General features: G+C 45.0%; 48 protein-coding genes (1 of these 48 running past the window's edge). 30 read left to right on the top strand and 18 right to left on the bottom strand.

Translation table 11 applies throughout. The features are described from left to right. The 3 genes from GXP65_RS00240 to glgC form a co-directional block, all read left to right on the top strand. Positions 1–570, top strand: partial view of an inosine/guanosine kinase gene (locus tag GXP65_RS00240; RefSeq protein ID WP_038889254.1) — the final stretch only. Its footprint begins 735 nt before the window's first position; only the last 570 of its 1,305 coding nucleotides appear in the window; its start codon lies off the left edge, out of view; it ends in the stop codon at positions 568–570. 236 nt (positions 571–806) lie between these two features. Beyond that, positions 807–2,555 (top strand): formate--tetrahydrofolate ligase, encoded by a 1,749-nt coding sequence (locus GXP65_RS00235; protein WP_162091686.1) that lies wholly within the window; start codon positions 807–809, stop codon positions 2,553–2,555. Positions 2,556–2,934: 379 nt separating this feature from the next. Beyond that, entirely contained in the window at positions 2,935–4,149 is a 1,215-nt protein-coding gene (gene glgC / locus GXP65_RS00230; protein WP_103414179.1) for a glucose-1-phosphate adenylyltransferase, read from the top strand. Between the two features lie 109 nt (positions 4,150–4,258). Here glgC and GXP65_RS00225 read toward each other — a convergent pair whose 3' ends face one another. Further along, the gene (locus GXP65_RS00225; protein ID WP_050909060.1) at positions 4,259–7,420 is read right to left on the bottom strand and encodes a glycosyl hydrolase family 18 protein; all 3,162 of its coding nucleotides are present in this window, start codon (positions 7,418–7,420) and stop codon (positions 4,259–4,261) included. A 278-nt stretch (positions 7,421–7,698) separates the two neighbouring features. After that, positions 7,699–8,580, bottom strand: coding sequence for an AraC family transcriptional regulator (locus tag GXP65_RS00220; protein WP_005431409.1), 882 nt, complete (start codon positions 8,578–8,580; stop codon positions 7,699–7,701). A 181-nt stretch (positions 8,581–8,761) separates the two neighbouring features. Here GXP65_RS00220 and GXP65_RS00215 point away from each other — a divergent pair, with 181 nt between their 5' ends. From GXP65_RS00215 to GXP65_RS00190, 6 genes are all read left to right on the top strand, one after another. Next, a complete protein-coding gene (locus GXP65_RS00215; protein ID WP_162091685.1) occupies positions 8,762–9,910 on the top strand; it encodes an iron-containing alcohol dehydrogenase in 1,149 nt (382 codons plus the stop codon). Between the two features lie 266 nt (positions 9,911–10,176). Then, complete coding sequence (locus GXP65_RS00210) at positions 10,177–10,815, top strand: lysoplasmalogenase (protein ID WP_162091684.1); 639 nt, start codon at positions 10,177–10,179, stop codon at positions 10,813–10,815. A gap of 135 nt (positions 10,816–10,950) precedes the next feature. Next, positions 10,951–11,685: an amino acid ABC transporter ATP-binding protein gene (locus tag GXP65_RS00205; RefSeq protein ID WP_038863588.1), complete on the top strand. Its 735-nt coding sequence runs from the start codon at positions 10,951–10,953 to the stop codon at positions 11,683–11,685. A gap of 3 nt (positions 11,686–11,688) precedes the next feature. Then, positions 11,689–12,486, top strand: coding sequence for an amino acid ABC transporter permease (locus tag GXP65_RS00200; protein WP_005431322.1), 798 nt, complete (start codon positions 11,689–11,691; stop codon positions 12,484–12,486). Positions 12,487–12,495: 9 nt separating this feature from the next. Further along, entirely contained in the window at positions 12,496–13,314 is an 819-nt protein-coding gene (locus GXP65_RS00195; protein WP_045395799.1) for a transporter substrate-binding domain-containing protein, read from the top strand. 152 nt (positions 13,315–13,466) lie between these two features. Then, entirely contained in the window at positions 13,467–14,387 is a 921-nt protein-coding gene (locus tag GXP65_RS00190) for an amino acid ABC transporter permease (RefSeq protein ID WP_162091683.1), read from the top strand. A 6-nt stretch (positions 14,388–14,393) separates the two neighbouring features. Here GXP65_RS00190 and GXP65_RS00185 read toward each other — a convergent pair whose 3' ends face one another. Next, complete coding sequence (locus GXP65_RS00185; RefSeq protein WP_162091682.1) at positions 14,394–14,750, bottom strand: hypothetical protein; 357 nt, start codon at positions 14,748–14,750, stop codon at positions 14,394–14,396. 241 nt (positions 14,751–14,991) lie between these two features. Between GXP65_RS00185 and GXP65_RS00180 the strand changes: the two genes are divergently transcribed. The 6 genes from GXP65_RS00180 to GXP65_RS00155 all read left to right on the top strand — a co-directional run bounded on the left by GXP65_RS00180 (position 14,992) and on the right by GXP65_RS00155 (position 21,007). Continuing rightward, positions 14,992–16,083, top strand: a complete 1,092-nt coding sequence (locus GXP65_RS00180; protein ID WP_162091681.1) for a calcium:proton antiporter — start codon at positions 14,992–14,994, stop codon at positions 16,081–16,083. Between the two features lie 57 nt (positions 16,084–16,140). Further along, positions 16,141–16,797, top strand: a complete 657-nt coding sequence (locus GXP65_RS00175; RefSeq protein WP_162091680.1) for a DedA family protein — start codon at positions 16,141–16,143, stop codon at positions 16,795–16,797. Positions 16,798–16,839: 42 nt separating this feature from the next. Further along, complete coding sequence (locus GXP65_RS00170; RefSeq protein WP_162091679.1) at positions 16,840–18,231, top strand: magnesium transporter; 1,392 nt, start codon at positions 16,840–16,842, stop codon at positions 18,229–18,231. A 20-nt stretch (positions 18,232–18,251) separates the two neighbouring features. Continuing rightward, positions 18,252–18,902: a MarC family NAAT transporter gene (locus GXP65_RS00165; protein WP_162091678.1), complete on the top strand. Its 651-nt coding sequence runs from the start codon at positions 18,252–18,254 to the stop codon at positions 18,900–18,902. Between the two features lie 234 nt (positions 18,903–19,136). Beyond that, positions 19,137–19,814, top strand: a complete 678-nt coding sequence (locus GXP65_RS00160) for a hypothetical protein (RefSeq protein ID WP_162091677.1) — start codon at positions 19,137–19,139, stop codon at positions 19,812–19,814. 254 nt (positions 19,815–20,068) lie between these two features. Further along, positions 20,069–21,007 (top strand): LysR family transcriptional regulator, encoded by a 939-nt coding sequence (locus tag GXP65_RS00155; RefSeq protein ID WP_162091676.1) that lies wholly within the window; start codon positions 20,069–20,071, stop codon positions 21,005–21,007. A gap of 89 nt (positions 21,008–21,096) precedes the next feature. Here GXP65_RS00155 and GXP65_RS00150 read toward each other — a convergent pair whose 3' ends face one another. From GXP65_RS00150 to GXP65_RS00140, 3 genes are all read right to left on the bottom strand, one after another. Then, entirely contained in the window at positions 21,097–22,881 is a 1,785-nt protein-coding gene (locus GXP65_RS00150) for a mechanosensitive ion channel domain-containing protein (RefSeq protein ID WP_346265895.1), read from the bottom strand. After that, entirely contained in the window at positions 22,875–23,084 is a 210-nt protein-coding gene (locus GXP65_RS00145) for a hypothetical protein (protein ID WP_162091675.1), read from the bottom strand. The genes GXP65_RS00150 and GXP65_RS00145 overlap by 7 nt, the downstream gene beginning before the upstream one ends. Before the next feature lie 75 nt (positions 23,085–23,159). Further along, positions 23,160–24,203 (bottom strand): alpha/beta hydrolase, encoded by a 1,044-nt coding sequence (locus tag GXP65_RS00140; RefSeq protein ID WP_162091674.1) that lies wholly within the window; start codon positions 24,201–24,203, stop codon positions 23,160–23,162. A gap of 497 nt (positions 24,204–24,700) precedes the next feature. Between GXP65_RS00140 and GXP65_RS00135 the strand changes: the two genes are divergently transcribed. Next, positions 24,701–25,519: an EAL domain-containing protein gene (locus tag GXP65_RS00135; protein ID WP_162091673.1), complete on the top strand. Its 819-nt coding sequence runs from the start codon at positions 24,701–24,703 to the stop codon at positions 25,517–25,519. Positions 25,520–25,632: 113 nt separating this feature from the next. On the opposite strand, the gene GXP65_RS00130 is transcribed toward GXP65_RS00135, so the two are convergent. Further along, positions 25,633–26,172 (bottom strand): RNA-binding S4 domain-containing protein, encoded by a 540-nt coding sequence (locus tag GXP65_RS00130; protein ID WP_010649343.1) that lies wholly within the window; start codon positions 26,170–26,172, stop codon positions 25,633–25,635. 126 nt (positions 26,173–26,298) lie between these two features. Here GXP65_RS00130 and GXP65_RS00125 point away from each other — a divergent pair, with 126 nt between their 5' ends. Beyond that, positions 26,299–27,252, top strand: coding sequence for an endonuclease/exonuclease/phosphatase family protein (locus tag GXP65_RS00125; protein WP_162091672.1), 954 nt, complete (start codon positions 26,299–26,301; stop codon positions 27,250–27,252). Here the strand turns inward: GXP65_RS00125 and cra are convergent. Continuing rightward, positions 27,242–28,237, bottom strand: coding sequence for a catabolite repressor/activator (gene cra / locus GXP65_RS00120; protein WP_162091671.1), 996 nt, complete (start codon positions 28,235–28,237; stop codon positions 27,242–27,244). The genes GXP65_RS00125 and cra overlap by 11 nt on opposite strands. Before the next feature lie 393 nt (positions 28,238–28,630). On the opposite strand from cra, the gene fruB reads away from it, so the two are divergent. From fruB to fruA, 3 genes are read left to right on the top strand one after another with little or no spacing between them, the layout of a single operon-like run. Continuing rightward, positions 28,631–29,764, top strand: a complete 1,134-nt coding sequence (gene fruB / locus GXP65_RS00115; protein ID WP_162091670.1) for a fused PTS fructose transporter subunit IIA/HPr protein — start codon at positions 28,631–28,633, stop codon at positions 29,762–29,764. 11 nt (positions 29,765–29,775) lie between these two features. Further along, positions 29,776–30,750: a 1-phosphofructokinase gene (gene pfkB / locus GXP65_RS00110; protein ID WP_162091669.1), complete on the top strand. Its 975-nt coding sequence runs from the start codon at positions 29,776–29,778 to the stop codon at positions 30,748–30,750. A 19-nt stretch (positions 30,751–30,769) separates the two neighbouring features. Further along, a complete protein-coding gene (fruA, locus tag GXP65_RS00105; protein WP_162091668.1) occupies positions 30,770–32,515 on the top strand; it encodes a PTS fructose transporter subunit IIBC in 1,746 nt (581 codons plus the stop codon). A 230-nt stretch (positions 32,516–32,745) separates the two neighbouring features. On the opposite strand, the gene GXP65_RS00100 is transcribed toward fruA, so the two are convergent. The 4 genes from GXP65_RS00100 to GXP65_RS00085 form a co-directional block, all read right to left on the bottom strand. Beyond that, on the bottom strand, positions 32,746–33,459 hold the full coding sequence (locus tag GXP65_RS00100; protein ID WP_134977141.1) for a hypothetical protein: 714 nt from the start codon (positions 33,457–33,459) through the stop codon (positions 32,746–32,748). A 274-nt stretch (positions 33,460–33,733) separates the two neighbouring features. Next, complete coding sequence (locus GXP65_RS00095) at positions 33,734–36,793, bottom strand: efflux RND transporter permease subunit (protein ID WP_162091667.1); 3,060 nt, start codon at positions 36,791–36,793, stop codon at positions 33,734–33,736. Then, the gene (locus GXP65_RS00090; protein ID WP_162091666.1) at positions 36,793–37,854 is read right to left on the bottom strand and encodes an efflux RND transporter periplasmic adaptor subunit; all 1,062 of its coding nucleotides are present in this window, start codon (positions 37,852–37,854) and stop codon (positions 36,793–36,795) included. The genes GXP65_RS00095 and GXP65_RS00090 overlap by 1 nt, the downstream gene beginning before the upstream one ends. Beyond that, entirely contained in the window at positions 37,854–38,927 is a 1,074-nt protein-coding gene (locus tag GXP65_RS00085; protein WP_079401700.1) for an efflux RND transporter periplasmic adaptor subunit, read from the bottom strand. Before GXP65_RS00085 ends, GXP65_RS00090 begins: the two co-directional genes overlap by 1 nt. 163 nt (positions 38,928–39,090) lie before the next feature. On the opposite strand from GXP65_RS00085, the gene GXP65_RS00080 reads away from it, so the two are divergent. Further along, a complete protein-coding gene (locus tag GXP65_RS00080) occupies positions 39,091–39,816 on the top strand; it encodes a TetR/AcrR family transcriptional regulator (RefSeq protein WP_005431288.1) in 726 nt (241 codons plus the stop codon). A gap of 228 nt (positions 39,817–40,044) precedes the next feature. Here GXP65_RS00080 and gcvT read toward each other — a convergent pair whose 3' ends face one another. Continuing rightward, on the bottom strand, positions 40,045–41,163 hold the full coding sequence (gcvT, locus tag GXP65_RS00075; RefSeq protein WP_162091665.1) for a glycine cleavage system aminomethyltransferase GcvT: 1,119 nt from the start codon (positions 41,161–41,163) through the stop codon (positions 40,045–40,047). 267 nt (positions 41,164–41,430) lie between these two features. Continuing rightward, positions 41,431–42,054: an XRE family transcriptional regulator gene (locus GXP65_RS00070; protein ID WP_005431308.1), complete on the bottom strand. Its 624-nt coding sequence runs from the start codon at positions 42,052–42,054 to the stop codon at positions 41,431–41,433. A gap of 378 nt (positions 42,055–42,432) precedes the next feature. Here GXP65_RS00070 and GXP65_RS00065 point away from each other — a divergent pair, with 378 nt between their 5' ends. From GXP65_RS00065 to gcvP, 3 genes are all read left to right on the top strand, one after another. Next, the gene (locus tag GXP65_RS00065; protein WP_162091664.1) at positions 42,433–43,728 is read left to right on the top strand and encodes a serine hydroxymethyltransferase; all 1,296 of its coding nucleotides are present in this window, start codon (positions 42,433–42,435) and stop codon (positions 43,726–43,728) included. A gap of 51 nt (positions 43,729–43,779) precedes the next feature. Beyond that, positions 43,780–44,160 carry a glycine cleavage system protein GcvH gene (gene gcvH, locus GXP65_RS00060; protein ID WP_005431364.1) on the top strand — a complete coding sequence of 127 codons (381 nt, stop codon included), beginning with the start codon at positions 43,780–43,782 and terminating at the stop codon, positions 44,158–44,160. 129 nt (positions 44,161–44,289) lie between these two features. Continuing rightward, entirely contained in the window at positions 44,290–47,154 is a 2,865-nt protein-coding gene (gcvP, locus tag GXP65_RS00055; protein WP_162091663.1) for an aminomethyl-transferring glycine dehydrogenase, read from the top strand. A gap of 431 nt (positions 47,155–47,585) precedes the next feature. Here the strand turns inward: gcvP and GXP65_RS00050 are convergent, their stop codons facing one another. Then, a complete protein-coding gene (locus GXP65_RS00050; RefSeq protein ID WP_162091662.1) occupies positions 47,586–48,212 on the bottom strand; it encodes a hypothetical protein in 627 nt (208 codons plus the stop codon). A gap of 89 nt (positions 48,213–48,301) precedes the next feature. After that, complete coding sequence (locus tag GXP65_RS00045) at positions 48,302–49,057, bottom strand: PDDEXK nuclease domain-containing protein (protein WP_162091661.1); 756 nt, start codon at positions 49,055–49,057, stop codon at positions 48,302–48,304. Between the two features lie 591 nt (positions 49,058–49,648). On the opposite strand from GXP65_RS00045, the gene GXP65_RS00040 reads away from it, so the two are divergent. Both GXP65_RS00040 and GXP65_RS00035 read left to right on the top strand, forming a co-directional pair. Further along, on the top strand, positions 49,649–51,091 hold the full coding sequence (locus tag GXP65_RS00040) for a DUF3696 domain-containing protein (RefSeq protein ID WP_162091660.1): 1,443 nt from the start codon (positions 49,649–49,651) through the stop codon (positions 51,089–51,091). Beyond that, positions 51,091–51,903 carry a hypothetical protein gene (locus GXP65_RS00035; RefSeq protein ID WP_162091659.1) on the top strand — a complete coding sequence of 271 codons (813 nt, stop codon included), beginning with the start codon at positions 51,091–51,093 and terminating at the stop codon, positions 51,901–51,903. The genes GXP65_RS00040 and GXP65_RS00035 overlap by 1 nt, the downstream gene beginning before the upstream one ends. Before the next feature lie 49 nt (positions 51,904–51,952). On the opposite strand, the gene GXP65_RS00030 is transcribed toward GXP65_RS00035, so the two are convergent. Next, the gene (locus GXP65_RS00030; protein WP_162091658.1) at positions 51,953–52,447 is read right to left on the bottom strand and encodes a YcxB family protein; all 495 of its coding nucleotides are present in this window, start codon (positions 52,445–52,447) and stop codon (positions 51,953–51,955) included. A 152-nt stretch (positions 52,448–52,599) separates the two neighbouring features. After that, on the bottom strand, positions 52,600–52,938 hold the full coding sequence (locus GXP65_RS00025; protein WP_162091657.1) for a helix-turn-helix domain-containing protein: 339 nt from the start codon (positions 52,936–52,938) through the stop codon (positions 52,600–52,602). 187 nt (positions 52,939–53,125) lie between these two features. On the opposite strand from GXP65_RS00025, the gene GXP65_RS00020 reads away from it, so the two are divergent. The 4 genes from GXP65_RS00020 to GXP65_RS00005 all read left to right on the top strand — a co-directional run bounded on the left by GXP65_RS00020 (position 53,126) and on the right by GXP65_RS00005 (position 57,564). Next, positions 53,126–53,551 (top strand): nuclear transport factor 2 family protein, encoded by a 426-nt coding sequence (locus tag GXP65_RS00020; protein WP_162091656.1) that lies wholly within the window; start codon positions 53,126–53,128, stop codon positions 53,549–53,551. A 250-nt stretch (positions 53,552–53,801) separates the two neighbouring features. Continuing rightward, positions 53,802–55,091, top strand: a complete 1,290-nt coding sequence (locus tag GXP65_RS00015) for an anaerobic sulfatase maturase (RefSeq protein WP_346265894.1) — start codon at positions 53,802–53,804, stop codon at positions 55,089–55,091. 154 nt (positions 55,092–55,245) lie between these two features. Beyond that, positions 55,246–56,844, top strand: coding sequence for a sulfatase-like hydrolase/transferase (locus tag GXP65_RS00010; RefSeq protein WP_162091655.1), 1,599 nt, complete (start codon positions 55,246–55,248; stop codon positions 56,842–56,844). A gap of 42 nt (positions 56,845–56,886) precedes the next feature. Beyond that, positions 56,887–57,564 (top strand): sulfatase-like hydrolase/transferase, encoded by a 678-nt coding sequence (locus tag GXP65_RS00005; protein WP_205455415.1) that lies wholly within the window; start codon positions 56,887–56,889, stop codon positions 57,562–57,564. Positions 57,565–57,671: the final 107 nt, after the last annotated feature.

The raw sequence follows: 57,671 nt of genomic DNA, 5'->3' as shown, positions 1-57,671 counted from the left end.
GACAACGTATCTGTCGTTGCAATGAACGAAGAAGAAGGCGCAGCACTAACAGGTGAAACCGACCCTCTTGCGGCTGCAGATAAAGCACTTGAGTGGGTAGACCTTGTACTTTGTACTGCTGGCCCAGATGGTCTATACATGGCGGGTTACACGGAAGAGAAAGTAAAACGTGAAACCACACATGACATTCTTGAAGGCTCTATCGAAGAGTTCAACAAGTTTGAATTTAGCCGTGCAATGCGCAAAGACGACTGTAAAGCACCAATGAAAGTGTACTCTCATATTGGTCCTTACCTTGGTGGCCCTCTTGAAATCAAGAACACCAATGGCGCAGGTGATGCGGCACTGTCTGCACTTCTGCACGATATGGCGGCTAACTCTTTCCACCAGAAAGAAGTACCAGGTTCAGAGAAACACGAAGTACGTTGCCTAACTTACTCTTCTCTATCCCAGATTTGTAAGTACGCAAACCGCGTAAGCTACGAAGTACTAACTCAGCACTCTCCTCGCCTATCTCGCGCACTACCAGAGCGTGAAGACAGCTTAGAAGAGACATACTGGGATCGCTAAGAACTAAGCATTTAGAGCAAAAAACACGCAAAGGTCACCATTAGGTGGCCTTTTTGTTTTGATCTAGCGCAGTATTTAGTGTTTTTTGTTATGATGTAGCACGCTAAGGCGCACGATCTGCTTTACACCTCTTATTTTACCAGTATTATTCTCGCGCAAACGTTTGCGCAACACTAAACAAGCTTTTACTTGTCTAGTGTTGAACGCCACGTGTTAGCCATTTTTTGGGAGTATCCATGCAGTCTGATATTGAAATTTGCCGAAACACACCGTTGTCTTCTATCGCTACTGTCGCCGCAAACGCAGGTCTTTTGCCGCATGAACTCGATACGCACGGAAAACACAAAGCTAAAGTTCCCCCCCAATGTCTTGAGCGTCTAACTGACAATCAAGATGGTAAATTGGTGTTGGTCACTGCAATTACGCCTACCCCACTGGGTGAAGGCAAAACGGTAACCACAATCGGTCTATCTCAAGGTTTATCCAAGATTAACCAATCTGTGATGGCGTGTATTCGTCAGCCTTCTATGGGACCCGTCTTTGGTGTCAAAGGAGGCGCTGCTGGTGGCGGTTACTCTCAAGTGGCGCCAATGGATGAGCTCAACCTTCATTTAACTGGCGATATCCATGCTGTCACGGCCGCGCATAACCTAGCGTCAGCAGCACTTGATGCACGTCTCTACCATGAACAACGTGAAGGTTACGATGCATTTGAAGCTCGTACGGGTTTAAAAGCGCTGAAAATCGATGTTGAGCGAATCACATGGAAACGTGTGATGGACCACAACGACCGAGCACTGCGCATGGTAAAAATAGGCTTGAATGAAGAAGGTAAGAACATCAACGGCTTCGAACGTGAAGAAGGTTTTGATATTTCTGCCGCGTCCGAGCTCATGGCTATCCTTGCGCTAGCAAATGACCTTAAAGATCTTCGTCAGCGTATTGGTCGCATCGTCGTTGCTTATGATTTGAATGGTAAACCAGTGACGACTGAAGATTTGCAAGTTGCTGGTGCCATGGCGGTCACATTGAAAGAGACCATTGCCCCTACTCTAATGCAAACGCTTGAAGGCGTACCCACTCTGATCCACGCAGGTCCATTTGCCAACATCGCTCACGGTAACTCTTCCATCATTGCAGACCAGATTGCGTTAAAACTTTCTAGTTACGTTGTCACTGAGGCAGGATTTGGCTCAGACATGGGCTTTGAGAAAGCCTGTAACATTAAAGCATTAGCCGCTGACCGTGCACCAGATTGTGTGGTAATTGTCGCGACCCTTCGTGGTTTGAAAGCAAACTCAGGTCACTACGACTTACGACCAGGTATGGCGATTCCAGACTCTATTTTCAATCCAGACCAAGCCGCACTTGAAGCCGGATTCGAAAACCTGAAATGGCACATTAATAACGTGCATAAATACGGAATCCCTGCAGTTGTTGCCATCAACCAGTTCCCACAAGATTCAGAACAAGAATTGGCAGAGCTGAAAGCATTGATTGAGCGCTTTAACCCTGAGGTAAAAGTGGCAGTAAGCACCGCATTTGCACAAGGTGGCGAAGGCGCTATTGAACTCGCACAGCACGTTGTTGAAACTTGTGAGCAAGGCGCTCAATTCCGCCCTCTTTACACCAAGAAGCAATCCTTGAAAGAAAAGCTGATGGCAGTATGTGAAGTGGGCTATGGTGCATCAAACATCGAAATGAGCGAGCTAGCGAAACAACAACTGGCACACTTTGAGAAATTAGGCTTTGATGACTTAGCGGTGTGCATTGCGAAAACACCGCTTTCAATCACAACGGATTCAGCCATAAAAGGCGCGCCAAGTGGTTTTACCGTACCAATTCGTGAGCTGCGTTTATGTGCCGGCGCGGGCTTTGTTTACGCACTGTCTGGGAACGTAATGACTATGCCAGGCCTGCCAGACAAACCTGCATTTATGAACTTAGATCTTGATGATCAAGGCAACATTATCGGCCTTTCATAAAAATAAGAAGATTGACGAGAAACGGGAGCAATTTGGCTCCCGTTTTGCTATGAACATACTCTAACATACTGTTTTTGAATTCCTTTACATTGTAAATCGGCTTTTGTAAATTGGAGTACTTACACCACTCTCACCACTATAGTGCACGGTCTATTTTTCCACTCCCTAATATAGTGCAGCGATAACACCCTCTTCTACTGAGTGCATTGATTTTGTTGACAAAATTCTATGGCTCGAATCTTGTACTACGTTATATAGCATTACCATTTATAAGTTCAAAGGACACTCAACAACGTCACTCGAAAGCCTCCTGCAGTTGGCTAACTCCTCGGGCTTTAAGTTGCTTTCGAAGTACGTAATACAAGGGAAAGGGAACATTATGCAAGACGCACTCGCTGTAATTTTAGCTGGCGGTATGGGATCAAGATTGAGCCCTCTTACCGATGATAGAGCCAAACCAGCCGTCCCATTTGGTGGTAAATATCGTATTATCGATTTCACTCTAACTAACTGTCTTCATTCAGGTTTGAGGAAAATATTGGTTTTAACTCAATACAAATCACACTCGCTACAAAAACACTTACGAGATGGTTGGTCGATCTTTAACCCCGAACTTGGTGAATACATCACAGCCGTTCCACCCCAAATGCGCAAAGGTGGTGCATGGTATGAAGGCACAGCAGATGCCATCTATCACAACATGTGGTTACTCTCTCGCAATGATGCCAAGTATGTAGTTGTTCTTTCTGGTGACCATATCTACCGCATGGATTACGCTGCGATGCTGGAAGAGCACAAAGAAAACGGCGCAAAACTCACCGTTGCTTGTATGGATGTCCCGGTAGAGGATGCCACGGCTTTTGGCGTAATGGGCATCAAAGAAAACGGCTTAGTTGAATCCTTCATCGAGAAACCGGAGAACCCGCCTACCCTGCCAGATGACCCAACTCAGAGCCTTGCCTCTATGGGCATTTATATCTTTGATATGGACGTTCTGCAAGATGCACTAGAAGAAGATGCAAAGCTTGAAGACTCAAGCCATGACTTTGGAAAAGACATCATTCCTAAGCTGATCGACACTCAATCCGTTTACGCTTATAAGTTCTGCGGTAGTAAAGGTCGTGTAGACAAAGATTGTTACTGGCGCGATGTAGGGACGATCGATTCTTTCTACGAGGCCAACATGGATTTATTAGAACCCGTTCCACCAATGAACTTGTATCAGCCAAATTGGGCAGTGCGTACTTATGAAGCACAATTTCCACCAGCAAGAACCGTATCATCGGCGACAGGTAATGAAGGGATTTTTATTAACTCCATCATTGCCAATGGTGTCATTAACTCCGGAGGTTCCGTTCAGCACTCTGTTATCGCGTCCAACGTGCGTATTCAAGACAGCGCAACCGTCGTCGATAGTATTATTTTCGATGATGTTGAGGTGGGTGAAGGCAGCCAGCTCGTCAGTTGCATTATTGACAAACACGTTCGTATTCCACCGCACACACAAATTGGTATCAACAAAATCGAAGACGCCAAACGATTTCATGTATCAGAAAAAGGGATCGTGGTTATTCCTGAAGGCTATGAGTTCTGATCGTTTACTCAAGCGTCTATTTGCAATAATCCAAAACAAAATCATATCCCCCCACAATAAAAAAGCGCGCGATGTAAATCGCGCGCTTTTGTTATCCATTCAATCTGGATTAAACGTTACATACTGTCGACCAGCTACCGTCACTACCCGGCTCTGATGCTGTCCACCAATTTGCTTGGTATACCACACCATTGTGAATCACTTTATCACCTTGGTTAGCGTGGCTTGGGTTACCTTGCCAGTCCGTTTGTGGGAAGTCAGGGTAAGTCACAAGGCCTGTTGTGTCACAAGTACCAGGCTCAGTACCACCGCCGCCACCAGTGCCAGAGTTTAAGTCACCGATCGGTAGGTCTGGTTGCTCAAACTTGAACGCGAACTCTTTACCACCAGAAATCACCGTGTAGTTAGCAGGGCCAGAGATTGGTAGGTAGTAAACCATGTCAAGCTCGTAAGTGCCGCCCGCTGGTAGGTCTTTCCATGCTGGTAGCGAGAAAGATACACGGTGCATTACACCATCCAAACCACCAATGTTGTTCGCACGAGTATGTCCAGAAGCAATCACGCTTAGGCCACCACCAGACTGATCTTTCGCGTTATCCGGTGCCGATACAGGAATGTCGAACTGGAATTCAGTACCGCCAGGAATCGCTTGACCTGTGTTGTTTGTGAACGTGATCTTAGGGTTGATTGGGTAGTTTTGGTCACCCACTTTAAAGCCACCAACGCTCACTGCGATATCAACAGCTTCAGTTGGGATAGCACCTGTCGCAATCTTGTTACCGTAAGGTGTTGCAGACTTAAACTTGTCGTAAATCGCTTTAGTCATAGTGTTACCCATGTGGTACTCACCATTACCCGCTGCACAAGCCTGTTCAGTTGCATCAATCGTAGTACGGTTACCGTTCGCGTCTAGTACGTAACAGTTGTAGTCACCTGCTAGCTCCCAGAACATGATACCGCCGATCTCTTTATCGATAACGTAGTCCGCCTTCACTTCAACAGACGCTTTGTCTTCTGTTGATAGGAATACACTCTTCTCTGCGTTCCATAGCCATGGTGCGACTGCAACATCATCGTAGTTACGCGTGTACGTGCCCACCAATTGGTCTGATGGATCGTTCACAGGATCTAGACCGTAAGCTTGAGCGTAAGAACCCCAAATGCCTTTCTCTAGGTTCTTCGCGTGCCACATAGGGTTAGAACCTGCCCCCATTTCGTTACCTTTAGGGTCAGTATCGTGCCACATGTTATCGATACCTAGAGCACCGTGACCACAGTTGTTCTTCTCACCTTCACCAGTACCTGGTGCACACTCTGATTGGTTAGGTAGTGCAGCGCGGCCCCAAAGACCATTTTCGCCACCTGTTACACCTTGCCAACCACGGGTGTAGTAAGGCACACCAATATTGATACGACCAGCAGGCATTGAACCACGGAAGTAATGGTAAGCCCAGTCAGTGTTCAAGTAACCGATACCGCCGTAAGCAGCCGTGCCGTAAACGTTCCATTGAGCAAGCTCAGAGTCTTTACCTGTATCAAACAGTGCCGCGTTGTGACCAACGTGATCGTTCCAAGCACCGTGCAAGTCGTAAGACATGATGTTCACGTAATCGAGGTACTTAGTAACATCAAAGGTTTCCATACCACGCAGTAGGTAACCCGAAGAAGGCGCTGCGATAGTCAGCATGTAGTGGATGCCATCTTGTGCAGATGCTGCGTCCAGTTTCTCACGTAGGACCTTCATTAGCTCTTGGTATGAAGCCCACAGGTATGGACGACGTGGTTCCATGAAGTCTTTATCGTAAGGGTTACCTGCACCCGCCATAGACGTTGGGTACTCGTAGTCGATGTCTAGACCATCGAATTTGTAGGTACGCATCATTTCAACTGCAGAAGTCGCGAACTTCTCGATACCTGCGTGGTTGATTGAACCGTCTGCGTTAGTTGTCATCGTGTAGAAGCCACCATCCGCAACACGATTACCGTCTGCGCCGAAGTGACCACCTGTTTCAGCCCAACCACCGATCGAGATCAGCGTTTTAACGTCATGTTTTTGCTTGTAAGTAGCAAGTGCACCGAAGTGACCTTTAAAACCTAGTGCTGGGTCTACTTCTACACCCGGCCAAGTTTTACCAGTTGCAGGGTTAGTTGGATCAGTCACGTCACCAACGTTCACTTTACCGTCTGAACCGATGCTTACAAACGCGTAGTTAATGTGAGTTAGCTGATCCCAAGGAATGTCTTTCACAAGGTAAGCCGCTTGTGGATCATCACCACTACGCCAGCTTGTGAAGTAACCAATCACACGACGTGGGTGATCGGCACCCATCAATTCACGGCCGTCTTTGTCGTAAATCGTACAGTAAGGTACATCCACACCAGCCGTTTGGTACAGACCATCAGGACGACAGTTTGAAGTGACTGCACCACCATTTACTGATAGTGATACAAGGGAAGAATCTGTTGTTGCGCCAGCATCGTCAGTCGCTTTAGCGTAAATCGATACCGAGCCTGCTGCTGCTGGAGTGAAATCAACAGCGTAAGGCGCAGCTGTTGCTGTACCAATCAGTGCACCTGCGGCAAAGAACTCAACTTTAGCTACGGTACCATCTGCGTCTGCCGCAGTAGCAGAAACCGTTACCGTGCCGCCAAGCTCAACAGAAGTGGCTGATAGCGCTACGTCTACCGTTGGTGCTTCGTTACCAGGTTGACCAGCAGCAACTGTAAGCGTAACTGCACTCACAGTGCTCGCCGCGTTTTTGTCGTCGTAGGCTTTAGTTGAGAACTCGTGAACACCCTCTGTCGCCGTCCATGAAGCAGTAAAAGGTGCTGCGGTTGATGTGCCAACCAATGCGCCATCAACAAAGAATTCAACTTTGCTGACTGTGCCGTCAGTGTCTGCAGCGTCTGCTGCAAGGTTAACGACGTCACCAGCTGTGATAGAAGCCGACGCAGAAGGAGAAGTTAGTGAAACAGTCGGTACTTCGTTAAGTGGTGGATCAACAGGACCGCCATCACAAGCGCCAAGGTTCTCCCACTCACCCCATTCACCTGACTGAGCAGGGTTATTGTTTTGCGTCCAGTAGCGCGCTTTATATGCGCTATTTTCGTGCTGAACTTGGTCACCACCATTATAAACTTTCGATGAATCCCAAGCTTCTAGAGGTGTACAGTCAACGGCTGCGTAGCTGTTGAATGCCATTAGACAAGATGCAGTCAAAGTACTGAGTGTGAATACACTCTTTCCTGCTTTCCCGTTTCTAAGGTACATATTGCTCTTCCTTAAGTTATTGTTAATACAATACAAAATACGCTTTATCTTTGCGTACCTTTTACTTTTGTTTCGACGTAAAATAACTTAAGTACAAGTGCAGAATTTCACACTACTTATTTATAAATTTTCAGCAACACCTCTCAAGAATCCACTCATAGATTGCAAGAATTGACATCTTATTTTGCACCAACAACTAATTTCACTACTCAAATAAATATGTCGATCGCAAATTAATAAAAAAGAGAAAAAAAGTCCTAATATTGAAATAAAGATCACTAAGCCTTTGTTGCTCTGGGTGTTTCATTAAAATGTCTTTTATATTCGCGACTGAACTGTGACGGGCTACTGTAGCCTACTAGCCTCGCAGCATCATTCACTCTGCGCCCTTCTACTTGGATAAGTTCACGCGCTTTATTGAGACGCACCTTTTTTATGTACTGCAAAGGCGACTCTAGAGTGACACTTCTGAAGGCTTGATGAAACGCAGACACGCTCATGTTCGCCTCTTCCGCCAAGGATTGTACATTCAGTTGTTCATGATATTCCTGATGAACACGATTAAGAGCTTTAGCCACGCGAGCATAAGAGCCTTCTTGATGCGCCAATTCAAAGAGAACATGGCCAGATTCGCTTACCAATGCTCGGTAAACAATCTCTTCTAAAAGCATCTCACCGAGCATGGCAACCTCAAGCTCGTCACATAACGTCGTCATCAGGCGTTTACAAGCATCAAGCATTTGCTCGTTCATTTGTACCGACTTTAACCCGCAGCGAGTGGCGTCTTCACACACATTAGTAAAACGTTGTGATTCCAGCTTCTTCACGAGTTTTTGTAGCAGTGCTGGAGAAATATCGATAGAGATACCTAGCAAGGGTTCATTGTCGACGGCAATCGCTTCACACTCGAGCGGCATCGGGACGCCAACCACCAAATAATCATCGGGTCCATAACGTACCGGACTTTGGCCAATATGGATGTTCTTGTACCCTTGCCCTAACACGATAATGCCAGATTGGTACACGAAAGGTTGGCGATTATTCCCTTTACTACTACGGTAAAACCACACCCCATCAATGGCGGTTTCTTTAATCCCTTCGAGATCGTCTAAGCCGAATTTCGTCGCGTATTGCTGCATGCTCTCAGCAAGTGTCTTCATTTTGTCACTCCATTCATTTGCCACGCACTATACTTGGAGTTCGTCACTCAGTTCCAGAGCAATGAACACAATTATGTAGGAATAGGCAACAAATTTGCAGAAATCGGCCTACTCAACCACTCCAGCACGTACTAATATGCACATATTCACTCTCCTCACATTGGAAGCAAGAGGTATAATAATGAACTTTTCATACGTCAACCCAACTCAAATCTTCTTCGGCCAAGGCCAAATCGCGGCAATCAAAGACGCAATTCCTGCCGACCAAAAAGTACTTGTGATCTACGGCGGCGGCTCAATCAAGAAGAACGGTGTTTACGATCAAGTGGCACAAGCATTGGAAGGCCGAGAGTGGCTTGAGTTTTCGGGTGTTGAGCCAAACCCAACCAAAGAAACACTAGATAAAGCGGTAGCTATCGTAAAAGAACAAAACGTTGATTTTATCCTAGCTGTAGGCGGTGGTTCAGTTATCGATGGTTCTAAGTACGTCGCAGCATCAGCAAAATACGACGGTGACGGTTGGGACATCATGGTAGGCAAGCATCAAGTAACCGAAGCAACGCCACTTGCTGCCATTCTTACGTTGCCTGCGACAGGTTCTGAGTCAAACATGGGCGCGGTAATCACTAAAAAAGAAACGCAAGATAAATTGGCGTTCCTAGCACCTGCAGTTCAACCGAAGTTTGCAGTTCTTGACCCAGACGTAATGAAAACCCTACCAGAGCGTCAGCTTATCAATGGTCTTGTGGATGCATGGGTTCACGTTTGTGAGCAATATCTAACACTACCAACAGGCGCAATGGTTCAAGACGGTTACGCAGAAGCACTACTGAAAAACCTTAAAGTACTAGGCGATCAGTTCGCAGAGCGCGATAACGACCAATGGCGTGCCAACCTAATGTGGACAGCAAACCAAGCATTGAACGGCCTTATCGGTAGCGGTGTTCCTCAAGACTGGGCAACACACATGATTGGTCACGAACTAACGGCGCTTTGGCACGTAGACCACGCACGTTCACTAGCGATCATCCAACCATCACTACTTCGTAACCAAATGCAGTTCAAACGCCCTAAACTTGAGCAAATGGGTCGCAACGTATTTGGCTTATCAGAAGGTGAATATTTGGCAGAGCGCACGATTCAAGCGATCGAAGCTTTCTACCATCAGCTAGACGTCGCAACTCAACTTGAAGGTTACGGTGATGATCGTGAAGCCGCTATTGACTCAGTCATTGCACAGCTATCAAAGCATGGCATGACCGTTCTTGGCGAGAACCAAGCGATTGACCTAGAAAACAGTCGAAAAATTCTTGATCTAGCGGTCGCATAACAACTCGATCTATCAAATTACTGCCTTTTTTAACGGTATTGTGTCCCCGCAGACACAATACCGTTTTTTTATGGTAATTTAGCCGCACACTGACAAAACGATATAAATTGAACTTTTCTGCTAAAAAAATAACAAATAGGCGATAGTTCGATGTTGTTGTGTAAGCCGATGACCAAAAACAAACCAAGTGCTTACCAATCGAAGTGTCACTTTTTTGCTTGCTCATAAAAAATGAGCGTTTAGTCGTCTATTCAAGAGTTATTCGTATGTGGCTGATTGTCGTAGCTTGCGCGCTCATACATATCATCAGCATTAAGACTGGCCCTAAGTGGTTATTCTTTTTGACCAAACCGCTTCCAATCACTGCAATGATTGGGATGTTAATGCTGTCTCCAGCAAGTCACCTTCACTACACCCAGTGGATCATTGGCGGGCTCTCATTGTCGCTCATGGGTGACTTAATCTTGATGCACCCAAAAGACAAATTTGTTGAGGGCATTAAACTGTTTTGCCTTGCTCAAATTAGCTATGCCTTGGGTTTCATCAATATGGCGGCTTGGCATTTTACTCCATGGATTCCATTTGCCGTATTTGGCGCAGGGCTGTGTGCCTATTTCTTTTTTAAGCCCGATTTAGGGAAAGAAAAGTGGTCGGTGGCTAGCTACATCTTTGTTTTGATGACCATGCTTTGGATGGCATTGGAATACTACGCCAGTGGTCAGACCCAATCGTCGGCGTTCGCCGTCCTAGGCAGCTTTATCTTCACCATGTCTGGGGTTGTCCTTGCCTTCGAACGATTTGGCAGTACATCAGTATTTTCGCGCCAAGTGGTGATGACAACTTATTACTCTGCACAGTTTCTTATCACCATGTCTGTCTTCGCAATTGTGATCCGTTTTCTCTAAAACTGACTATATTATCGGTTAGTTTTGTCATGAGTTACTTGCTCACCAGTTGGACAGTTTACCTCTGATAAACAGGTGCAATACGGTTAATAACTTGTTATTGTAGAAAGAAATTTATTCTAAAAGTTGGCAGCCTTGAAAGAGAAAAATATCGTCGTAGAGTTCAGCGGCGTAAACAAGTGGTATGGCGAATACCACGCCCTTAAAGACATTAATTTTTCAGTACACACCGGTGAAATCGTGGTCGTTTGTGGCCCTTCCGGCTCAGGTAAATCCACACTAATTCGTTGCATCAACCACTTAGAATCCATCCAAGAGGGCGAGCTCAGCGTCTTTGAGCATCCTGCAAATTCCAAAGCACAGAAACCGGGTAAAGTAGGAATGGTGTTTCAGCACTTTCATCTGTTTCCGCATCTCACGGTTTTAGAAAACCTGACTCTTGCCCCAATCCGCACTCTGAAGCTATCGAAGCAGGAAGCGGAGGAACGCGCAATGCATTATCTCAAGCGCGTTAACATCGAAGAGCAAGCCAACAAATACCCAATTCAACTGTCTGGTGGTCAGCAGCAACGTGTTGCTATCGCACGCTCGCTCTGTATGGAACCAGATTTACTGCTGTTTGACGAGCCAACCTCGGCGCTCGATCCTGAAATGATCAACGAAGTGTTGGACGTGATGGTTGAGTTAGCACAAAGTGGCATGACCATGATTTGTGTGACTCACGAAATGGGTTTTGCGAAAAAAGTAGCGAATCGAGTGGTATTTATGGACGAAGGTGAAATCATCGAAATGAACTCACCCGTTGCACTGTTTGAAACCCCTCAACACCCTCGTACACAAGCGTTTTTGAATCAGATTCTGAGCTACTAGCCAATGGTATTTCGAATCCTAAAACCCGTTTTACAAGCCCTACTCCAAATCGCGATTCTACTGATTGCGATCGTTTGGGTGCTTGATTCCGGCGCACAAGCAATGGGTTATCAATGGCAGTGGGAACGTGTGCCTGACTACATCGCGTTTTACGAAGATGGCGAATGGTGGCCAGCAGAGTTAATAGAAGGCCTTATCGTCACACTAAAAATCTCTGCCATTAGCCTGTTCTTCACATTAGTGATTGGTTTGGTTACCGCACTGCTGCGTCTAAGCAACTCCAAAGTTGGTAATGCGATTGGCACTACTTACGTCGAGTTAATTCGTAATACGCCATTGTTGGTGCAAATCTACCTACTCTATTTCGTGTTTGGCCCTGTCATCGGCCTAGACAGGTTCAGTACCGCCGTTTTAGCGCTATCCCTTTTCCAAGGGGCGTACACCGCGGAGATCTTCCGTGCAGGCTTAAACAGCATTCCCAAAGGTCAATTTGAGGCAGCGAAAAGCTTAGGACTGTCCCCTCTCTTTGCGTATAAAGATGTGATTCTTCCTCAGGTACTCCAACGTACCTTGCCACCATTGACCAACGAAGTCGTGTCACTGATTAAAAACTCTTCGATTGTGAGTGTTATGGCGATCTTCGACCTCACCACCGAAGCGAGAAACATCGTCTCTGAAACGGCGATGCCTTTTGAAATCTGGTTTACTGTGGCAGCAATCTACCTTGCTCTCACATTATCACTTTCTGGCTTATCCGCTTGGCTGGAACACAAACTAGGAGCCAGTTGGCGCAAATTATAAGGAGATAACATGAAGTTATTCAAAGCGACCATTACTGCATTATTGGGGCTTGCGATTGCTTTACCTTCATTAGCCAATGAAGAAGCCGCAACGCCGAACGTAGATCAAATCAAAGATCGTGGCACGCTGCGCGTTGGTATGTCGACATTCGTGCCTTGGGCAATGCGTAACAAACAAGGTGAACTGATTGGTTTTGAAATCGACGTGGCAAAACGCTTAGCCGCAGATTCAGGCCTCAAAGTCGAGTTTGTCCCAACCGCGTGGGACGGCATCATCCCTGCTCTATTAGCGAAAAAGTTTGACGTAATCATCGGTGGCATGTCGATTACTCCAGAGCGTTCAAAGAGCGTGCTGTTCACTGAACCTTATTCGCACTCTGGCGTACAAGTTGCCGCAAATAAAGAGCTAGCAGAAGGTTTTAGCGAGTTTTCAGATTTTGACTCTCGCCGTGTGAAGATTGCCGCTCGTCGTGGTGCGTTCACTGTGCAAGTAGCGCGTGAGACTTTCCCTAAAGCGAAGATCCTTCAGTTCGATGACGACGCTCAAGCATTCCAAGAAGTACTAAACGGCAATGCCCACGCGGTGATTGCATCAAGCCCGAAACCAGAGCACGAAGCGATCAAGCACGCAGACAAATTGTTCATTCCGTTTTCAGAGCGTCTGTCAAAAGGCAACGAAGCCTTCGCCGTTCGCCTAGGTGAAGAAGACAAAAAAGCATTCTTCAACCAATGGATTGAAGCACGCACGCAAGACGGTTGGCTAGATGAGCGTTACGAGTACTGGTTCTCGACGCTAGATTGGCAAGACCAAGTTGCGCAAGGCCAATAGCCCTCGCAGTTACTCATAAAGTCATAAGCTGTCACGGTTGCTCATAGCGTCAGAATAATGAGCACTTTCACAGCCATTGCAACTTTTACAATAAATACAATGACCGACTCGTTTAACGGGTCGATATTTATCTTTACTACCGGAGTCAAACCTTGAGCGGACAAACCACCACTCGCGTTGCACCAACCAAAGCAAAGTCAGGCTTTTTCTTAAGTCGTTTTAACCTACTCGATTGGGTATTGCTCGCCATCTGTGTGTTCGTTGGGGTTTGGCTCTATCATCGTTCTACCGTTGGCGTAAACTACATCTGGCACTGGAAAGACGCCATCGATTTACTGTTTACACCAAGAGCGGACGGCGGGTTACCTTACTTTTTCCAAGGCTTAATATCAACATTACGCTTAAGTCTTTGGGGTATTACCTTTGCTTTGGTATTGGGTACGTTGCTTGGGTTAGCGCGTTTTTCTGATTCGGCCTGGTTACGCACACCAGCCAACGCATTTATCCAATTGGTGAGAAACATCCCACCGTTGGTGTTTGTGTTCATTTTCTATTTCTTTATTTCCAACCAGTTAATTCCCCTGCTTGGATTAGAAGATCTGTTACGTAACTATCGTGGCGAGCCTAACACCGTTCAACTGTTCTTATTTGGTCCTGCTAACCTTTGGGAAAACCTCGCATCCGGCGTGTTATGTGTCGGTTTACTCTCTTCCGCTTACATTGCAGAAGTTGTGCGTGCGGGCTTGCAGAGTATCGACAAAGGTCAGTGGGAAGCGGCAGACTCGTTAGGTTTATCGCGTTGGGTAAAATACCGCTTTGTCATTGCGCCACAAGTCCTAAAAGCGATCACTCCGGCACTCGCAGGTCAAACCATCTCGTTAGTTAAAGATACCTCTATCGTGTCGCTGATATCTATTCAAGAGATGACTTTTGTCGGCACAGAAATGGCGAACTCATCAGGTTACATTTTCGAGATCTGGTTGATTGTCGGCTTTGTTTACTTCTTGATTTGCTTTAGTTTATCCATGTTTTTCAGGTTAATAGAGAAAAAGTCCGCATCCTATTCTAATTAGCCATGATTACGCATTTAAACGGCTTAGTTTTCGAAAATAAAACTTATTGAACAGGCTGTTATTTAGGTCTTCATTGTAGTTTTCAGTAACTACTTTGACCTCATCAAGCCAATAAACATCGGCGAGTAATTGAATATCTTTGGCCAATAATTCACATTCTGCCGTAGTCAGTTCTTCTAGCCTCTTTCCCCAACAGTATGAAACATCCACCACCAGAACTCGCTCCAAATCTAAGTACAAATGGCTATAGCTATAAAACAATGATTCGACATCATCAGAATAGGTAACGATCAAGGTACATTCCCCTTCCCCGATATCACAAATTCGGTATTTTCTATCATTTAAGTAGATGGCACGTTCCATGCTTATTTCCTCAGTAAGTGTTGTTTTACCCCTTTATTATTGAGTTTTTGTTTTTCAATGATACGAATTTGAGAAATTCATAATTGTTGATGCAGATATGAATTTCTCTAAACCATACCAACATGCATTTATCCCGTTTATCGTTATCACATCGTTTACTGCACAGGGATTGCAGTATTTATCCGAGACCTCCTCGTTAACGGAACATAGCGAGCCTTCGGCAACTCAATAAAGGCTCAACATGCTCGACCTACTCAAACAAGAATACAAATTGCCTTTAGGTATTCTCGCCGTATTGTTTTTTAAGCTCATCGGCGACAACCTACTCACCGGTGGTTTAGCACCAATATCATACGTACTGACAACAGGCGTCCTATTCTATGTCGTCATGGTGGCGATCTTCTCTGTCGTACGCCACTCCGACGCACTTGCCATCAAACTTGGTGATCCATACGGCACACTCATCCTTACCCTTTCCGTTGTTTTACTCGAAGTCATTATGGTGTCGTCGGTCATGCTGACTGGTGATTCAAATCCTTACCTTGCTAGAGACACGATGTTTGCAGTCGTCATGGCAGTACTGAATGGCTTTGTAGGTATCACATTATTAATTGGTGGGTTGAAGTATCACACTCAAACCTACAATTTAGATGGCATCAAGGCCTACTTGGTGGCAATTATTCCACTGGCTCTACTTTGTTTGGTGTTGCCTAACTTCACTAGTACAGATGCTTTCGGAAACATGTCGACCAGCCTAACGTGGACATTAGTACTCGCTTCGATTGCGCTCTATGCCGTGTTCCTCTTTGTTCAGACAAGAAGCCATACCAGTTACTTTATCGATGCGGATAACGAGGACACTCACGATCACCACGGCCCACTTCACAGCAATGCATTCCATACCATCATGCTAGTGAGTTACCTTGTCGTCGTTATCCTGCTTGCAAAGAGCCTTGCGATTCCAATCAATGATGGCATCACTGTCATGGGCGCTCCAGCGGCATTAGGTGGACTTGTCGTAGCGTTAATCATTCTTGCTCCAGAGGCCGTGGGCGCAGTTAAAGCAGCCGTAACCAATCAACTTCAGCGAGCAATGAACCTCTTTTTTGGTTCGGTACTTGCGACGATCGCACTGACTGTTCCAGCGGTTCTCTTAATATCTGGTGTAATGAACGAGCCAATTCGTTTAGGCCTTGCTCCTGCCGAAATGGTTTTGCTTGGCGCGACACTTCTCATGACCAGTGTGAGTTTCAGTAACGGCAGAACCAACTCACTGAATGGCGCAACGCACCTAATTCTATTCTTCGCTTACATCATTTTAATGTTTGATTAAGCATCAAAAAGGGCTTTGGCGCTCGCACGCCAAGGCCCAGATAAATTGGAGAACGTTATGCAAGATATTCTTAGCGCAATTTGGTCACAGGATTTCGATGCACTTCTGGAAATCAATTCCCTGTACATTTTACTGCTGCTACTCGGCGTAGTTCTATTCTTGGAGTCAAGCTTTGTCTTTTTGCCGTTGCCGGGAGACGGCTTGGTGCTGTTTGTTGGTGGTCTTGTAGGGTTAGGTGCACTCGAGTTTTCAAGTGCATTGGCAGTCCTCTCCCTTTGCGCATTTGTAGGTAGCGTGATTGCGTATCTCCAAGGGCGTTGGCTACACAATTCAAAATTCATGCACAAAGCCGAACAGACACTGCCAAAAGATGCACTTCCGAAAACACGTTTACTACTGAATAAATACGGTTTCTTGTCGCTGTTTATCTCGAGATTCATTCCGTTTGTGCGCGTACTTACTCCAATGTTAATGGGCGTAGCTCAACTTAGTTTTTGGCGAACGATTGTTATCAGCTTTACGAGCTCGCTAACGTGGGTAATCACGCTTCTGTTTGTTGGCAAGTGGGTAATGAAGCATCCATTTATCGAGCAATATCAAGCATTACTCACCAAATGGTTTTTGATAGGTAGCGCCCTATTAATGGTGACAGCAACCATCACGCTCTTTGTTCGTTTAGCCATAAACAAGAACGACGTAAATATTCAAGAATAGCGTTCAGCTACCAAGTTGAAACTCACTTCTAAGGCCAAAATTATGACCTTTATAAGCTTACCTTTTTTAGATGAAAATACACAAAACCTGTACTTCAAACTAGGAGAATGTCTTTCAAACAACAATTCGAAAAAACTGCACAAACTCATTAGTAACGCAGAGTCCCAACAACTTGCCTCCATTTTCCACAACCTCACAAATGAAGAACGTATTACACTGTGGGAAATGCTGACGGATGTAGACTCAAGTTTGGCGGCGAACTTACTCGACCATTTTTCCAACTCAGAGCTGGTCAGCTTGATGAGCCAACTCGCGACGAATACAACCGTCTGCTTGTTTCAATACATACATTCGGCAGACCGTCGATTGCTTATCAAAGAGTTACCTCACGATTTACAAGTGCAATTAAGAGCCTCATTGCCAGAAACATGGAAGTATGAGGAACGTGCTGCGTTAAGCTATTCGCTTTACTCGGCAGGTGGTATTTGTAAAAGCGAAGTACTCAAAATCGACTCAAATGCGACAGTCGATACCTTAAGTAACATGCTAAGTACACAAGAACACAATCTGGATAGATTAGAATGGCGTTATGTCTATATTCAGGATGAAAAAGGTCATTTGATTGGTGGATTAACCATTCGTGATGTATTGATGCTGCCAACTGGGGCTCAATTAATTAACCACATGGATAAGAGCATTCCAACCATCTTGGCCGATTCCGATCTAAACACGGTGAAAAGTGCACTAGATACAACGCTACATCCCGTCATTCCGGTAGTCGACGAGTTCGGTTTTCAGATTGGCGTCGTTGGGTTTAAGCATCTGAATGAAGCATTATATCAACGCTCCAAACAACAACTTTTAGAACAGGCTGGTGTATTCGGTGGGGATGAATTTCGCTCCATGCCCACGCTTAAACGTAACTTGCGTAGGCTCGCATTCCTTCTGCCATCCGTCGCATTAAGTTACGCCGCTGTATCGATTATTGCCGCCTATGAGCCGATCATCGAGCAGATTGCGGTCCTAGCCGCCATATTACCCTTGGTCGCAAACCTATCCGGAGCAGCAGGCAATCAGGCGGTCGCGGTTTCTATTCGAGAGCTATCTACTGGGCAGATATCAGCGAAGAATCTCGTTTATGTCGTGCTGAAAGAGTTACCGATCGGAGCCATCAACGGTCTATTAATCGGTGCAGTGCTTGCGCTTCTCACTTTTCTAACGCATGGCAATGAATATGCGCAACTGCCGATATACATCGGGTTAGCTTACGCGTTGTCATCGACACTTGCCGTGATGATTGGTGGCGCTTTACCGTTGCTTTTAAAGCGATACAAGCTTGATCCTGCCATGCTCTCTAGTCCCGTACTGACCACATTAACCGATGCTATTTCGTTCTTTAGCGTTCTTTATCTTGCTCAAACATTTCTCTTATAACCTTAACAACAGGTGACACTATGCATATAGAAACTTTCGTGACTTACATGACGCTGACTGTGTTAGGTTTGTTACCCATTATGAACCCACCTTCTGCTGCAACGATCTTATTAGGGCTAAGTAAAGGACGAGACAGAAGTTATATGATTTCTCAAGCCAAATCGGCAGGAGTCTATCTATTTATCGCTCTTTGTATCACCTTTTTCATTGGCGCATCTGTCTTAGAGTTATTCAGTATCTCGATACCGAGCTTACGATTGGGCGGCGGCATTATTATTTTGGTGATTGGATTTAACATGCTATTCCCGAAAACTCAAAGTGAGTCAAACAGCCCGGCGCAAGATTCGATCGCCTTAGTCCCTCTTACGATTCCCTCGCTTTGTGGTCCAGGTTCCATGGCAATGATCATCAGTTTGGCCGCTCAAATCGCAACCTACGAAAGTCATGATAGTATCATGAGCGTTTATTGTGGCGTCGTCGCTGGGCTTGCTGTGGTTACACTAATAGCGACCTTTACATTAACCATGGCTTACCCTTTGCTCAAAGCACTCGGCCAAAACGGAATTGACGCATTTACACGTATCATGGGCTTTCTTCTGATTTGTATGGGCGTCCAGTTTTTCACTTTGGGCATTGAAGAAATTGTCCTAGAAATAAATCAGCTACTATAAACCTGCAAATTAGATATTTAAATAAACCCTGATAACAAGGTTAATCCAATCCTACTTTTCATGTAGTTAGTATTTTAATGCCTCACCGAACCGTCGGTGAGGTGTTTTTAATACAATAAAACTTACCATATAACCTCATGACAAATGCAAATTTGAATCGCTGTAATTCATGGTTTATCAAGTTACATAAAAATAAAATAACCCCATCATAAAACGAAAGATGAGGTTTTATTTATGACATTAAACAAATCGACGTTACTACTAATTTCGCTTATTTCTGCACCTATTGCATTTGCAAAAAATAATATTGATTTTACTGATTCCACACAACATTACTCGGGCTTTAACCTAGGGTATGGTAGCAATGATTTCGACGTTGGTGTCCAATTCGCTAAGCCGATTAATACAGATTGGAGTGTTATGGGAAGCTATAATGGCAGTAACGACTTCGACACTCATTTACTCGGCATTGACCTGAAACACAAGAGCCAACTTGGATTCAGCTTTGAATATCTTTACGACACTGCGTATGGTTCTGACGAATTACGCGCCAACGACTATGCTTTCAGCCTGTACAAAGTAAATAAGATGAATAAACACGTCACGTTTACACCGCAACTGTCTGTTGGTAATGTTGACCATCAGCAAATGACCAGCAATGTTTATTATACTACTGCTGAGCTCGATATGACTTATAAGGTTAACAGCAATATCTGGCTTGGTGTTACCCCTGAATACACTTATAGCTTTGGTCACATAAATGAAAAAAACGGCGACCGTTCTAAATGGAGAAACTGGGATTATAGTGCCGAAATTGGATATCAATTTGATAATTCGAGCGCTTTCATTTATAGCTTCCACTATGACGATGGCGACAATCTTTCATTATTCTCCTTTAAACATACTTTCTAACCATTTCGAGCTGTCTAATTAGGCAGCTCGATTTATTTTACCCTTTCCCTTTCCCCTTCCTACTTTTGTCATTGGTCACTTCAAATAAATAGCCGTTTTCTAATTTGATTGAAGTCACAGACTTCGTTTCAACGACGAGTCTGTCGAATTACCATTACCATTGATTATTCATTGCTTACAAAATGAGTCATTGAGTTTATTGGCAATTCGCATATGCTAATAAGCACAATTCCTATTCATTGCAGTGAGGGTTTATGATTGATTTGAAAGACTTGGATCTCAATCTTCTCAAAATACTGAAAGCTGTCGTCGAAACTCAAAACACTCATGCAGCGGCAGATGCGCTTGGCATTTCCCAAACCAGTGTCAGTCGAGGGCTTGCAAAATTAAGAGAAACATTCGGTGACCAACTTTTTATCCGTAAAGCACATGGTGTCGAACCATCCGAACTGGCAGAGAAACTTGCCGAAGCATCTGATGAAATGCTCAATCCTCTTATGAAAGTCGTAGAGTCTTACCATCACTTCGATCCATTAGAATTTACTGGTGAAGTGAATATAGCAATGAATGTTTTTATTCTTGAACAATTCGGAGATGGGATATTTAGCGCGCTAAGAGAGGCACTCCCTAATGCGAACTTTAAAATGCTATATTGGCAAGAGCACAGCCTATTAGACGTTCTCAGTGGTAACATTGATTACCTTCTACATTTTTCCGGTATGCCTTTCCCACAAGATATCTATTTGCATAAACTCCAAGACATCAAGGTCAGTGTGGTTGCACGCAAGGAGCACCCTATTTTGAGTCACCGTCACGATTGGGAAGATATTCATGATATTCCCGTCGCACGCATTTTGATTGATGGGGTCAACACTAAACGCTCACCGATAGAAGAGTTGTACCTATCAAAAGGATATACGCCACGAGTTACGCTCGCGACACACAGCGTCTCTGTATTAACGAACAAAATCAAGAACTCAGATGCGTTGTGTTTTGGTAGCAGCTTTATGACCGTAAAAGAACCCGAACTACAATGCTACCCCCTTCCCAAAGTGCCAAAAGAAATGCACCAAATTCAGTTAAACGGCGGTTATTTACAGTCTAAGCGCGGCTTTCCGCTTAACCAGCATCTACACCAAACGCTGCAGAGCTATTTCGATTCAATTGAGCAGCCTGATTGCCTCTATTCTTAACATCTTCGTTGTAGGCACACTTTATCGAGGTATTAAAAAGGGTAGCGAACACATTCGCTACCCTTTGGACAAACCACACAAATATTAGATTATCGAACCGCTGATGTTTTTGAGGGGTATAAAATAGTGTCCTTGATTTCATGTTTGTATTCGTAACTAAAATCAGGGAAAGGAAATTCGCTTTCTTCATGCCATTTTGCTACCACTTGAGCGGCTTTTGTCTTTTGCTCCTCATCATCAGAATCTTGCTTCTTCACCAGTTGGTATTGGGTGGAGTGTGCGATTTTCGCCCCAACGCTTTCTACCTGCGCTAATGCGGCAAACAGAATGTCTTCCTGAACGGCCATAAACTCTTCGTTATCTCGACATCGAATGTACGCCATCATATTGATGTTAATCGAATAATCCCCGACGCCAATTAACCGCACACGAACAGGCTCTGCTTCTGTCATTGGATGCTGAAGTAGCAATCGGCGGATGTTCACGATCAGTACTCTTAACTGTTCCAAGCTGATTTCAGAACGTAATCTAAGTACGTGGTCCATACGGCGTTTGTCCCGACGCTCTAAGTTATCAATTTCCATGTTGGCAAATTCAGAGTTCGGTATCGTAATTAAAGACCGCTCTAGTGTGCGGATGCGAGTCGACCTAAGTCCGATACTTTCAATTGTTCCAAGTTTCTCACCATAACGACAAAGTTCGCCAATTTTGATTCCACCATCGGCATAGAGCGTCAACCCGTTGATTACGTTTTCTAACACCGGACGAATTGCAAGCGCGACCGCTAAACCACCCACACCTAAACCAGCAAGTATGGGCGAAATTGAGAATCCCATATATTCGATGACATAAATGCCCAAAACCGCAATCGTCAATCCACCGACTATTCTCGCCAAGACAGTGATGAGAGAAGAGTCTACGTGTTTCCCATTGTGTTTTTTAAAGACATAGATCTCAGCAAAATAGTTAAATATTGCCATGATCAACCAAGACACGGAAACGAACTGCGCAACTAAGAAAGAAGTAGCGAAAAACTGATAAATCCCCCCGGTTAACCAAACCCCATCATCAATGAACTTTCTGGTCATCATCAGTAGCAATACTACTAATACTAGCGAAATTAACCTGCCTATTCGCCACTTGAGCCCTTTACTTTCCCACTTGTCATTCCAACGATCGCCAAACATAAAGCTGATTTTAATCATCACTTTACATAGTGACAGCACACAGGCTAATGCAAACCACTGCCACAATGGTAATGGTCCATACAACTGGTTAAATGAAGACGGCAGCGCCTGTATATACTGCTTTGAAATTAAAGGGCCTGGGCTGGCTAAAAACGTTTGATAAAGGTCGTTCCTCGGTTCCACAGTGTAGTCATTCGAGGCTAATGTCCGATACCAACGGGGTAGACTCTGAACCGTCACGGCAGAAAACAAAAATTGGTCAACATTATCTCCACTCATTTGTTTGGAGATAACAATATCGGAGTTTCCAAGACGCCAATACGACAAATCATTCTCTCTGACTTGATTAAGGCCTGGCGAGCTTTCACGAACCTCCAAATCAAATCGATCAATAACCTCTCGCAGCAAAATGATTCTTTCCATCGTGACGACGGTCCGACTGCGGTTAGGTACCAATGAGAGATCCATGGTCCTTAAAGCCTGAGCGTAAGCCTGTTGGGCTTCAGGAAGCTGTAGGGTTTCTTCTTGCCAGTGGTGAATGACTAAATCCGATGAATAGATAAAGCTGGCTAAGGTGTCACTGGGACTAGATGTGTCAGCCAGTTTTACTGGTTCATTTGCTCGCAAGGTTAAACTAAAAAATAAGAGCAGAGAGCCGAATAAGGTTGCGATATAACGATTTAACACGATTTCTGTTCATCCTCGCTGACTGGCTGTTTAAGGTCTTCGTTAGAAGCACCATGAGTATTATTTTCTGGTTGTACCCAGGCTTGATCCATTGGGGTCATGGAATAACCATGATCAATCAAAGATTGGTGGGTGGAATAATGGCATATCGCTTTTAATAACGTCGATATGCAAAAAGAGAAAAATGTACGTACTTGTTTCATGGCTGTCTCCATCAAACGAGTCACGTCCTTGTGATATGAAAAATCAGTTAGTCGAACTCAAATCTTCAACTCTCACTAGTTAATGTGCTTATCGAAGAACAAACCAAGCTCTTTCAGTGCATCGTCGGATTCTGGCATATCCACAATTAGGCCGTTCATATAATCGCCGTGGGCTTGACCATCGTACACATGCAAGTGTGTGTCGACGTCTGCGCTACGTAATAATCGATGCATACGCACGGTGTCACTAAGCAGAAGATCACGAGTTCCTGAGATAAAAATCGTTGGTGGAAAAGATTCGATCTCTGCATTGATTGGTGACAACAGAGGGTTGTCTAACGGCTCTCCATTCGCGTACAAATCAAATGTACCTTGAATCACACCTTCGCGTTGGCCCAGTGGGTCAAGCCCTTTCAACGTGTGCCATGTGTCTGACGTCTCTTTTAGATCGACTGCTGGCGTCCCTGCGAACAAAGCACCTGGAGTTGGCAGCCCAAGCTCTTGTAGCTTAAGCGTTGATGCCAGGGTCAAATTACCACCAGCTGATGTTCCAAAAATCGCCGTTGATTCTGGAGCCTGAGTTTTAATTAGCTCTTTCCACACCGTCACCACATCATCAATAGCTGCTGGGAACGCGTGATGTGGTGGTTGGCGGTAATCAATCGAAATCACTTGAGCACCTAAACCGTTTGCAACCCATATCGCTTCACGCATTGCAGACTCTCCACCACCAAGAACAAAAGCACCTCCATGGATATGGACAAGCCACTTATCTTTGTATTCTGGTGCAATGTTTTGCGGGGTCACAAGGAAGGTATCCACACCGCCAATCTGTTTCGTTTCAAACGTCGTGCCTGTCTGTTCTAGCGCGTAATGCGCAAGCTCAATGCCAGCTTGATCATACATCGTTTGAAATTTAACCCATTCTTCTTTTGTGGTTGGTACAGGTACATTAAGTGGTGATTGAGTTCCTCTTTGCTCCAACAGAGTCGAAAACTCATTAGAAACACCTGCTGGTGTTGGAATAGTACGCTTCTCTAACACAGCATTTGCAAATACCGCAGAGCTTGAAAGACCGATTAATAGTGTAGGAATAAGAGTTGCTAGTTTAGATTTCATGTTCGCTCCAGTTGTCGTTTTGTTTAACTGAAGCCATTATTTATTGAGCAAACCATAATGCCTATGAATTAGAGAAATTCAAATTTGCCCTGTCTAATCCTGCAATAATGAATTTGTCTAATTCATTAAATAGATAAGCCTCCTGTGCGATAACTCCCTTATCGCTTATAAGGAGGCTCTATGAAGTATGTACCTGTCATTGCCATATTTTCTGCGTATTTAGTGTTTTTCTTTACGCTCGTCATCAAACTAAATAGTTAACCTATATACCTAAGAGCACAACGGTTCTAATCAGACACTCAGAAATCTAGCTCATGAATGGCGTGATCTACTTTCTGAATTGTATCTGTATAGCAATATTTTTTAGCTTGATGGAGAAAAATTCGGAATCTATTTCAAATTAACTCAATAGCGCTCCTATTTAGGACTTTCTATGTCTTCAAATCGGAACCCCATCCTGTTAGAGTCGATTTCATGCTAGTTTTTTGGCGTTATTCATGGAGTTAAAGAAGCAATCTGATTACGAGCAGTACATAAGACAGAACCGTCTTGGTGAATACTACGTTGTGCTCAATCAATACACTTTTCACAGTGTTTATCAGCCTATCTTTGATAAACACCAGAAAATGATCGGTATGGAAGCCCTACTGCGCATTCGTGGTGCTGATGGTGCCTACATACGTCCCGATCTTTTCTTTACTGATAGCAGCATTGATACCCACTTTAGACTTTGCATCGAGTTCCTATCTCGAGCAATTCATATCCGCAACTTCGCTCGTCACTTTGCGGGCTCGCCGATCAAACTGTTTCTCAACGTAATGCCCCAAACGTTATTAACGCTTACCAATGACATGGGCTTTAAAGATAACGGATTACTCTACAAGCGATTATCTGAATTGGGTATGGCACCTTCTGATGTCGTCTTTGAAGTGGTAGAAGAGGCCTGTGGCGATACAGAGCTTTTGAGCCAAGCCGTAAAACTCATGCGCGCCAATGGCTTCTTGTTTGCGATTGATGACTTTGGCTCTCACCATTCTGATATGCCGCGAGTGAAGCAGCTTTGCCCTGATATCATCAAGATCGACCGCTCTTACCTACTCGACTATTGCTCTGGTGACACACTCGCGATAGCCAATGCAGTCGAACTCGCCGTTCAGATGAACGCTAAAGTCGTGATTGAAGGCGTAGAAGAGAACAGCCAGTTATCCGCAATGCAGGCGCTCGACTTGGATTACTACCAAGGTTTTTATCTAGCGAAACCAAACTCGATTCACCACTGGACCAAGCAAAAAGACACAGCTAAGGTACTGCATTAAAAGCGATAACACTGAGACGAATTAAATCGTTTTAGATACAAAAGCGCCGCCTAGGTTACTCATCAAAGCGGCGCTTTTCTGTTTATGTCGATTCTGATATCCAAATGAGACGTTTAGAAGAAGTCGATTGAGTTGCGGCCACTCTTAGGATCGCGAACTGCTTGAGGCTTGTCGTCTTTCTTGCCTTTCTTAGCAGATTGAGACAACGCTTCTTTCTGTGCTTTACGCTCTTTGTGTGCAGCTTTACGACCAGTCGACTTAGGGCCCTTAACGTTCGCTTTTTCGTTCTTTTTCGAGCGAGACTTTTCTTTACGAGCCGTTTGCGCTTCTTTCTTCGCCTTCTTCTCTGCTTTTTGCTCTGCAGTTTCTGGCTCAGTCACTGGTGCATCACACACTACGACATAATATTCTTGATTGAACTCAAAGAAGTCACCGTCATACATCTTGCGACGCTTACGTGTTTCAAGCTCGCCGTTTACTGCAACGTAACCTTCTTCGATGATGTGTTTTGCTTCACCACCGCCACTCACCAAGTTTGCGATTTTGAAAAGCTTGTACAGCTCAATTGGGTGTGCGTCAACGTCGATACCGATCGCTTCGATCTCAATCTCTTCGCCTTCTAAATACTCTTCGTGTTCGTAATCTTGGGTCATGTTCATTACTCATTTTTCTTGATGAACGGAGTTTAAACGGAATGCGTACAAATAGAAACGTGATCTTCACTCAACTTGTCCAATTGGGTATATACTCACCCAATAACTCCTTGAACGAGCGATATTTTGTCTAACAAGAACCACATTACCTTTGCCACCGCCAACCTGTTGAACTTTGTCGCACCTCCTGGCGCGTATTATGATTTCGAGAACATTTACTCCCTCGACGATTGGCAGGACAAACTCACTTGGACCAAATCGCAGTTCGACCAACTCAATCCCGACATCATCGGCTTGCAAGAAGTATTCAGCATTAAAGAAACCCAAGCCTTCTTTGCTGAGATCGGTTACCAATACTTTGCCTGTGTCGATACACCGCATATCGAGGGCGACTACATATACTCTCGTCCTGTTGTTGCCGTAGCCTCTCGCTTTCCCATTGAAAGCTTTGAAGCCGTCACATTCGATCAAGATACGCTCAATGCCTTTGATGATATCGACGCGCCGCCGTTCAGCCGAAAACCCGTTCGGGCAACCATTATTCACCCAATCATTGGGCATATCTGCGTGTACGTCACGCACTTGAAGTCACAACGCCCTGCAGACTCAGAGACACCAGAACAGGCCAGCAGACCCATTGCCCGCTGGCTATCGACACAACAACGGGGTTGGGAAGCTGCAATGCTGCGCGATGCAATGCAAAAGCACTATGCGAATAGCCCGATGCCGACATTGTTGATGGGTGACATGAACCAAGCCATCACTCAAACAAGCGTTAATAACGTTTTGGTTGAACAATACGGTGACAGCGTCACTGACTTACGACTTTATGATGGCTGGGAATTGCAAGTGGCGCCATCTTTAGAATCAAGACCAGCAACACACTACCACTTTGCGAAAGGAAACGTGTTGGATTACATACTACTGTCGCAGGAGTTTGATGCGCACGCCGATGTATCCATAGCAGAAGTGACGAATTATCAAGTGCTGGATGCACACCTGATTAACCCATCTTTTGAGAGAGATAAAAACGCCAGCGACCACGCCTTTGTGGCGCTGACGGTAGAAATCAAGCTTTAGCGTCGGTGTGACGTTTCACGATCTTACGCGGAATCAACTCCACCCCTGCTTTATAGCGTTTTGCTGAAGCATTGAGCGCCAACTCCATTGCGCTGTCGGCAATTAGCTCAAATTGCTGTGGTAGCGAGTTGATTTTGATTGGCAGAAAGTCGAGTAAGCGGTTATCACCAAAGGTAGCCAAACGCACCTTACCCATCAGTTCAGGCTTTTCTAACATCACGTCCAACACGCCTTCTAATAAGGTGTATGACATGGTCACTACCGCATCAGGTAGCTGGCCTTTTGCAATCCAACCTTCCAGAACCTTCTTCCCTTCTTCACGGGAGAAGTGCTGGCCATAACCTACCAAAGCCTCGTTACCTTCTTGCTGACAAGCAGAGCGGAAACCCAGTTCACGCTCTTTAGAAACTTGAAGTTCTTCTAATGCGCCAATCAGACCGATGGACTCAATCTCCGAAGACAGTACCGATTCTGTCAGCTCAAATGCCGCATCGAAATCTTCACTGATCACACAACAAAAGTGTTCATCATCCATAGGACGGTCGAGTGCGATAACGGGTGTGCCCGAGTTTTGCAGCTTTAAGTAGTACTCACTGGCGGCAGGCATACTACTGGCAACAAACAACGCATCAATGCGGCGGCTAACTAGCGCCTCAGCCACCTTTTCTTCGGTTTGCGGATTGTCGTCTGAGCAACCAATCAAAATTTGGTAGCCTGCTTTACGAGAGTTCTGTTCAATCAGTTTTGCTAAACGTGCGTAACTGGTGTTTTCTAAGTCTGGAATGATCAAACCAAACGAGCGAGAGTTACCCGCTCTCAAAGAAGAAGCGGCGTGATCCGGTTTGTAATTGTAATGCTCAACCACCGCCATGACTTTCTTTTGAGTCTTTTCGCTGATGCGGTATTTCTGCGCTTTACCGTTAATCACATAGCTTGCCGTGGTCTTGGAAACCCCAGCTAATTTTGCTATTTCATCCAGTGTCATATTCTAAGCCCTGTTCTGTGCGCGGGATCATATTAATACATCAACGATCCTTCGATAAGTTGAATTATATGCTGAACCGATTCAGTATAAAAGCTGAAAGGATTCAGCAAAACTTAAAAATTGACGAGAGTCACCAAAATCAAGCAACACATACACGGTTTGCTAGGCTATTAAAATAATAGAGCCGTGAACGGTTAGCCCCTGATTTGAAAACGGTTTCGCTGAATGCTTTAAAAAACTTGACTAATTGCTGAATCGATTCAGTCACCTGTTAAGCAATACTGCTTAGTGAATAAATTGAGTTCAGCAACAACAGAACCACGCGTTACGCAGCCCAAACGCTCCGTAACCAAGATGAATTAGAAATAAAGACCTTAAGGCTGGAGAAGCACCATGCTTAAGCTAAGTAAGAACGACATTACCCTATCTCAATCCGCTACAGATAAATTTGAAGCGATCAAAAACATCGCTCAAAGCCTTACAGACAAAGGTCTGGTAGAACAAGGTTATGTAGAAGGCATGCTAAACCGTGAAAACCAGAACTCTACGTTTCTAGGTAACGGCATCGCAATTCCTCACGGTACGACTGACACGCGCTCAATGGTGAAAACCACTGGCGTTGCTGTACACCATTTCCCAGAAGGCGTTGAATGGGGCGACGGCAACAAAGTATTCGTTGCTATCGGTATCGCCGCGAAATCGGACGAGCACTTAGGCATTCTTAAGCAGCTAACAAAAGTATTGGGTGCCGACGGCGTTGAAGAGCGTCTACGCAAGGCGAAAAATGAAGACGACATCATCGCCCTACTTCATGGCGACGTTCAGCTAGAAGCCGATTTCGATGCATCTCTCATTCAACTGCAATTCCCAGCGAGCGACATGATTCAGATGAGCGCGGTTGCTGGCGGCCTACTTAAAAACACAGGTTGTGCAGGTACAGAGTTCGTTGCAGACCTAGTAACAAAAACGCCTACACATCTAGGCCAAGGTCTATGGCTAGTTGGTAGTGATAAGCAAGTAACCCGTACTGGTGTTGCTTTTGTATCAACAGCAAATGATTGTGAGTTCGAAGGCGAGAAAGTACGCGCTCTAGTCGCTTTTGCTGCTTGCAACAATGCTCACCAATCTATCCTAAGCACGATTTCAAAGCTTGTATTCAATAACGAACACAGCAAACTACTTGATGGTTCTGCTGAACAAATTCTTGCGCTATTTAAAGGCGAAGAAATGGCAGCGGAATCAACTGAAGATGGCAACACAGCAATTTTCAAGATCAAAAACGCACACGGCCTACACGCTCGTCCAGGCGCGATGCTAGTTGCAGAAGCGAAGAAGTTCGAATCGAACATCCGCGTAGCTAACCTTGACGGTTCGGGTAAAACAGTAAACGCGAAGAGCCTAATGAAAGTTATCGCGCTAGGCGTGAAACACGGCCACCAGCTTCAATTCTCTGCTGAAGGACCAGACGCTGCACAAGCGCTTGAGTCAATCGGTAACGCAATCGCATCTGGTCTTGGCGAAGGTTAAGGGGCGAGAGAATGACAGAATTGAAAACAAACAAAGTCGTTACCATCACACTTAACCCTGCCCTTGACCTCACTGGCTCACTAGACGCACTAAAAGTCGGTTCTGTTAGCCTAGTTGAAAAGAGCAACCTACACGCTGCGGGTAAAGGCGTAAACGTGGCGAAGGTACTGAGCGACCTTGGTGCGGACGTTACCGTGACGGGCTTTCTTGGTAAAGATAACCCAGAGCTGTTCCACCAGCTGTTTAGCGATATCAACGTAATGAACGAATTTGTTGAAGTAGAAGGCGCAACCCGCATCAACGTGAAACTGGTCGAAGAAGATGGCCAAGTGAGCGACATCAACTTCCCTGGTGTTCAAGTAACAGCGCAAGAAATCGCTCGCTTTGAAGAAACCCTATTCCGCCTTGCAGAAACACACGATTACTTTGTATTGGCAGGCAGCCTACCGGGCGGTGTTACTGCAGAGCAATGCGCAGCATGGATTGAGAAGCTTCATCAGCAAGGCAAAAAAGTCTTGTTCGATAGCAGCAAAGCTGCGCTGCGTGCAGGCATCGACGCTCACCCGTGGCTGATCAAACCAAACGATGAAGAGCTAAGCGACTTTGTTGGCGAGCACCTAACCACACCAGAGCAATGCCAAGCAGCAGCACAGACGCTAAGCGACAAAGGCATTGAGAACATCGTGGTTTCTATGGGTGCAGACGGCGTGATGTGGCTGAACCAAGGCGAATGGCTTCGCGCTCAACCACCACGAATGAATGTTGTAAGCACTGTTGGCGCAGGCGATACGCTTGTGGCTGGCTTGTGCTGGGGTCACATGCAAGTGTTGCCGAAGAACGATTTACTGCGCTTCGCTACGGCGCTTTCTGCCCTAGCAGTGAGCCAAGTTGGTGTTGGCCTAACCAGTCAGGAAGAACTGGAGAACATTAAGCTCCAAACCGAAGTTACCGAGCTTTACCCTAATACGAACTTAGACAAAAACTAAGGAACAGAAGGTTATCAGTATGAATATTGCCATTATTACAGCTTGTCCAAGTGGTGTTGCGAACAGCATCATTGCGGCAGGCCTACTAGAACAAGCAGCAGCTAAGTTGGGTTGGAACGCAAAGATTGAATGCCAATCAAGCGTGGTTGAACCAACACTGCTAACAGACGCTGACATTGAACAAGCAGAAGCGATCGTAATTGCGGCTAACACTCCAGTTGATACTTCTCGTTTCGTAGGTAAAAAAGTCTACCAAACAGATATCAGCACCGTTGCAAAAGACGCAATGGCTTTCCTGCAGACTGCGGTTGAAAACTCAGCAACACTAGAGCAAGCAACCACAGTTACGGCACAAGTAGCAGCACCAGCAGAAAGCGCATCTGCAACAAAGAAGATCGTTGCTATTACTGCATGTCCAACTGGCGTAGCACACACTTTCATGGCAGCGGAAGCGCTAGAGGAAGAAGGCAAACGTCGTGGTCACCAAATTAAAGTGGAAACGCGTGGCTCAGTAGGTGCGAAAAACCAACTGACTGACCAAGAAATCGCAGACGCAGATTTGGTCATCATCGCAGCAGACATCGAAGTACCTCTTGACCGCTTTAACGGCAAGAAGATGTACCGCACTAAAACAGGTCCAGCGCTGAAGAAAACAGCAGAAGAAATGGACAAGGCGTTTGAACAAGCAAGCGTATACCAACACTCTGGTTCTTCTAGCGCATCATCAGCGACAGAAGAGAAGAAAGGCGCATACAAGCACCTAATGACAGGTGTATCTCACATGCTTCCAGTTGTGGTAGCCGGTGGTTTGATCATCGCCCTATCCTTCGTATTTGGTATCGAAGCATTTAAAGAAGAAGGTACGCTGGCAGCAGCACTGATGAACATCGGTGGTGGCTCTGCATTCGCATTGATGATTCCAGTTCTTGCTGGCTACATCGCCTTCTCTATTGCTGACCGTCCAGGTCTAGCTCCGGGTCTCGTTGGCGGTATGCTTGCAAGCTCAACTGGCGCAGGTTTCCTTGGTGGCATAGCAGCAGGTTTTATAGCCGGTTACGCAGCGAAGTTCCTAGCAGACAAAGTAAAACTTCCACAATCAATGGAAGCGCTTAAACCGATCCTTATCATTCCTTTCGTGGCGACACTGTTCACGGGTCTTGTAATGATTTACATCGTAGGTGGTCCGGTTTCAGGCATCATGAATGGCCTAACTGACTTCCTAAACAACATGGGTTCCGACAGCGCAGTTCTACTGGGTATTATCCTTGGCGCAATGATGTGTTTCGACCTAGGTGGTCCAGTAAACAAAGCTGCTTACGCATTCGGTGTGGGTCTATTGGCTTCACAAACTTACGCACCAATGGCGGCAATCATGGCGGCAGGTATGGTTCCTGCGCTTGGTATGGGCCTTGCGACATTCATTGCTAAGAACAAGTTTGAGCAAAGCGAGCGTGAAGCGGGTAAAGCATCATTCGTTCTTGGTCTGTGCTTTATCTCTGAAGGTGCAATCCCATTTGCAGCGAAAGATCCAATGCGTGTTATCCCATCATGTATGGCTGGTGGCGCACTAACAGGTGCACTATCTATGCTGTTCGGTGCAAAACTGATGGCACCACACGGTGGCTTGTTCGTGCTGCTTATCCCTAACGCAATCTCGCCAGTACTGATGTACTTGGTAGCAATTGCAGCAGGTACAGCGGTAACGGGCTTCACTTACGCGTTCCTAAAGAACAAATCAGAAGCGAAACAACAAGCTGCTGCTTAATCGCAGACAGCGATTAAATAACAGTTAACAATGCCTCCCTCGATTTGGCATTCGACACCTCCCTCTAGCCTCGGCTTTGGGAGGTGTTTTTTATTATACCCAAGTAACCTCGATAGCTATGGGATAACAAATACCATATCGGGTACAAGATCCCCTAAAACAAAGGGCGAACGCTTATAATAAGTGTTCGCCCTTTTCTTGTTTAAGTTGGCAGTGTTTAAACCGACAATTTATTGCATTGGTACTGATTCAACATCCACATCACCGCTGCTCAAGTTCACTGTCGCAGTGTAAACATTGTGTGGGTCACCATGGTGTTTAAAGGTGAAGTGATACACGTTCGCCGGGGTCCAAATCTGCTTATCATCGGCTGGCATAATGTCGTAACCATCTTGTTGGTATAACTCGGTCGCCATAACATACGCCGTCGCGGTTTGTACCTGCGTATTGCGATCAACTTTAGGTTCTAGTGAAGGGTTCGTTGGGTAAGATTCACCGTTGTAACTCATCTGACGGTAAGCACCATTACTCCACACTACAAAGTCTTGCCAACCGTTACTGTAGCTGTCAATGAGTGCAATTGGTGTTCTTGTTACAGACATGCGGTTCAGCACTTTGCCGTTGTTATCGAACATATACGCCGTGCAACCACCACTTCCGCAGAAGAAACGGTCTTGGAATAGCACCAAATGCTCTGCTGTGCCATCACTATTCAAATCCGCTGATCCAGTAACATAGCGAATTTTATCTGTTTCTAAAGAAAGGCCCTGTGGCATCAGAACGCTTTGGTCGATCCAAGTTGCAATGGTGGCTGCATCCGCGCTTTTTAATTCTACTGGCGCTTGAGAGTCTGCGTTATCGGTAGAGATGCCGTCTGTTGAAGAACAGCCAATTAGCGTTAGTGAGCCTAAAAGGAAGAGTCCGTGTAATCCGCGATTGTTCATTTGCGTTCGCTCTTTTATTGATGATGTGCTCTTAGTATACGCAAGATTTATCAATCGCTTGTAAGAAAATCATAAAAATCAGTGAGGTGTACACTAAACCACCAGCGCTGGTTTTCGCCTTCATTCTCTGCTCGACTCTACACTCTCACCTCTATTATCTTTCTCTCTCTTCCCTCTCGAATCTCGCATCTTAATTCTCTCCGATCAAAAAAGCCCTGAGGAAAGTCCCCAGGGCTAGGCAGGAATCTGACAATAATAAAAGTCAGGAAGTCCCTTATGCAGTGGTTGGTTTGATCTTAAACAGAATTGCAAACATGACTGGTACAACAATCAAAGTCAAAACTGTAGCAAAACCAAGGCCTGCCATAATCGTAATCGCCATTGATCCGAAGAACGCATCAAACACCAATGGAATCATACCGAGGATGGTGGTCAGTGCCGCCATACTTACTGGTCGAACGCGGCTGATCGCACTGTCGACAATCGCTAAGTAAGGATCTTTGCCCGACTCCAATTCAAGGTTGATTTGGTCTAGAAGTACGATACCGTTTTTCAGAATCATACCGCTTAAGCTCAATAGACCAAGGAACGCGGTAAAGCTGAATGGCATATTCGTGGTTAACAAACCAAACGACACACCGATGATAGACAGCGGAACGGTGAACCAAATAACTAGTGGCTTCTTCAGTGAGTTAAACAGCAGCATCGTAATGATGAACATCAACAGGTAACCCATTGGCAGTGAGCCAAACAGACCTTCTTGCGCATCTTTCGATGACTCGTACTCGCCACCCCAAGTGATTTCGTACCCTTCTGGAATATGCAGTGCCATCACTTTTGGTTGAACACGAGCAAACAAGCTTGCCGCTGTATCGTCACTCAGTACATCGTGGTCAGCCAGTACCGTTAGAGTACGCTTACGGTCACGACGCTGAATCAATGGCTCTTCCCAATCCAGTTTCACTCCATCAATCACTTGGTCTACTGGAATGTAGCTTTGAAGCGATGGACTCCAGATATTCACGTTCTGCAGTGATTCAAAATCCACACGTTCCGCTTCTGGCAGACGCGTCATGATAGGCAGAATATGCGTGCCATCGCGAAGGAAGCCCAGTGTGCTACCACCAAACGCCATTTGTAGTGTGCTTGAAAGATCTTCTTTCGAGATACCTAAACGGCGTGCTTTCGATTCGTTAAATACAGGCACTAACTCTTTAGTGCGCTCACGCCAGTCGTGACGGATGTTACGAGCACCTGGGTCAGTATGAAGAATATCTTCTACTTGTACCGCAAGCTCACGCAGCACTTGTGGATCCGGGCCAGTAATACGCGCTTCAATCTTAGACGCTGGAGACGGGCCGAATTCCATCAACTTGAACTGGAACGTGGGTTTATCAAACGTCTTCGCTAGGTTGTCATCCAACTTATGCAGCAGTTCAAACATGTTCTCACGGTCTGTCGTGCGAACTTGGAACTGTGCGTACGCTTCGTAGCTTTTCTCTGGTTGGTAAGTCAGAGCGAAACGCTGTAGACCCTGACCAATCGACGCAGAAACAAAATCGACATCATCTTGTGTACGAATGTAACTTTCTACTTCTTCCGCTTTCTTGATGGTCTCGCGAATGTCTGTGCCTTCTGGCATCCACATATCAACGTAGAACATTGGCGTGTTTGATGGCGGGAAGAACTGTTGCTTCACACTACCAAACGCAACCACAGCACCAACGAGCAATGCCACCATGCCTGTTACCGTTAACCAGCGGAAACGAAGTGCAAGTTTAAGAGACGCACCGAATGCCACGAATAACCAGCCTTTGTATGGGTCTTCGTCTTCAGCATCCGAACTCTTGTCTTCTTCTTTCAATAAAAGATCCGCAAGGAATGGCGTTAGCGTAATCGCGGTAATCCAGCTTAAGAATAACGAGAAACACAGTACCCAGAACAGCGAGCCCATGAACTCACCAGTCGCATCTTGTGACAGACCGATAGGCGCAAACGCGGTAATAGCAATGACTGTTGCTCCAAGCAGCGGCCACTGAGTTTGTTTCACAATGTCTGTAGCGGCTTGAACTTTGGTTCGTCCTTTCTTAAGACCCACCAATATTCCCTCGACCACCACGATGGCGTTGTCCACCAGCATACCAAGTGCAATGATCAGTGCACCAAGTGAGATACGGTGCAGCTCAATGTTGTTGTAGTTCATCAAGATGAAGGTACCGAATACCGTCAACAACAGCACCAAACCGATGATCACGCCACTGCGCAAACCCATGGTGAACAGCAGTACGATGATTACGATAGCCACGGCTTCTGCCAAGCTAATAACAAACGCTTTAACTGAATCGTCTACTTCTTGCGATTGGTTGTAGAAGTAGTTCATATCGATACCAGCTGGCTTGATGGTCTCAAGGCTTGCTAGTTCAGCTTCAATACGTTGACCGACTTCTACCACGTTTACGCCAGACGCAAACGAAATACCAATGTTGATTGCTTTCTTACCGTTGTACAGCAGCACATTGCCCGGCTTTTCTTGAATGCCACGGCTGATGGTTGCGACATCTTTCAAGCGAATAAGGTTACCCGTATCACGACCATGAATAATCAGGTTTTCTAGTGCTTCTACGGTGTTTAACGTACCGCTTGGGCGAATAATGAGGCTCTCGCCGTTTACCATTACCTCACCTGCAGAAACCACATTGTTCTGTTGGTTCAGCAAGCCAGAAATTACATTCATGTCGAGGTTTAAAGCCGCCAAGCGATCCAATGAAATCTCAACAAACAGCATCTCTTGTTGGTCGCCAGCGATATCAACTTTACCCACGCCATCGATCAGTTCGAGTTCACGTGTGAGTTGGTCTGCGTAACGTTTCAATTCTACGTAATCGTAGTCATCACCCGTTAGCATCAGCATTACGCCGTACACGTCACCAAAGTCATCAATGATTTGCAGAGATTGAACGCCTTGCGGCAAAGTTGGTTGCAGATCGTTGATTTTACGGCGCATTTCATCCCAGATTTGCGGGAGTTCATCCGGACCGTAGTCCATCTTCATGCTCACCATAATCTGAGACATACCGCTTGAGGATGTCGACGTGATCTTGTCGATGTAAGGCAGCTTACGAATCTCTTTCTCAAGCGGATACGTCAACTCTTCTTCTACTTCCTTAGAAGTCGCACCGGGATACGTTGCAATCACCATCGCATCTTTGATGGTAAAGGCCGGGTCTTCCAACCGACCCAGTTCAAGGAACGACGTCACGCCGCCGATCGCTAGAATAACGATGAACAGCCAACTGATGACTTTGTTCTTAATTGAGTATTCAGCAATGCTCATTATTGTTGTTTCTCCACCACATCCACATGCTTACCTTCGCGCAGTTTGCGTAAGCTGGAATTCACTAATACATCGCCTTGAGCAACACCTGATGACACAATTGCGCCTTCGCCATTCACTTGGTCGATAGACACTTCAACTTTAGTGACAGCGTCACCGTTTAATTTCCAAACGAAAAACTCACCAGCATGACTGCCCGCTTGAAGCGCCGTCATTGGGATGTTGTAACCATCAATCGACGTTATACCCGCTGCCACCATGTCTACTGCAACGCTTACGCTAGTACCCGGCAGAATCTCTTCCTCAGGTTGTGGCATGGTTAAATACATTTGGTAAGTTTGCGTTTGTGCGTTTGGCTCACTTGTGTGCTCTAAGTAATCCAAAGAGTAAGATTTCGCGTCACCCGAGAACGTGGCTTGAGGCTGGTAGCTCATGCTTTGTGTATTTGGATTCACCATTGCTAATACGTTGTCTGACAATTCGATACGAACGTACACTTTGTCGCTCTGATAAAGGTTGAGAACCGGCTCACCAATCGCCACACGCTCAAAACGCTCTTTGAAAACATCCGAAACCTTGCCCGCGAACGGTGCAAACAAACGTGTGTAGTTCAATTGGTTGGTTGCGTTGTAGAAATTTGCCTCGGCCAGTTCTTTGTTCGCCGTTAGCTCGTCCAACTCCGCTTTAGAAATCATTTGGCGGTTATGCAGCTCTTCACCACGTTTAAGCTGACGAATCGCGAGTGTGTATTGTGCTTCTGCGTCGTTGACTGCTTGCTTCTCTTTGCTGTCGTCTAGCTTGGCGATCATCTGGCCTTGTTTCACCGTGTCACCCGCTTTTACTAACACATGCTGAACTTCGCCTGCGCGACGGAATGCAATTGGCGTTTGCTCGGCAGGCACAACCTGACCTTTAAATGTGCGGTATTGGCTTTTTACGGGAACATCAACAGCAACCGTAGAGACATACAAAGGCTGCTCTGCGATCACTTCGTCTGTACTGTTACAACCAGTGAGTACCGCCAGTGCGATAGCCGATACTGTGAATAATGAACGTTTCATTAGATACCTTCCTCACGAACCCACGCTTTGACAACTTGGCCTTCCACTAAGCGTTCAACACCTGCGATAACCACGTAATCGTTGTTATCTAAACCAGACTCCACAGCGCCCTTAGCATTTAGTGACAATGTCACCTTATTTACTTGTTGTGTATCGCTGTCCATGACCCAAACTTCACCATAAGCCGCGTCTTTCGACACCCAGGCTGCATTTGGCAGCATCATGGCGTTAGAAACGTTTTGCTTCGCAATGTGTACTTGCCCTGTCATTCCCGTTAGCAAGTTACGATCAGACGGACGCGTAATCGTCACGATCGCTTCATAGCTGTTGGTATCAGCATTAGGTTGGGTTGAGATTTCTTTGAATGTGCCTTGGATGCGTTTGTTTGGCTCGCTGTCCATCGTCACCCACATCTCTGCGTCTTTTAGTGCGTTGAGTGACACCGCTTCGGCGTAAGTCACCGGAAGAGTGAACGACACGTCCAACGTGGTGTTGTCGATAAGATTTAAGATTTCTTGCTTAGCCGCTACCACTTGATAAGGCTTCACATAGGTATAAGACACCACACCATCAAACGGCGCATGAATCTCTGTGTAGCTCAGGTCGGTTTTTGCTTGCTCTAAGTTTGCCAGTGCCGCTTTGTATTGGGTTTCTTGCTGGTCATAGCTATCAGTACTGATCAGCTTCTTGTTGTACAAGCTTTTTGAGCGTTCCCATTGCGTTTTTGCTAATGCGTACTGCGCTTGTGATGCATCAAGCGCCAGCTGCAAATCTTTTGGGTCTAGCGTTGCAAGTACATCGCCCTGCTTCACCTCTTCACCCATTCGCACGATCAACTTCTCAATTTCGCCACCAACCTGAAATGACAGTTGCGCTCTGTAGGTTGCATCTATTCGTGCAAGGAATGCATCGGAATCGGCAACCGATAGATCATTAACAGCAAGCAATTTTACCGGTTTGATTAATGGCTCGGACGGCTCTGATACGGCTTTGTTACACCCTGTCAGCATCGTGGCGAGACTCAATGCCACCGCTGCTCCGACAAATGTGCGCTTTAAGTATTGTTTTCGCACTGGCTTTCTCCATCGACTTTATATTTATTACACAGTCGTGCAGTATATTGATCGCAAAAAAATGATCAACATATTTTCCATGTGGATAATAAAATAATTAGTCAAAGTGTCCGGTTTCTGGTAAAAATAGGCGCGTTGATTAATATTCGGGAAAATTCGAACTATGACAGAAAGAAAGCAAGGCCGTAGAAGTGCCGAAGCCGCTGAGCAAACTAAGTGCCTGATTCTTAGAGTCGCGGCAGATATGTTCTGTGAGTTAGGGTACGAACGAGTTTCGCTTCGCAACATCAGTGAAAAGGCTGGTGTCTCCCATAGTTTGATTCGCCACCACTTCGGCAGTAAAGAGAAGATCTGGCAAGCAGTGAGCGACGGTATGGATGACTTCATGCAAAGCTACATGGCACAGTTGGTCAACGAAATGCCAGAAAACACCCCGTCTAATCAAAAAATCTACTTGTTCATGGTAAGAATGCTGGCATTTGCACTCATGAACCCGCACCCAATCCAAATGATTGCGGATGCGATTCGCCAAGACGACGACGCCCTACTGCAATACTTCTTACGTTCGGAAGATGAATTCGCGGCGATCTTCACTCAGCTATTCTCAGAATATAATCGTGAGTTCCCTGAAACACCGACCGATCAATGGGAATCAAAGTGGCAAATGCTGCTGTTCGCTCATGGCGCAGTGAGCCTAACGCCGATGATGCAAAAAACATGGCCAGCGATGGCAGAAAACCGAGATAAGCTACTGATCAACCATTGGGAGCTGTTCAACACCATCATGGCGAACCAATTTGGTATCAGCAAAGAAGACATGATTCACCCAGAGCATTTGAGTGAAATCGTGATTAAGATGTGCTGTCCGATTGAAGAACTGACCGCATAAGTTGAACTTTCAAAAGAACATAAAAAATGCCGAGCACTTAGCTCGGCATTTTTGTTTGTACTTGTCGCTTTAGCGAGGAAACGAAAGGAACCTACTTCATAGTTACTTATTCCTAAACGCAGCACTGTAGTTATACAGCGCGTGGGAGGTAGATTCCAAGTCTCGCCTAGTTTCACCTAGTCTCGCTGAATGACGATCTTTAATTAGCTCACTAAATCAATAAGCTAATTATCCGCGGTAGTAGCGTTGTGGAACGAACGGCATTTTTTCTACCGTCATTGGTAGCATTTTGCCACGTACTTCTGCGAACAACTCTGTACCGATCGCCGCAAGGTCTGCGCGTACATAACCCATTGATACTGGCTTACCTGCGTTAGGGCCTGCTGTACCACTGGTTACCACACCGATCTTGTTGCCTTCTGCATCAAACAGCTCCGCGCCTTCACGCACTGGTGCTTTGGTTTGACCTACTAAGCCAATACGCTTACGAGCAACATCTTTTGTTTCGATTTGCTTAAGAATGATGTCTGCGCCTGGGAAACCACCAGCACGCTCGCCATCAGCGCGACGTACTTTTTGAATGCCCCATAGTAGGCTTGCTTCAACAGGCGTTGTTGTTGTGTCTAGGTCATGACCGTATAGACACAGACCACACTCTAGACGCAGTGAGTCACGTGCGCCTAGGCCGATCCACTCAACTTCTTCTTCGCCAGTTAGCTTACGAGCAAGCTCTTCTGCTTTGTCAGCCGGTACCGAGATTTCGTAACCATCTTCGCCCGTGTAACCACTACGAGAAACAATGCACTCAACGCCGAGTAGTTCAACTTTACGAACGTCCATAAACAGCATCTCTGCTACTTCAGGAGCAAAGCGTGCTAGTACCTCTGCCGCTTTAGGACCTTGAATCGCAAGCAGTGCGCGATCATCAATGATCTCAAGCTCAATGCCAGAAGGAAGATGCGCCTGAAGGTGTGCAATGTCTTGCTCTTTACATGCTGCGTTCACAACAACAAACAGATGATCGCCAAGGTTAGCCACCATCAAGTCGTCCATGATGCCGCCATGCTCATTAGTAAAGAAAGCATAACGCTGTTTGCCCGCACCTAGGTCAACAATATCAACCGGAACCAGTGTCTCTAAGAACGCTGCTGCACCATCACCAATCAAACGAAGTTGACCCATGTGAGAAACATCGAACAGACCTGCTGCATCACGTGTGTGTAAGTGTTCTTTCTTTACGCCTAGTGGGTATTGAACTGGCATGTCGTAACCCGCGAACGGGACCATCTTTGCGCCTACTTCAACATGAAGTGCATGCAGTGGTGTTTTCAGAAGTTCTTGAGTCATTTTCGTCTCCATTTAGATAGACCCGAGAATGCTGTCGGCATTCGCATCGAATAATGTTTCCAATAATAAACACGCTTGATTCAATTTTGCACGAACAAGACATCCCTCGACTTTCAAAAGTGTGACTTTTAACATTTTAATCACAACAAAACGCACAAAAAAGGCGCTCTGTTGAGTGAGATATCATCAACAGAGCGCCATCATAACGCATTTAAAACCAATAGCAATCGTTTGCCTTCACTATAGGAAATTTACAACTATTTATCACTATTTGGCTGTGACCCACAAAATGTGCGCGTCTTCCTCACTCACACTGGTCAACATATGACCCATGTTCGCATCGTAATACACACTGTCACCTTCGCTTAATACAACAGGCTCATAGAACTCCGAATAAAACATCACTTCACCGGATAAGATAAGCAAAAACTCTTCGCCATCATGACGAACCCAGTCTTTGTATTCATCAAAACTGCGGGCACGGATTTGGCTTTTAAAAGGCATCATTTTCTTATTGGAAAGTTGAGTCGCCAGAAGCTCATGCTCGTAGGTTTGGGTTGGGTGTGGTTTACCCTCTTTCTTCTTGGTAACATCTCTACGCCCTGTCGCCACCTTTTTTCTTGGTGGTTCAAACAGTTGCGGCATATCGATTTGCAAGCCGTGCGCTAGTTTTTGCATGGCTTGGAACGTCGGAGAAATCTGTTCGTTCTCTATCTTACTTAGCGTAGAACGCGCAAGGCCAGTACGTTGGCTCGCCTCTTCTAACGTAATGCCGAGTTTGGAGCGGATATCTTTGATGCGTTGACCGAGCTTAAGCGGTTCAATATTTTGGTCTTGCTGCTCTTTCGCCAACGTCATTGACGGGTATTCATCGTAAATACTTTCTGCCATAAATCCCTCTTTAAAACTCCCTTATTCCTTTCTATTAGCATTGTGCATGAAGCCTATAGTGGATAAAAGTCCACCGAGTTAATTAAAGCGTGCTCTTGTTAACAAAACCAGAAATCTCGTTTCCTATAGGAAATTTTTGGTTGATTGTTCGTGCCGCAGGCGCTATGTTACCAACTTGTTAGATGTAGAGATGCACATTTCCGTAAGAGATTGGAGAAGGAAAACCACAATCCGACGGAGTTTTGCCCACTTATTCGGGCCGAAAGTCACTCTGTTCTGCTATGCAGTTCAGCTGTTTTGAGGACAAATGAGCCACCATCGCAATCAAACAACTATTTCTACTGCGGGTTCATTTTCAGATTTGGAAGGTCAACTACCATGAACAAGAGTTACCCTAACCACAGCTTGGAAAACTTTTTCTCTACCAACCTCTCTGCGACAGATGACGCTGTCTTTGCTGGAATTCAGGCAGAATTCGCTCGCCAAAACGAACAAATCGAACTTATCGCTTCTGAGAACATCGTTTCTAAAGCGGTAATGCAAGCTCAAGGCACATGCCTAACAAACAAATACGCTGAAGGTTACCCAGGTCGCCGTTACTATGGTGGTTGTGAGCACGTAGATACAGTGGAAGCCATTGCTATCGAACGCGCGAAAAAACTTTTCAATTGTGAATACGCAAACGTTCAACCACACTCTGGCGCACAAGCAAACGGCGCAGTAAAACTGGCACTGCTGCAACCTGGCGACACCATTCTTGGTATGTCTCTAGACGCAGGTGGTCACCTAACTCACGGTGCTCGTCCAGCACTTTCTGGAAAATGGTTTAACGCAGTGCAATACGGCGTTGACCGCGAAACACTAGAAATCAACTACGAAGACGTTCGTGAGCTAGCACTTGAGCACCAACCTAAAATGATCATCGCAGGTGGTAGTGCAATTCCACGTACTATCGACTTCGCAAAATTCCGTGAAATCGCAGACGAAGTAAACGCGATTCTTATGGTCGACATGGCGCACATCGCTGGTCTTATCGCAACAGGCGCGCACCCTAGCCCGCTTCCTCACGCACACGTTGTTACTACAACAACGCACAAAACATTGCGTGGCCCACGTGGCGGTATGATCCTGACTAACCACGAAGACATCATTAAGAAAATCAACTCTGCGGTATTCCCAGGTTTACAAGGCGGCCCACTGATGCACGTGATTGCTTCTAAAGCAGTGGCATTCGGTGAAGCCCTAGGTCCTGAATTCAAAACTTATATTGATTCAGTGATCAACAACGCAAAAGTCATGGCAGAAGTATTGCAAACTCGCGGTTGCGACATCGTAACTGGTGGTACTGACACGCACCTAATGCTGGTTGACCTTCGCCCTAAAGGTTTGAAAGGTAACAAAGCAGAAGAAGCACTAGAGCGTGCAGGCATCACATGTAACAAAAATGGCATCCCATTCGACACAGAGAAGCCTATGATTACATCGGGCATCCGTTTAGGTACGCCTGCGGGTACAAGCCGCGGCTTTGGCGCTGAAGAATTCAAACTCATTGGTAATTGGATTGGTGACGTACTGGATGGTTTGGTTAGCAACCCAGAAGGTGACGCAGAAGTAGAAAAACGCGTACGCAAGCAAGTGAAAGAGCTTTGCAGTCGCTTCCCTCTTTACCAGTAAACGATTTTTTATATCAGAATAAATCCTGACAAGTTATTTGGAGATTAAGCAATGGACAAAACACTGAAGTTTACAGATAGCCACGAGTGGGTACGTGACAACGGTGACGGCACAGCAACTATCGGTATTTCTGAGCACGCTCAAGAGATGCTAGGTGACGTAGTATTCGTTGACCTACCAGACGTGGAAGATGAAGTCGAAGCAGGCGAAAGCTTTTCTTTGGTGGAGTCTGTAAAAGCGGCTTCAGACATCTACTCACCAATCACTGGCGAAGTAGTTGAAATCAACGAAGAACTAGAAGACAGCCCAGAGCTAATCAACGAAGAACCATACGAAGGTGGTTGGATTGTGAAAGTGAAGCTTTCAGACCCATCTGAGTTGGATGACTTAAAAGATGCGGAAGAATACCTAAGCTCTATCGAAGAAGAGTAATTAGGATGAGACGAAAGCTGTCCCCTAGCATAACGATTAGTGGACAGCTTTTTTTCTAGGTTCGGACGTATAATTTATATTATCAGTAGCGTAAATCCGTTACCCGAACCAAGGAGTAGGTAAAGGACAATGACTGAATTACTTCAAAGCCTCAGCACACAAAACGAGTTCGTTGCTCGCCACAACGGACCAAACAAATCTGACCAACAGAAAATGTTGGAAGCGATCAATGCAGTAAGCCTAGATTCGCTTATCGACGAAACCGTACCAGCACAAATTCGCCTAGAGCAGCCAATGAGCTTGGCAGAAGCGAAAAGCGAAGCAGACATGCTGGCAGCGATGCGTAAATTCGCTGATCAAAACCAAATCAAACGTACATTCATCGGTCAGGGTTACTATAACACCTTCACACCAAACGTAATCCTACGTAACGTGATGGAAAACCCGGGCTGGTACACCGCTTACACTCCTTACCAACCAGAGATCTCACAAGGTCGTTTGGAATCACTTCTAAACTACCAACAAATGGTGATGGATCTTACTGGTATGGAAATCGCAAACGCGTCACTGCTTGACGAAGCAACGGCAGCCGCAGAAGCGATGACGCTTTGTAAGCGTGCGGGTAAGAGCAAGAGTGACGTATTCTTCGTTGCTGACGACGTTCACCCACAAACCATCGAAGTAGTAAAAACTCGTGCGAAATTCATCGGCTTTGAAGTCCTAGTCGGTTCTCTAGATTCACTGCCAGAGCAAGACGTATTCGGCGCACTCGTTCAATACCCAAGCACAACGGGCGAAGTTCGTGACCTAACGGACATCATCGCAAAAGCGCAAGCAAACAAAACTCTAGTAACCGTAGCAACTGACCTATTGGCTTCTGCCCTACTGAAACCTGCGGGTGAAATGGGCGCAGACGTAGCAATCGGTTCTGCACAACGTTTCGGCGTACCTATGGGTTACGGCGGTCCACACGCAGCCTTCATGGCAACACGTGACAAGCACAAGCGTACAATGCCAGGTCGTGTTATCGGTGTTTCTATCGATACTAACGGCAACCAAGCACTGCGCATGGCAATGCAAACGCGTGAGCAGCACATCCGTCGTGAAAAAGCGACATCAAACATCTGTACCGCTCAAGCCCTACTGGCGAACATGGCGTCTTTCTACGCGGTTTACCACGGTGCGGAAGGTCTGCGCACGATTGCTCGTCGTACGCACCACATGACCGCTATCCTAGCTGCTGGCCTAACGAAAGGCGGCTTCGAGCTTGCTCACAACAGCTTCTTCGACACCATCACCATCAATACTGTTGCACAAACTGAAGACCTATACGCGAAAGCACTCGCCGCAGACCTTAACCTACGTAAGTTGGGTACTCAGCTAGGTGTAAGCTTCGACGAAACCACAACCGTGGCAGACGTAGAAGCCCTATTCGCAGTATTCGGTGTGAAAGAAGAAGTCGCAGCACTATCAACGGAAATCGCAGGCAACGAGTTTGCTGCAATTCCAGAAGCACTGCGCCGCACAACAGAATATCTAACGCACCCAGTGTTCAACACACACCACAGCGAAACACAGATGATGCGTTACCTAAAACAGCTAGAGAACAAAGACTTCTCACTAACGCACGGCATGATCCCACTGGGCAGCTGTACGATGAAGCTGAACGCAGCAGCAGAGATGATTCCAGTAACGTGGCCTGAGTTTGGTTCGATCCACCCGTTCGCACCAGCAGAACAAGCAGCCGGTTACGCAGCGCTAGCAAAAGATCTGAAAGAAAAGCTATGTGAAATCACAGGCTACGACGCATTCTCACTACAACCAAACTCTGGTGCATCGGGTGAGTACGCAGGTCTTATCGCGATTCAACGCTACCACGAAAGCCGTGGCGAAGGTCACCGCAACGTATGTTTGATCCCAAGCTCTGCGCACGGTACTAACCCTGCAACAGCGTCTATGGTGTCAATGAAAGTGGTTGTGGTTAAGTGTGATGAAGAAGGTAACATCGACGTCACTGACCTAGCAGCGAAAATCGAGAAACACAAAGACAACCTATCAAGCATCATGATCACTTACCCTTCTACGCACGGCGTATACGAAGAGCAAGTGAAAGAAGTGTGTGAAATGGTTCATGCCGCGGGCGGTCAGGTTTACCTAGACGGCGCAAACATGAACGCACAGGTTGGTCTAACCACGCCGGGCTTCATCGGCTCTGACGTTTCTCACCTAAACCTACACAAAACCTTCTGTATCCCACACGGTGGTGGCGGTCCGGGCATGGGTCCTATCGGTGTGAAATCGCACCTAGCGCCTTTCCTACCAGGTCACATTGAAAACGGTGCAGACGGCGAAAACTTCGCAGTTTCAGCAGCGGATATGGGTAGTGCGTCTATCCTGCCTATCTCTTGGGCTTACATCGCAATGATGGGCGAAGCTGGCCTAACAGACGCAACAAAAGTAGCGATTCTGAACGCAAACTACGTGATGGAGCAATTGCGCCCTCACTACCCTGTTCTTTACCGTGGTACTAATGGCCGTGTAGCGCACGAATGTATTATCGACATTCGTCCACTAAAAGAAGAAACAGGCATCAGCGAAGAAGACATCGCGAAGCGTCTAATGGACTACGGTTTCCACGCACCAACCATGTCGTTCCCTGTAGCAGGTACGCTAATGGTTGAGCCAACGGAATCGGAAGATCTAGAAGAGCTAGACCGCTTCTGTGATGCGATGATCGCAATCCGTGAAGAAATGACTAAGGTTAAGAACGGTGAATGGCCGCTAGATAACAACCCGCTTGTTAACGCGCCACACACTCAAGTTGACCTAGCGAAAGATGAATGGGATCGCCCATACTCTCGTGAACTTGGCTGCTTCCCTTCTAAAGCAACCAAATCTTGGAAGTACTGGCCAACAGTAAACCGCGTAGATAACGTATACGGCGACCGTAACCTAATCTGCTCGTGCCCAAGCATCGATAACTACGAAGATTAATTTTTGTAGGTGAGGATAACTAATTAAGTTAGTTAACGACTTAATGAAGATGGTTATCTCAATGGAGTTGGTTGATTCCTAATAATTCAAAAGCGAACCTCTGCAAGGTTCGCTTTTTCTTTTAAAGGGGTGCACTGAAACAGAGCAACTCTCATGCGTCGTAATTGAAAACCATCTTTGGACAAAAGTGAGTTATAGCTTTTCAAGGACAATCTAGGATATTACAAAACCTCTTTTAGATTGGCCAAATCAACTCTCCAACGACACATCGTTGTGCCCTTCCTTCCTGCCTAGCTTTATTGATTTAATAACTCAGAATAGCTCACTTTTCCCAAAATAGGCTCTACGCCAACCAAGCAAATAGCTCACCACCAAATCTACTTGCTTGATGTGTTCATCCAAACAAAGTTCTAAACGTAGAAGTGACATGGTTAGAATCGAACTAAGTCCTCTGAAAGTTCGTTTCCAATTTCGTGAGCTTGAACTTCCAAAGCAACACAAGAGTTCCCAAATGCACTCGACGAAAGCGAAGCCTTGTAAATTAAGTCTCCAGTTTCAACATTATATAGATAGGCATCAAAAGCCAGATTTGAGGACATAGCTCTTTGTTCATAAGAAGTAGTTCTTGAATGTGCTGTACCAGTAAAATTACCTAGCTGGTCGATGCTTCCGTACATATTCGTAGTGGTCTGACTTGTGACGCCAAGCGAGTGATTTCGACCAGATGAACTGATGAGATTGATATGCAAAAAACCGTCAATTCCGTTTCCAATTAGTAACCCCTTAACTTCTGTTGTGGTATGGCTTACTAGAGGAGATATGACACTATTAACATGCGTACAACGCACGCCTTGGTCCGAAAAAGCATCGCATAGAATTTCAACAAAGCCCTCATCCCCGCGAATGCTTGAGCTCAGTACAATTGAGCTAGGGGGACGTGACAAACTACTATATGAATTTATATCAACATCAATGAGTGCGCTGCTGCATATGCTGTTGTTGACACCTGAACACCCAGCAAGAGACGCTATGAAGCAAGATAAAAGTAGTCTTCTCATATATATCCTCCTAAATGCTAGAAGGAAGTATAGCCTTATTTGAAATAGTTCATAGAGTGACCTTTGTGACAACGGTTAGATCTACATGTTTAACCAGAGTTATAGTCTGTCAGTACAAGTTGCATGTCATATTGCTTCAAAGACACTCGATTACTCATTTTGCATGCAAGGGCTAAAGATTCATCTACTTGGCCACATACAATTACTCCGCTGCATTCACGGTCTGGAAATCTCTCTTCTAGTAAGCCAAGGTACATTGCAATTTGACCGAAAACTCTAAAATCGCCGATTCCTGCTTTGAGCTCAATAGCAAGTAACTCTTTCTTTACCTTATGCTCAAGTAGAATATCTATCCTTTTACCATTTATGGCAAACTCAACTCCTTCCAATGTCTCCCCACCATAAATCTGGTATTCAGGAAATAGACCTTCTATCTGAAGAATCATAGAGGATTGCAGATCACGCTCATATGAAAGATTGAATGTTATCTCGTCTTCTGACGCTTTGCTTTCGTTATCTGAAGGTACAGATTCATCTCCGATCTCACCAGTCGTAATCGACGAGTTCAATGCCCATTCAATACGATATCTGTAATATGTTGCAACGGCATTCCTGACTGTTCCGTTTCCTTTGCCTCCAAAGTCGCTGAATTTTCCATGCAAGGAATAATCATCTTTGATCGTTCTCAACACCTCTGTGTCAACAACCCGGTACAAATCGATATTTTGTCGCGTATGGGTAGAATAGTGATGTGATATCTTATCGATGGACTGAGCATATTGATAAGCAGTATTAGGTTTTTTCTTTTCTTCTTTGACCATCCAACGTTCGAACTCTCTTCTCATTGCAAGCTCCTTTTTAAAGCAAAGATGTCCGAAAATTTTAGACCTAATTTGATATCTGCGTAGCATAAATTAAGAATTCTATGCGTCGACTTACTTAGTACGCTTGCAACAACCTAACTCCTTTCAAGAAGCGTCTGGATTGGGATAAATTGGCCAGATAACACGCGCTAGAGTGCAATCATCCGTTGTTTTAAGTTGAAAGGGGCATTTCTGAGCTAGAACTAGCCCCGTAAAGGTTGTAGTTGTCTCGGCCGCTACATTTTGAGTATATTTAGGTTGATTATAATCGAGCAAGAAGGCACAGTGCCCTTGGAAACCTTAGGTCAGAAAACTATGAATTAAAGAGCGTTGCTTACTTGAGTGTCCACTTGTAGTGCTGAAGAACAGATGGGATTTATCATGTAATCCAAGTCATTGTAAATGCCGCTTCAGGAAAATATTTAATTGATATCGACGGCAGCTATCAATAAACCAAATTCAACGATTAACAGGAAAGAAACTAGCTATCGCATTCGGTGAGAGTACCATGGAAGTCTCTGAAGAAGACATTAAAATAGTCGACCGCGTGGCTGTAGTTGGAAAAAATTTGAAATGAAAATACAGATTACGAACTTTAAAGCTATAACCAATACTCAAGAGTTTGATTTAGATAATATAAATGTTGTTGCAGGTCAAAACAGCGGTGGTAAATCAAGTCTAATCCATGCCTTGTTATTCTTAAAACAAAACATTGAAGATAGACATGAGCAAGAATCATTAAAATTCAACAAACCATTATTATCTCTTGGTCGATTTGAAGATATCACTTCAAAGCATCACAATGATGGCAATATGGAATTTTCGTTCATATTAGACAATGATGACATACAAAAAGAACCAACATATAGAAAAAGCTTAAAAGAAAAATTAAAAGATGTTAACGAAATAATATACAATATTAAGTTTGAATCAAGAAGGCAAAGCATTGGAAGCAGAATATATATAAAAAGCATTAAGCTTGAAATATTCGAGAAAGAGGATACTCCAAAGAGCATAGTATTTACCAGAACTCGTTCAAACAACTATTCAGTGACAACTTCTGAAAACTTCGACTATATATTAAGCCATTATGACGACACATTACTTAATGATATAAACATAGAAACACAATTATCCGTTGGTGATATATTGTTAGATAGGCTATTTATAACATACGAAAATGATAATGGAAGCCGATATGTTAGGATTCCAGTAATTGACCATGTAAGTAGAGTCATATCCTATAAGTTTAAGAGTATTTACTATATAGGGCCATTGAGAGAATCACCTAAAAACTACTACTACTTCGAAGATTCTGGTAGTTCATTAGTTGGAACCAGAGGTGAATTTACACCACAGTTTCTTGCTAAACATCATCACAATTCAATTGACTATTATCAAGATGGCACAGATGTAAGCACTAGTTCGACTATACTTGAGAGTACTAAATATTGGGTTTGTGACTTCTTCAATCTAGCTTCAGATATGAAACTAGACAACGATAGTAGTGGTGTTCTTTATCGTATAAATTTAACTCTACCGAATAGTTCAACTAAAGTTTCCATTAACAATGTAGGGTTTGGTATAAGTCAGATTCTCCCGATAATAGTGCAAAGCATGGCATTAGAGAAAGGTAGCACTCTTATTCTTGAGCAACCTGAAATACACCTTCACCCGACGGTTCAGGCTAAGCTATTTGATTTCATGAACGCTCTACATAAAAAAGGAGTTTCGACAATTGTAGAAACTCACAGCGACCATTTAATTACGAGAATGAGGCGAAGAGTCGCAGAGTCCGATAATGGCTTAGAGAAAATAATAAACTTAATTTTTGTTGAATTCGACAAGAATAATAAAACCACAAAATACTCTAAAATGAGCCTTGACGAGTTAGGTAATTTTAATTTATGGCCTGATGGGTTCTTTGACCAATATGACCAAGATGTTAGAGCTATTTTAAAAGCTCAAATAGTCAAAAAGAAAAAATCTAGAGCAAGCATTCAGGAAGGTAATTAATGTCACAGCTTTTTCTAGAGCCATCAACACTAATATGGGATAAAGATCATTTTGAAAACCATCCTCATCTCTATGATGACACGATAAATGACGTAATCGAATTATTAGAAGTAGAACAGCTTGGTGAATGTGAATTAATCCTTCTTCAAGATTTTGTTGACTCACTTCTAGACTACTGTCCATTCTATGAGATAAGCAATGGACATTGGTCAAATAGCCACGACTTTACGACTCAAGTAACACAAGCCATTACTAAATGGATGAGTACTGATGCAATCATAGACAGTATTGATCCTAACTGCCTATCTAATAGCGTTACTTGCGAACCAGAATTACTCCTAATCAATGATGCTATAGCTAACGTCATTAGAAGTAAGTCAAATAGTTGCTTATACTCAAAAAAAGAGTACCCGGTCGTATCTTTCAACCCTATTAACGTGTCAAATGTAACATTGAGTCTTTTAGAAGAACCGAGTCAAGTTGTGGACACAGAACCTAGGCCCATTTTCAATACTTTCAAAAAGGTCGAAAATTATCTAAGTAACAATAGATTAACTTGCGAGTTTTCTCCTAAACATCACCCAAGAACTGGATGGGGTTCTAAAATGCCACATGAAGATTTTAATATAATGCAACCACTGTTGGAGAGTTCTTCTTTTGAAGAACACAACAAACACAGAGTCAGGTATGCTTACGGAATACAAGATCAAACCTATTTCGCTTTTCGTGTAACAAACGGAATGATTTTTCACCCGTACCCCGTTGATAGAATAGAAGTACCAAACTCAGTTTTAAGAGAATTAGAACAATAACTAAAAAAGGCGAACCACTTGGCTCGCCTCTTTTGTCAGTAAGGATTTGTTAGCTCACTTTCGATGCAGCGTGCTGCTTCACCATAAACACGATAACTTCTTCATTTAAGCAAGATTTGCTGATGTATTGGCGCTGTTTACCAATATGAAGGATGAAGCCCAAATCGGTTTGTTCGATCTGGTCGATTTCTTTCCAAGCGAGGCTGCGATCGATTTTACCGCTTTTGTAGCGCACGCCATCCGCATTCACTTCAAACACCACTTTACTGCCCCGGCTTGAGCTGATGGTCTGACGCCACAGCCACCAAGTCCTTTTGAAGTAAACACTGCACGCTTCAATCACACTCAATACAATAAAGAACCAACCGACATAACCGTTAGGTAGCAGCTCGAACTCCAATAAGACCACACCAAAAATAAGAAAGAGCAATCCTTTCAAATACGCTTGTGGGAACTTAGTCGGCTGACTAGTTTGGTCATAACATTCGGCAAAGAAAGGCTTGTCGAGTATGTATTCTGTGGTGAATTCGAAATCTTTAGACATGTATGGTTACTTTAAGGTTTCTGTGAATGAGTATTCTTGGTTGCGCTCTTGCAACACCTGCATTGTAGCGCTTCTCAGACGTTATCTTTAGCAATTTTGATTCTGTTTTGTAAATCAATAATTCCGGGGTAATCCAGCAGGTAATCTCTCGCCTACTCTGCATCCCAATCATCAGCTTTTTGTACAATGAGTTCAACGACGCAAGCCAGCTCTTTACCTTTTGGGGTTAACCCGTAATTGACGGTAACTGGAATGGTGTCCTCTTGCTTTCGCCACACAAATCCATACTCAGATAACAGCTTCAAGCGCTCAGTCAGTACCTTACTCGATACCAGCGCTAGCTGTTTACGAATCTGGCCGAATCGCATCTCTTCTTGTTGCCCTAGTAACCATACAATGTGAGCGGTCCATTTTGTCGATATCAAGGTTAAGTATTTATCGACACTGCAATACCCCGCTGGCTGTACTTGATGATCCAATGTTGCCGACATCGCCCTTCCTTAATTCATGCTCTGTGATAGCAGTGTAATCAAACGCGGCATCACAAACCAATAGTTACTTATGAGTAACTAGTTACTTTTGGGAAGCTAATTTTAAATCGTAACCAACTTATCTATTGTGACTCCAACAAGGTGAAGGGACAGGTGCGACCTACGCCAGTATTAAAAGGATGACGATATGCGTTACATTTTGCTGTTTACTTATCTTGTCTCTCTTGGCTTACATGCAGAGACTCTTTATTCAAAACCACAAACTCCCTCTGAATTACATGCGTTATTTGCTCAGTACTTTGCAAACAAAGATTTGGAGGGATTAGGAACACTTTTTCATCCAGACGCGGTGCTTGTTGTAGATAAAGAAGGTAATCAAGCCAAGGGCAGAGAAGAAATTAAGCAGGTATTGAAAGGCTACATGAACGGCGATGTAGACATGCTCACGAAAAGCGTTTCTATCCATATTAACGACGACGTTGCCATGGTGCGCTCTGATTGGGAAATCTCGAATGCTTTAAAGGGCAAGAGTATACAAGGAACAGCGTTAGAGGTGATGCATTATGTTGACGGTGGCTGGGTCTATATTATCGATAACCCAAACGGTTTTTGATATCTCGCTCAAAGGTCCTTAAACAAGATCAAACAAGGTGGTGCACTTGGCTCGCCTTGTTCGTTGATAACCACCTCTTCAGCGTTTTTGTTCAATTGCAGTGTTATACGTAATCTAAAAAGCAAATTGTTTCCCCATACGCCCCACTTCAAACTCATTCAGTAACAACCCTCACCCATCATGACTTATTGACGATGTTAATTATTAGCACTACGTTTTAGTCTATGTATATTGATCGGGTTCGATCCTTATGGTGAATCAAACGATGCGCTTCGAGTCACTCAAACGCACACTAGACTGCCCTCCTCTAAAGCTTCCAATTAAGCAGAGCAACGAAACTTATCGTTTCCATACCATGATCAAACCTAGTGGCTCCCAATGTAACTTGGATTGCCAGTACTGCTTTTATCTTCATAAACAGTCCCTGCTTGATCAACCCACTCGACCCAGGCTAAGCGACCACATGTTAGAACTCCATATCAAACAGTATATAGAGGCTCAAACTGGCGATGAAGTCGTGTTTAGCTGGCAAGGAGGCGAACCAACGTTGATGGGGTTAGACTTTTTTAAGCGGGTTGTCGAACTTCAAACAAAGTACAAGAAGAAGCATCAGCGCATTGAAAACGATCTGCAAACGAATGGGATTGCTTTAAATGAGCAATGGTGTGCTTTCTTAAAAGACCACAACTTTTTAGTCGGTTTGTCTATCGATGGACCAAAAGAGATGCATGATGTTTACCGCTATAGCAAAGGAAAACATGGCAGCCACGATAAAGTAATGAGGGCAATAGCATTATTACGTAAACATGAGATCCCTTTCAGTGCTTTGTGTGTCGTCAATAGCACGAACGTTGAGCATCCGTTAGCGGTATACCGATTTCTTCGAGATCATGTGAACGCCCGAACCATTCAGTTTATTCCTTGCGTTGAGAAAACGGATTTTACTACCTGTGCTCCGAATAAGGGCTCTGAGCAAAGGCTCGTCACCAAAGATTCACCTCAATCAAAGCCGACCCACCCCGACTCTATCGTGACTTCTTGGAGCGTTGATAGCGCTAAGTGGGGTCTATTTTTAAATGCAATTTGGGACGAATGGTTCGCAAAAGATTTTGGCAAAGTCTTCGTCGATCAGTTTGAAAACTTGGTATCGATATTATTAGGGTATGGCAGCCAAAAGTGTGTGACCAGCCAGATTTGCGGTAAAAACTTGGCCATTGAGCATAATGGAGATTTGTACAGCTGTGACCATTTTGTTTACCCCGAATACCAGTTAGGGAATATCCAAGATGTTCACCAAGGCGATCTCGCATTCAGTCAACGTCAAAAAGACTTTGCTTACGCGAAGCACCAAACACTTCCTAAATATTGCAGGGAATGCCCCTTTCTTAAATTGTGCTGGGGGCACTGTCCAAAAGATCGTTTCTTATTAACGCCAGATGGCGAACCCGGCCTCCAGTACCTTTGCTCCGGCCTACAAACTTTTTATCAGCATTCTACAAAGGATTATCCATTACTCGTTTCACGGCTAAGAGAAAACTAGACCGACAAGCGATACAAAGAACAAAAACCAAAGAACAAAAAACAAATTGAACGGGAGAGCTCAACTGGCTAGACGGGTTTGAAACCAATCATCGATTAGAAGGAGATAACACCTTCTTCACGCTTTTAGTCGGTTTTTAAACAAGGAAATAATCATGAAGCACACCACAAGTCATTGGGTTACCGCATTCTCATTGCTGTTCATTTCTACGTGTTTCGTTGTGCCCAGCTTCGCGAGCACGCTATCAAGAGCGGAAGCTACCTCTAAAAATATGCAGCCTGATATTCCAAGGAAACAACAGGAACAAGAGACAGGCAAGATACTGTCTGAGCTAGCAACAAAGAACGGAAAACGTCCCAACATCATCTGGTTACTTGTTGATGATCTCGGCTATGGCGATATTGGCGGTGTTTGGGGCGGCGGTGATGTTGTGGGAGCTGCAACTCCGAACATCGACAAGCTGGCTGCGGAAGGTTTGGCGTTGACGTCGGTTTACTCTCAACCAACCTGTACGCCAACACGTTCTGCGATGATGCTCGGGCGTCTTCCTATTCGGACGGGGCTCATTCGCCCGATCCTTGCCGGTGATAAAGTCGCCGTCAATCCATGGGAAGGTGAGGCGAGCATCGGGCAACTCTTAAGTGATGCCGGATATCACACGGTACTCACAGGGAAATGGCATACCGGTGAAGAGGAAGGTATGCGCCCTTGGGAGGTCGGGTTTGATGAGTTCCAAGGCTACTATGCATCCCAAAAAGAGATAACCCAGCAGTTCGATGATAAACGCTACCCAGACCTTGTGCTGGACGAAGAAAAGGCAGCCGCGTTTAAAAAGGCGGCGGGTCATATTGACATGTTTTACGGCCAAAAAGGCAAAGGCCAAGACGTCGTTGAAGAAACGACAAGTATTGAGCAGTTTGTTCAAGCCGACCAAAAGCTGATGGACTTTACTGTCGACAAGATTAAAGCACTGTCAAAAGAGGATAAGCCGTTTTTCATTTATCACAATTTCTTAAGAGTTCATGCTGATAACTACCCAAGCAAAGAGTTTAAAGGGGCGAGTGAAAGTAAATATCCTTATAAAGACAACGTTGTCGAGGTGGATTATTTAGTCGGTGAAGTGATGAAAGCCCTTGCTGATGCGGGCATCGAAGAGAACACCTTTGTTTTCTTTACATCAGACAACGGACCACAAAGGGACACATGGCCAGATAGCGGCTATACACCATTCAGAGGGGGTAAAGCATCGGCTTGGGAAGGCGGTGTTCGCGTTCCTGGGATCGCCTATTGGAAAGGCGTCATCCAACCTCGCCACTCAACGGGCTTATTTGATTTGATGGATTTGTTTAATACCTCTTTAACTTTAGGGGGCGTTGCAATGGACACTCTCCCTTCGGATAGATACTACGATGGTATTGATCAAAGCTCGTTCCTTGTGGCTCCAAACGGTCAGAGTAAGCGTGAACATATCTACATTTGGACGCAAACCGAATTAGCTGCGATTCGAATCCGAGAATACAAAATGCACTTCCAAGCAACGCAAGAGCTCTCTGACTTTATGGGCATAGACTATTCCATTAAGCAACAAGTGGGTTTATCGCCTTGGTTGTTCAACTTGTACATTGATCCTAAGGAAGAAATGCCATTAGGACATAGGCTAAACCCTTGGCTTGCTTCCATCGCAGCGGATGCAAAAGAGCACATCAAGACGCTGAAACAATTTCCACCTAAAGACGTAGGGCTGAAGCAGTAATGTATTTGTTCGATATCCTGCTATCTCGCTAAGGAACAAGATATGAAACGTTCTCTAATAAGTATTGCCGTTGCTTGTCTACTGGCCCCTAATTCTTATGCTGAAGACCAACTTAATGACGGAAGCGTATTGCCTTTTGCTCAACCGCCGATGGAGGGAGAAGCAAAAGCACGGCTACAAGATTCGACAATGAAGTGGCCAGAACGTCCAAACTACTTACCCAATAATGCCCCTAACATCCTTATTATTCTGCTCGATGATGTTGGGTTTGGTGTTTCTAAGACGTTTGGTGGGGCTGTGGAAACCCCGACCTTTCAGCAAGTCGCTGACGAAGGCATTGTTTTTAATTCCTTTCACACGACTTCTATCTCTTCCCCTACCCGTGCCTCTTTGCTGACAGGAAGAAATCATACTCGTATCGGTAGTGGGACAATTGCAGAAAGAGCGGTAGCGTGGGATGGTTATACTGGTGTTATTCCCAAAGAAGCTGCAACCATCGCAGAAGTGTTGAAGAATTATGGTTATAAGACATCGGCATTTGGTAAATGGCATAACACTCCCGTCGTTGAAACGACCGCGATGGGCCCCAAAGACCGTTGGCCTAACGGTTATGGATTCGAGCATTTCTACGGTTTCTTAGGCGGGGAAACGAGTCAGTATGAGCCTCGTTTAACACAGAATTACGATGCTATCGAGCCCCCTATAGATACTGTCTCTTGATCACAAGTCTAGTGCTCAAGAGACATTGCGAGCTCGTAGCCTTCAAGGATGGTTTGTAGTTTAAACCATCCTTCCCAAAGCACCTTTATTGAAGCTCTACCCGTCCT

The sequence above is a fragment of the Vibrio sp. LB10LO1 genome (genome assembly GCF_010092875.1).
In the GTDB taxonomy this organism is placed as follows: domain Bacteria; phylum Pseudomonadota; class Gammaproteobacteria; order Enterobacterales; family Vibrionaceae; genus Vibrio; species Vibrio campbellii.
This window is presented reverse-complemented; position numbering and strand designations above follow the sequence as displayed.

Bases quoted from the DNA above. Each gene is read 5' to 3' on its own strand.
- GXP65_RS00235 (WP_162091686.1), top strand. From the start codon at position 807: ATGCAGTCTGATATTGAAATTTGCCGAAACACACCGTTGTCTTCTATC.
- glgC (WP_103414179.1), top strand. From the start codon at position 2,935: ATGCAAGACGCACTCGCTGTAATTTTAGCTGGCGGTATGGGATCAAGA.
- GXP65_RS00225 (WP_050909060.1), bottom strand. From the start codon at position 7,420: ATGTACCTTAGAAACGGGAAAGCAGGAAAGAGTGTATTCACACTCAGT.
- GXP65_RS00220 (WP_005431409.1), bottom strand. From the start codon at position 8,580: ATGAAGACACTTGCTGAGAGCATGCAGCAATACGCGACGAAATTCGGC.
- GXP65_RS00215 (WP_162091685.1), top strand. From the start codon at position 8,762: ATGAACTTTTCATACGTCAACCCAACTCAAATCTTCTTCGGCCAAGGC.
- GXP65_RS00210 (WP_162091684.1), top strand. From the start codon at position 10,177: ATGTGGCTGATTGTCGTAGCTTGCGCGCTCATACATATCATCAGCATT.
- GXP65_RS00200 (WP_005431322.1), top strand. From the start codon at position 11,689: ATGGTATTTCGAATCCTAAAACCCGTTTTACAAGCCCTACTCCAAATC.
- GXP65_RS00195 (WP_045395799.1), top strand. From the start codon at position 12,496: ATGAAGTTATTCAAAGCGACCATTACTGCATTATTGGGGCTTGCGATT.
- GXP65_RS00185 (WP_162091682.1), bottom strand. From the start codon at position 14,750: ATGGAACGTGCCATCTACTTAAATGATAGAAAATACCGAATTTGTGAT.
- GXP65_RS00180 (WP_162091681.1), top strand. From the start codon at position 14,992: ATGCTCGACCTACTCAAACAAGAATACAAATTGCCTTTAGGTATTCTC.
- GXP65_RS00175 (WP_162091680.1), top strand. From the start codon at position 16,141: ATGCAAGATATTCTTAGCGCAATTTGGTCACAGGATTTCGATGCACTT.
- GXP65_RS00170 (WP_162091679.1), top strand. From the start codon at position 16,840: ATGACCTTTATAAGCTTACCTTTTTTAGATGAAAATACACAAAACCTG.
- GXP65_RS00165 (WP_162091678.1), top strand. From the start codon at position 18,252: ATGCATATAGAAACTTTCGTGACTTACATGACGCTGACTGTGTTAGGT.
- GXP65_RS00160 (WP_162091677.1), top strand. From the start codon at position 19,137: ATGACATTAAACAAATCGACGTTACTACTAATTTCGCTTATTTCTGCA.
- GXP65_RS00155 (WP_162091676.1), top strand. From the start codon at position 20,069: ATGATTGATTTGAAAGACTTGGATCTCAATCTTCTCAAAATACTGAAA.
- GXP65_RS00145 (WP_162091675.1), bottom strand. From the start codon at position 23,084: ATGAAACAAGTACGTACATTTTTCTCTTTTTGCATATCGACGTTATTA.
- GXP65_RS00140 (WP_162091674.1), bottom strand. From the start codon at position 24,203: ATGAAATCTAAACTAGCAACTCTTATTCCTACACTATTAATCGGTCTT.
- GXP65_RS00135 (WP_162091673.1), top strand. From the start codon at position 24,701: ATGGAGTTAAAGAAGCAATCTGATTACGAGCAGTACATAAGACAGAAC.
- GXP65_RS00130 (WP_010649343.1), bottom strand. From the start codon at position 26,172: ATGACCCAAGATTACGAACACGAAGAGTATTTAGAAGGCGAAGAGATT.
- cra (WP_162091671.1), bottom strand. From the start codon at position 28,237: ATGACACTGGATGAAATAGCAAAATTAGCTGGGGTTTCCAAGACCACG.
- fruB (WP_162091670.1), top strand. From the start codon at position 28,631: ATGCTTAAGCTAAGTAAGAACGACATTACCCTATCTCAATCCGCTACA.
- pfkB (WP_162091669.1), top strand. From the start codon at position 29,776: ATGACAGAATTGAAAACAAACAAAGTCGTTACCATCACACTTAACCCT.
- fruA (WP_162091668.1), top strand. From the start codon at position 30,770: ATGAATATTGCCATTATTACAGCTTGTCCAAGTGGTGTTGCGAACAGC.
- GXP65_RS00100 (WP_134977141.1), bottom strand. From the start codon at position 33,459: ATGAACAATCGCGGATTACACGGACTCTTCCTTTTAGGCTCACTAACG.
- GXP65_RS00095 (WP_162091667.1), bottom strand. From the start codon at position 36,793: ATGAGCATTGCTGAATACTCAATTAAGAACAAAGTCATCAGTTGGCTG.
- GXP65_RS00090 (WP_162091666.1), bottom strand. From the start codon at position 37,854: ATGAAACGTTCATTATTCACAGTATCGGCTATCGCACTGGCGGTACTC.
- GXP65_RS00080 (WP_005431288.1), top strand. From the start codon at position 39,091: ATGACAGAAAGAAAGCAAGGCCGTAGAAGTGCCGAAGCCGCTGAGCAA.
- gcvT (WP_162091665.1), bottom strand. From the start codon at position 41,163: ATGACTCAAGAACTTCTGAAAACACCACTGCATGCACTTCATGTTGAA.
- GXP65_RS00070 (WP_005431308.1), bottom strand. From the start codon at position 42,054: ATGGCAGAAAGTATTTACGATGAATACCCGTCAATGACGTTGGCGAAA.
- GXP65_RS00065 (WP_162091664.1), top strand. From the start codon at position 42,433: ATGAACAAGAGTTACCCTAACCACAGCTTGGAAAACTTTTTCTCTACC.
- gcvH (WP_005431364.1), top strand. From the start codon at position 43,780: ATGGACAAAACACTGAAGTTTACAGATAGCCACGAGTGGGTACGTGAC.
- gcvP (WP_162091663.1), top strand. From the start codon at position 44,290: ATGACTGAATTACTTCAAAGCCTCAGCACACAAAACGAGTTCGTTGCT.
- GXP65_RS00050 (WP_162091662.1), bottom strand. From the start codon at position 48,212: ATGAGAAGACTACTTTTATCTTGCTTCATAGCGTCTCTTGCTGGGTGT.
- GXP65_RS00045 (WP_162091661.1), bottom strand. From the start codon at position 49,057: ATGAGAAGAGAGTTCGAACGTTGGATGGTCAAAGAAGAAAAGAAAAAA.
- GXP65_RS00040 (WP_162091660.1), top strand. From the start codon at position 49,649: ATGAAAATACAGATTACGAACTTTAAAGCTATAACCAATACTCAAGAG.
- GXP65_RS00035 (WP_162091659.1), top strand. From the start codon at position 51,091: ATGTCACAGCTTTTTCTAGAGCCATCAACACTAATATGGGATAAAGAT.
- GXP65_RS00030 (WP_162091658.1), bottom strand. From the start codon at position 52,447: ATGTCTAAAGATTTCGAATTCACCACAGAATACATACTCGACAAGCCT.
- GXP65_RS00025 (WP_162091657.1), bottom strand. From the start codon at position 52,938: ATGTCGGCAACATTGGATCATCAAGTACAGCCAGCGGGGTATTGCAGT.
- GXP65_RS00020 (WP_162091656.1), top strand. From the start codon at position 53,126: ATGCGTTACATTTTGCTGTTTACTTATCTTGTCTCTCTTGGCTTACAT.
- GXP65_RS00015 (WP_346265894.1), top strand. From the start codon at position 53,802: ATGGTGAATCAAACGATGCGCTTCGAGTCACTCAAACGCACACTAGAC.
- GXP65_RS00010 (WP_162091655.1), top strand. From the start codon at position 55,246: ATGAAGCACACCACAAGTCATTGGGTTACCGCATTCTCATTGCTGTTC.
- GXP65_RS00005 (WP_205455415.1), top strand. From the start codon at position 56,887: ATGAAACGTTCTCTAATAAGTATTGCCGTTGCTTGTCTACTGGCCCCT.